Below are 57,168 nucleotides of genomic sequence, written 5' to 3' on the forward strand. Positions count from 1 at the left end.
TGGGGGACGAAGATGTCATGTATCAAACGGTAGCGCTACGGTTTGAGGTGTTCGCGTCGGGCCGCGGCACAGCCCGCTAGCTCGGACCAAGATCGACCGCTGGAGGAATCTTGACCACTTCTGTCATCGTTGCCGGGGCCCGGACCCCGGTCGGGCGACTGCTGGGAACCTTGAAGGATCTGTCGGGTTCGGACCTCGGCGGGGTAGCGATCAAGGGTGCGCTCGAGAAGGCCGGTGTCGCGCCGGAGCAGGTCGAGTACGTGATCATGGGGCAGGTCCTGACCGCCGGCGCGGGCCAGATGCCGGCCCGGCAGGCCGCGGTGGCGGCGGGCATCCCGATGAGCGTTCCCGCGCTCACGGTGAACAAGGTGTGCCTGTCGGGTATCGACGCGATCGCGCTGGCGGACCAGTTGATCCGGGCGGGCGAGTTCGACATCGTCGTCGCCGGCGGCCAGGAGTCGATGTCGCGGGCCCCGCACCTGCTCGAGAAGAGCCGCGAGGGCTTCAAGTACGGCGACGTCACCCTGCGCGACCACATGGCCTACGACGGGCTGCACGACATCTTCACCGATCAGCCGATGGGCAACCTCACCGAGTCCGAGAACAGGGACGCGCGGTTCGTCAGTCGCGAGGACCAGGACGCGTTCGCGGCGGCCTCGCATCAGCGGGCGGCCCGCGCGTGGAAGGACGGGCTGTTCGCCGACGAGGTGGTGCCGGTGACGATCCCGCAGCGCCGCGGCGAGCCCGTCGTCGTCGACACCGACGAGGGCGTGCGCGCGGACACCACCGTCGAGTCGCTGGCGAAGCTGCGTCCGGCGTTCGCGAAGGACGGTGCGATCACCGCCGGCACCGCGTCGCAGATCTCCGACGGCGCGGCCGCGGTCGTGGTGATGAGCAAGGCCAAGGCCGAGGCGTTGGGTCTCGAGTGGATCGCCGAGATCGGTGCGCACGGTGTGGTCGCCGGACCGGACTCGACGCTGCAGTCCCAGCCGGCGCGGGCGATCGCCCGTGCCTGCGAGCGTGAGGGGATCGACCCGACGGATCTGGACCTGGTCGAGATCAACGAGGCTTTCGCGGCGGTCGGCATCGTGTCGACCCGCGAGCTCGGCATCGACCCGGCGAAGGTCAACGTCAACGGCGGCGCCATCGCGATCGGGCACCCGCTCGGCATGTCCGGTGCCCGCATCGCGCTGCACCTGGCGCTCGAGCTGCGCCGTCGCGGCGGCGGTGTCGGCGCGGCCGCGCTGTGCGGCGGCGGCGGACAGGGCGACGCCCTGATCGTGCGCGTGCCGAAGAAGTAGATCTCGGTAGCTTCCGGGCGGACACGACGCCCCGCGACACCCCGTGGTCGGGACTGTGACGAGTCTCAACTACGGGGTGTCGTAGCCATTCGGGCACAATGGCGCCCATGGCAAACATTCTCGACGTGTCCACCGCCGCGAAGCGGTTCCGCCTTGTGGCCCTGTGGGAGGCCGTGACCTGGGCGGCGCTGCTGGTCGCGATGTTCTTCAAGTGGGTTCTCGGATACGAAGAGGCCGTCAAGATCCCGGGCATGATCCACGGCGTCGCCGGATTCATGCTCTACATCCTCGTCACCCTGCTCACCGCGCGCTCGCTGAAGTGGGACTTCAAGACGCTCGTCCTCGCGCTCGTCTCGAGTGTTCCGCCCTTCATGACGGTCTGGTTCGAGCGTCGGGCTGCCCGCAACGGGCAGCTCGGTGAATTGTCGGTGGGCGCGTCCGGTCAGAGCGGCGAGCCCACACCCGCCTCGGCCCGCTAGCTCGGCCCCCGGGTGGCGGGCCGGAATGGCTGCCTGCCCGCCACTCGTGACACACTGAAACCGTGACTCGACCCGGTTCTCGTCCGTCCCCTGCAATCGCTGCGGCCATGTCCGGAGCCGTGGATCTCTCCGGCCTCAAGGACCGTGCCACGCAGCCCCCGAGTGCACCCGCCGCCCCGCCGGCGGACGGCCCCGCTCCCGTCGGTAGCACCGGGCTTGCGCCGGTCGTCGACGTCACGGAGGCGACCTTCCAGGCCGAGGTCCTCGAGCGGTCGATGCAGGTCCTCGTGGTCGTCGACCTGTGGGCCACATGGTGCGGTCCGTGCAAGCAGCTGTCGCCGGTGCTCGAGAAGCTCGCACACGAGGGCGGCGGCAACTGGGTTCTCGCCAAGATCGACGTCGACGCCAACCCGGGGATCGCGCAGGCATTCGGTGTCCAGTCGGTGCCGACCGTGGTCGCGATCGCGGGTGGACGCCCGCTCGCGGACTTCGCCGGCGTCCAGCCGGAGCCGCAGCTGCGCGAGTGGATCGCCGCGCTGCAAGAGGCCGTCGCGGGCAAGCTGTCCGGTCCGCCCACGGGCGCCGAGCCGGAGCCCGAGCCGGAGCCCGAGCCGGAGGACCCACGGTTCGTCGCGGCCGAGAACGCCTTGGAGGAGGGCGACTTCGAGGGCGCCGAGGCCGCCTACAACCTCATCCTCAACTCCGAGCCGGGCAACGCGCAGGCGCAGGCCGCGCTCCGGCAGGTTAAGTTCCTGGCCCGGGTGCAGGGCCTGCCCGACAACGCGATCGAACTCGCCGACGCCCAGCCCGACGCGATCGACGCCCAGTTCGCGGCCGCCGACGCGGAGTTGTACACCCAGCGCCCCGACGCGGCGTTCGACCGTCTCGTCGGCCTCGTGCGTCGTACCGCCGGTGACGACCGCACCCGTGTGCGCACCCGCGTCCTCGAGCTGTTCGAGCTGTTCGACCCCGCCGATCCGATCGTGGTCGCGGCGCGGCGCAAGCTCGCGTCGGCCCTGTACTGACCGGCACTCACTTCATCGATAGCGGCCGTCGCACGCCTTCTGTCCGCCGAGCACACCGGTGCGGAAGGCGTCGACCCGCGAGAACCCGCTCGGCACGGTGTTGCCGTCCACGTCGCTCGCGGCCAGGCCGTCGGACAGCAGTCCGGATATGGCCTCGTCGAGATCGCCGGCGGAGAGCCACACCCGGCGGGTGCCGTCGGTGGTCCGGGCGTTGTCCGGGCTCAGCGCGGCGGTGACCGCGCCCGACAGGCACGCGGCCCGCAGGGCGGCCTGCGGGCCGGACAGCGAAGTCCCGGCCTGCCGCTGCACCGCGAGGGTGTAGCGCGACGCCAGCAGGACGTAGGCGCTGTAGTCCCCGGTGACATCGACGGTGATGAACTCCTCGCCGTCCCCCACACTCGGTTTCCCGCGCTCGGCGAGCGCGGGAAGGTCGACGCCGATCGTGTTCGTGGTCGGGCAGAAGGAGACCGGTTCCGTCGCGTCGGCGTCCGGGCATCCGCGGTCGACGCCGTCGAGGTCGAGCGTCGGCGGGTCCGCGAGCGCGAAGACGCTGCCGAACGAGTCGAAGATCGCGGTCACCGTTTCCCGCGTGACGGGGAGTTCGCCGTCGTCGCTGCGGCTGTCGAAACGCTGCGGCAGGTCGGCGCGGCGGGACGTGATCTCGTCGGCGTCGATGCGCGTGCACGCGGCCGGTCCGTCGGTGAACCCGATCTGCACTGCGGTGACCCGTTCGAACGCCGAACCGTGGATCGCCTCGGGATCGTTGGGATCGGTGTCGCGCACCGACACGGTGGCCGCGAGGACCGAATTGAGACCGTCCGACGTGTTGAGCGTGAAGTGCGCGGCGTCGTCCTCGGCCACATGGCGGACGAACGCCCCCGCGAAGCAGTCCGCCTGCTGCTCGAACACGATCCCCGGATCGTCCTCGCCGACCAGGCCGGCCTTCTGCTGAATCGCGTGCCCGTACTCGTGGGCGAGCACCATGACCACCGCCATCGGGCCGAACGCATCGACCAGGCCCGGCAGCAGGTAGGTGCGGTCCCAGCCGATGACGTCCTGCTTGGTGCAGTACGCGGCGTTGACGAGTTCGTCGGTCTCGATGCCGCAGAACCGCGGCCCGCCGGTGTCGTCGGGGTCCCACGACACGAGTTCGCCGACCGGGTGGAACGTGCCCTTGAAGATCGCCGGGTACTGCGCCGTCCAGTAGTCCTCGATGTCGGCGATGGCGTTCGCGGCCAGGGTGTCGATCGTGCCGCGGTCTGTGCCGGTCACGGTGCGCGCCGTATCGGGCACTCCTGCGCGGGGTCCGCTCGGACCGCCCGTCGCGGGGAGGCCCGCGACGGTGAACGGGTCGTCGTAGATCGACACCGCGCGACCGTCGGTCGTCGACGAGCAGGCGGTGGCGGCGACCGTGACGAGTGCGAGCGCCGTGAACAACGCACGGGCTCGTGGCAGTTGTCTGCTCACCGGTCGAGCCCAGTCACCGCGTGTCCCCTCACCGTTCCAACCTCATCCAGATCGCTGCGCTCGCCGGCAGGGTCACCTCCGCCGAGGCGGGGCGCCCGTGCCAGGGATGCTCGGTGGCGGTCACCGCACCGAAGTTGCCCATACCCGATCCGCGGAAGTTCCGCGCATCGGTATTGAGGATCTCAGACCATGTGCCCGGTTCGGGCAAGCCCACCCGGTAATTCGAGTGCGCGGATCCGGAGAAGTTGAACAAACATGCAACGATCGAGCCGTCGCTGCCGTAGCGGAGGAAACTGAGCACGTTGTTCTCGGTGTCGTTGGCGTCGATCCACGAGTAGCCGCCAGGGGACGTGTCGAGCGTCCACAGCGCGGGGGCGGACTGGTAGGCGGTGTTGAGATCGCACACCAGCTGGTGGATGCCGCGGTGCAGGTCGCCGGTGACCGGGTCTTCCAACTCGCCCCAGTCCAGACCGTGTTCCTCCGACCATTCGCTGCTCTGGCCGAACTCCTGACCCATGAAGAGCAACTGTTTGCCCGGGTGCGCCCACATGTACGCGAGGAGCACGCGGACACCGGCGGCCTTCGCGTGGTCGTCGCCGGGCATGCGCGACCACAGCGTGCCCTTGCCGTGGACCACCTCGTCGTGGCTGACCGGGAGCAGGTAGTTCTCGCTCCACGCGTACATGAGCGAGAAAGTGATTTCGTTGTGGTGGAAGCTGCGGTGGATCGGATCGCGCCGCAGATACCCGAGCGTGTCGTGCATCCAGCCCATGTTCCACTTCATCGTGAACCCGAGACCGCCGACGTTGGTGTTGCGGGTGACGCCGGGCCACGCCGTCGACTCCTCGGCGATCGTGACGACACCGCGGTGGAGCTTGTGCACGGTCGCGTTCATCTCCTGCAGGAAGGCCACCGCCTCGAGATTCTCCCGGCCGCCGTGCACGTTCGGTGTCCACTGGCCCGACGGCCGTGAGTAGTCGAGGTAGAGCATCGAGGCGACGGCGTCGACGCGCAGACCGTCGACGTGGAACTCGTCGAACCAGAAGAGCGCGTTCGCGACCAGGAAGTTGCGCACCTCCCGCCGGCCGAAGTCGAACACGTAGGTGCCCCAGTCGAGTTGCTCGCCGCGCTGCGGATCGGCGTGCTCGTACAGCGGCGTGCCGTCGAATCGGGCCAGTGCCCACTCGTCCTTCGGGAAGTGCGCGGGCACCCAGTCGACGATCACACCGATGCCGGCCCGGTGCAGGCGGTCGACGAACGCGCGGAAGTCGTCGGGGGCGCCGAACCGCGCGGTGGGCGCGTAGTACGAGGTCACCTGGTACCCCCACGACCCGCCGTACGGGTGCTCGGCCACCGGCAGCAGCTCGACGTGCGTGAACCCCGACTCGACGACGTACCGGCTCAGCTCGTCGGCCAGTTCGGTGTAGCTCAGGCCCGGACGCCACGAACCGAGATGCACCTCGTAGACGCTCATCGGTTCCCGGCTGGGTTCGAGACCGGCTCGGGCCGCCATCCATTCGTCGTCGCTCCACCGATGCGTCGACTGCGTGACGATCGATGCGGTGGCGGGTGGGACCTCGGTGGCGAACGCCATCGGGTCGGCCTTGTCTCGGACGGTGCCGTCCCGGCCATGGATGCGGAACTTGTACATCGAGCCGACGCCGACGTCGGGGACGAACACCTCCCAGACGCCGGTGCTCCCGAGCGCTCGCAGCGGGAAGGTGCGCCCGCCCCACAGGTCGAACTCGCCCAGCACGCTCACCCCGCGGGCGGCGGGTGCCCACACCGCGAACGACGTCCCGTGCACGACGCCGTCCGGCGTCTCGTACGTGCGGGGGTGCGCGCCGAGGATGTCCCACAGCCGCTCGTGCCGTCCCTCGCCGAACAGGTGCAGGTCGAGTTCGCCGAGGGTGGGCAGGAAGCGGTAGCCGTCCGCGGTGACGACGACGTGGTCGCCCGGGTACGTCACAACGAGGCGGTAGTCGGCCAGGTTCGGGACCGGCAGCAGGGCACTGAAGACGTCGTGCGCGACCCGGTGCAGCGGATGGTCCCGGCCGCCGATCCGGACGGACACCGATTCGGCGCCTGGACGCAGTGCGCGCACCACCGTGCCGTTGGGCCGGGCGTGCGCGCCGAGCACCGCGTGTGGCTCGTGGTGGGTGCCCTGCGCCAGCAGCGCCAGGTCGTGCGGGTCGGGCGCGCACACCGTGGCCGGGGAGGTCACGGGTTGTGCTCCCGGTCGGCGAGGCGCCGTCGCGCCTCGAGCGGAACCGGCGGCAGCGCCAGGATGTGCGCGCACGCGCGCCACGGCTCGAGTCGGACGAAGTTGTGCTGGCCCCATTCGTACTGTTCGCCGCTGACCCGGTCGTGGACGGACAGGTGGTCGTGCCAGTCGCGGCCGATCGCGGGCATGTCGAGAGAGACGAATCCCTGCTGCGCCCCGAACGGGTCGAGGTTGACGACGGTCAGCACAGCGTCGCCGGTGACCGGGTCGAACTTCGAGTACGCGACGAGGGCGTCGTTGTCGATGTGGTGGAAGTGCAGGTTCCGCAGTTGCTGCAGGGCCGGGTGGGCACGCCGGATCCGGTTGAGGGTCGCGAGCCACGGTTCGAGCGATTCGCCCCGCGAGCGGGCCCCGGCGTAGTCGCGCGGCCGCAATTGGTACTTCTCGGAGTCCAGGTACTCCTCGCTGCCCGGGCGCACGGCGACGTGCTCGAACAGTTCGTACCCCGAGTACACGCCCCACGTGGGCGAGAGCGTCGCCGCCAGCGCGGCCCGCAGCGCGAACATGCCGGGGCCGCCGTGCTGGAGGCTCTCGTGCAGAATGTCCGGCGTGTTGACGAACAGGTTCGGCCGGGCCTCGTCGGCCTTCGCAGCAATCTCGTTGCCGAACTCGGTGAGCTCCCACTTGTTCACCCGCCACGTGAAGTACGTGTACGACTGCGTGAAACCGCGCTTGGCGAGCCCGTAGAGCCGGGCCGGCCGGGTGAACGCCTCGGACAGGAACAGCACGTCCGGGTCGGTCCGCTTGACCTCCGCGATCAGCCATTCCCACAGGTCCGGCGGCTTGGTGTGCGGGTTGTCGACCCGGAAGATCTTGACGCCCAGGGCAACCCAGTGCCGCACGACGCGCAGGACCTCGGCGTGGATGCCGGCCGGGTCGTGATCGAAGTCGATCGGGTAGATGTCCTGGTACTTCTTGGGTGGGTTCTCGGCGAACGCGATGGAGCCGTCCGGCAGTTGGGTGAACCACTCGGGATGCTCACGTGCCCAGGGGTGGTCGGGTGCGCACTGCAGCGCGAGGTCCAGGGCCACTTCGAGGCCCAGGCGGGCGGCGTCGGCGACGAACGCCTCGAAGTCGGTCGTGGTGCCGAGCCGCGGGTGGATCGCGTCGTGGCCGCCGTCGGCGGACCCGATCGCCCACGGCGAGCCGACGTCGTCGGGACCCGCCGTCAGAGAGTTGTTGGGGCCCTTGCGGTTCACCTCGCCGATCGGATGGATCGGCGGCAGGTACACGACGTCGAAGCCCATTGCCGCGATCCGGGGCAGATCCTCGGCGGATGTCGCGAACGTCCCGTGCCGCGGGGCGCCGTGTTCGTCCCAGCCGCCGGTGGAGCGGGGGAAGAACTCGTACCACGAGCCGAACAGGGCACGGCGGCGGTCGACGACCACCTGGTGCGTGCGCGACGACGTCACGAGTTCGCGCAGCGGCCGGGTTCGCAGCGCTTCGGCGACATCCGCCGAGAACGCGGGAGCGACCCGAACGGGCAGTTGCCGATCCGACCGCAGCGCCGCCGCGACCGCCAGGAGACGGGCACGGTCCGAGGACTCGGCGCCGGCGGCGGCGCGCTCGAACAGACGGGCACCGATCTCGAGGTCGTTCGCGAGTTCCGCGGGTCCCTGCCCGACGGCCAGTTTCGCCTCGACCGCGCTGCGCCACGTCTGGATCGGATCGCCCCACGCCTCGACGCGGTAGGTCCACACGCCGACGCTCGTCGGGGTGAAGGTGGTGTGGAACGTATCGAGGAGCGGGCCGGGGTGCATCGGAATCCCCAGCGACTCGGCGGGGCCGCCGGCGCCCTCCACGACGAGCGTCGCGGCCACCGCTTCGTGGCCCTCGCGCCACACGGTCGCGGACACCGGGAACACCTCGCCGACCACGGCCTTGGCCGGGAAGCGGCCCCCGTCGATCGAGGGCAGCACGTCGTCGATGGCGAGGCGACCTGTCACACGTACTCCGTTCGGTCTCTGAGCGTCCCGGTGGGACGGCCGTCCCGGAGACGGCGCTGGAACAACCGTAGTTCAGTGCCTCGCGTGGTGTCGGGATCGCGAGGGCCGAAATCGGCGACGGGTTCGTCACGCCACGTTTACGCGCGGCAACCCGGGTGCAATCCGCCGCAAATACCGTTCACGGGGTACCAGTCGAACGCTTCGCACGAAGCCGGATCGAAAGGACACCGTAGGGAGGGGTCGACGGATTGCCCGACCTCGTCGGAGGACTACCGCATCTGCTGTCAGGGGAATGACACCGCCGGCGGTCCGCCGCACCAGGAAGCAGTCTCGCGCCCTCCGGTTCGGATCCCGCCTTCGACCGAACCGGAGGGCGCCGTCGCGTTCCCGCGGGCCTGGCTGCTCGGCGGGTCGTCGGCGTCGAAAGTGGGTAGTCTTCGCGGCGTGAAAGCCCTGCGTCGGTTCACCGTCCGAGCCCATCTGCCCGAGCGCCTCGCGGCACTGGGGCCGCTGTCGACCAATCTGCGTTGGTCCTGGCATCCTCCGACCCAGGATCTGTTCGCGTCGATCGACCCCGAGCTGTGGACGGTGGTGCGCCACGATCCGGTCCGCATGCTCGGCGAGGTCGATCCGTACCGACTCGACGACCTCGCGGTCGATCCGGTGTTCCTGGCCGATCTGGATCGCGCGGCCGCGGATCTCGACGACTACCTGGCCCGCCCGCGCTGGTACCAGGACCAGCTCGACAAGGGCGCCGAACTGGCGACCGGCATCGCGTACTTCTCGATGGAGTTCGGCGTCACCGAGGTGCTCCCGAACTACTCCGGGGGCCTGGGCATCCTCGCCGGTGACCATCTCAAGGCCGCCTCGGATCTCGGTCTGCCGTTGATCGGCGTCGGGCTGCTGTACCGCTCCGGGTACTTCCGGCAGTCCCTCACCGCGGACGGTTGGCAGGCCGAGCACTACCCGGCCCACGACCCGCAGGGACTGCCGCTGCGGCTGCTCACCGAGACGTCTGGCGACGGCGGCGCGGGGGCCCCGGTCCTGGTACACGTCGCGATGCCCGGCGGTGGGGTGCTGCGGGCGCGGGTGTGGATCGCGCAGGTGGGCCGGGTGCCGCTGCTGCTGCTCGACTCGGACATCGCGGAGAACGATCCGGAACTCCGCGCGGTGACCGACCGGCTGTACGGCGGCGACCAGGACCACCGCATCAAGCAGGAGATCCTCGCCGGTGTCGGCGGCGTCCGGGCGGTGCGCGCGTACACCCGTGCGCACGGGCTCGCGGACCCCGAGGTGTTCCACATGAACGAGGGCCACGCCGGCTTCCTCGGCCTCGAGCGCATCCGGGAGCTGATCACCGGCTCCGGGCTGGACTTCGACGCCGCGCTCGCTGCGGTGCGCGCGGGCACCGTGTTCACCACCCACACCCCGGTGCCCGCCGGCATCGACCGGTTCCCGGCGGACCTGGTGCGCCGCTACTTCGGTGGCAGCGAGGGCGAGCGCGAGTCGACGCTGCTACCCGGCCTGGCCGTCGATCGCATTCTCGGCCTCGGTGCCGAGAACGACCCGGGTGTGTTCAACATGGCACACATGGGCCTGCGCCTCGGCCAGCGCGCCAACGGCGTCTCCAAGCTGCACGGCGAGGTGAGCCGGGGGATGTTCGAGTCGCTGTGGCCGGGGTTCGACGCGGCCGAGGTGCCGATCGGATCGGTCACCAACGGCGTCCACGCGCCGACGTGGGCGGCCCGCGAGTGGATGGACCTCGCGCGGTGCCTGGTCGGCCCCGAACAGCTCGAGGAGGCGCGCGGCTGGGAGCGGCTGCACGAGATCGATCCGGCCGAGCTGTGGTCGACGCGGAACACGCTACGGGCGCAACTCGTGGACGAGGTGCGCCGACGCGTGCGCGCGTCGTGGCTCGAGCGCGGCGCCACCGAGGCCGAACTCGGTTGGACCACAGGGGTGTTCGATCCGAACGTGCTGACGGTCGGCTTCGCCCGCCGTGTCCCGACCTACAAGCGGCTGACGCTCATGCTGCGCGATCCCGAGCGGCTGAAGGCCCTGCTGCTCGACGACGAGCGTCCGGTGCAGTTGGTGGTCGCCGGTAAGAGCCACCCCGCCGACGAGGGCGGCAAGGCGCTCATCCAGCAGGTGGTCCGCTTCGCCGACCAGCACGACGTCCGGCACCGCATCGTGTTCCTGCCCGACTACGACATGTCGATGGCCCGCTACCTGTACTGGGGCTGCGACGTGTGGCTCAACAACCCACTGCGGCCGCTCGAGGCGTGCGGTACGTCGGGCATGAAGTCGGCGCTCAACGGCGGCCTCAACCTGTCCATCCGCGACGGCTGGTGGGACGAGATGTTCGACGGCGAGAACGGCTGGGCCATCCCCACCGCGGACGGCGTCGTCGACGAGGTTCGCCGCGACGACCTCGAGGCCACCGCGCTGTACGAACTGCTCGAGCGGTCGGTGCTGCCGCGGTTCTACGAGCGCGACGAGCGCGCGCTGCCGACCCGCTGGCTCGAGATGGTCCGGCACACCCTGCAGAGCCTCGGCCCCAAGGTGCTGGCGTCACGCATGGTGCGCGACTACGCCGTCGAGTACTACGCGCCGGCCGCGGTCGCGGCCCGGAACATGCTGCCCGACAATTTCTCCGGCGCACGCGAGGTCGCCGAGTACCGGCGGCGCGTGGAGTCCGCGTGGCCGGCTGTGCAGGTGGCGCAGGTCGACAGCGCCGGGCTGCCCGACAACCCCGAGATCGGTGCCGACCTGTCGCTGCGGGCGTTCGTCCGTCTCGGCGGCCTGTCGCCGGAGGACGTCGTCGTGCAGGCCGTGCTGGGCCGGGTCGGTCCGGACGAGGACCTCACCGACGTGACGACCGTGCCGATGGCGCACGCCGGCACCGACGGGCTGGGGGAAGTGTTCGTCGCGACCACGCCGCTGCCGGTGTCCGGGTCGGTGGGCTACACCGTCCGCGTCCTGCCGCACCACCGGCTGCTCGCGACCGACGCCGAACTCGGTCTGGTCGCGGCACCGTACGTCTAGACCTGGCGGATGACGGACTCGACGACGTCGAGTCCCGTCGTGAGCAGGGCGTCGGGGATCACCAGCGGCGGCAGCAGCCGGATGACGTTGCCGTAGGTGCCGCACGTCAGCACCAGGACGCCGCGCTCGAGGGCCTGTGCCGCAATCCGCTTGGTGGCCTCCGGATTCGGCTCGCGGGTGCCGGGGCGGACGAACTCGAGGGCGAGCATCGCGCCGCGCCCGCGCACCTCGCCGACGATGTCGACGTCGTCGGCGAGGGCCTGCAGCCGCGGCCGCGCGAGTTCCTCGATCCGGCGGGCCCGCCCGCACAGGTCGAGATCGCGCATCTGGTCGAGCGTCGCCAGGGCGGCGGCGCATGCGACCGGGTTGCCGCCGTACGTGCCGCCCAGCCCACCGATGTGCACCCCGTCGATCAGGTCGGCGCGTCCGACCACCGCCGAGAGCGGAAGACCCGACGCGATGCCCTTCGCGAGCGTCATCAGGTCCGGGACGACGCCCTCGTGTTCGCACGCGAACCACGAACCGGTGCGGGCGAATCCGGTCTGCACCTCGTCGGCCACGAACACGATCCCGTTGGCGTGTGCCCACACCGCCAGCGTCGGCACGAATCCCGGTGCGGGGACGATGAACCCGCCCTCGCCCTGGATCGGCTCGAGCACGATCGCCGCGATACGACGGGCACCGATCTGCTTGTCCATCAGGTCGATCGCGCGTCGCGCCGCCTGCTCGCCGGTCACCACGGTGCCGTCCGGATTCGGTGGCTCGCGGAACGGATACGACATCGGCATCCGGTAGACCTCGGGGACGAACGGGCCGAAGCCGTCCTTGTACGGCAGGTTCTTCGCCGTCAGTGCCATCGTGAGGTTGGTGCGCCCGTGGTACGCGTGGTCGAACGCGACGACGGCGTCGCGGCCGGTCGCGTGGCGGGCGATCTTGATCGCGTTCTCGACGGCCTCGGCGCCGCTGTTGAACAGCGCCGCCCGTTTCTCGTGGGCGCCCGGGGCCAGCGCGACCAGACGCTCGGCCACCGCCACGTACTCCTCGTACGGCGTCACCATGAAACACGTGTGTGTGAACCGCTCCGCCTGCTCCCGCACCGCCGCGGCCACGGCCGCGTTCGACGCCCCGGCGCCGGTCACCGCGATGCCCGAGCCGAAGTCGATGAGCGAGTTGCCGTCCACGTCGACGATCACGCCGCCGTCCGCGTCCGCTGCGTACACCGGTACCGCCGACGCCACGCACGCGCCCACCGCGTCCCGGCGGCGGGCGGCCAGGGCGAGCGACCGCGGACCGGGAAGGTCCGTGACCAACCGGAGCTGCTGGGGGAGCCGGTATTCAATGTCGGGCACGGTGACCTCCCGGGCCGGTCAGGACTGGATGTCGCGGCGGCGGAAGCCGACCAGCGCCAGCGTGTACAGCGCCGCCGCGATCCCGGTCAGCACGATCAGCGGCGCGACGTCGAACTCGTCGGCCGGCAGGTTCGGCGTGAAGTGGAACGGCGACGCCCATCCCGTCCAGTCGGGCAGCACCTCGAGGAACATCCCGATCACGAGCGCGTACCCGAGGTACCCCCACACCACCGCCAGCAGCCGCGGGAACCACGCGTACACCGCGGCGGTCAGCGCGATCACTGTCAGCGTCGCCGGCAGGAAGTTCGCGGCCGAGCCGACGAGCCGGCCGAACATCGACCCGTCGTGCAGGGTCGCGGCCGCGGTGACCCCCATCGCGGCCCCGGCGGCCAGCACGATCACGGACGTCGCGACACTGATCACGGCCAACTGCGCGCCGAGCCACCGCCACCGCGACACCGGGCTGGCGAGCACGTCCTCGGCGCGCCCGGACGTCTCCTCGTTGCGCGCCGACTGGATCGCGGTCATCGAGTACATGCACGCCATGATCGCCAGGAACACCAGGTACAGCGCGAACGCGCCCTGTGCCGCGTTGTTCTCGCCGCCCGGCAGCAGTCCGGCCAGGCGGGGGTCCTGGTTGACGAACTCGGCGACCTGCTGGCCCAAGGCGCCGATCGGGAATGCCAGCGCGGCGATGCCGATGCCCCAGGCCACGATCTGGTTGCGCTGCATGCGCAGTGTCAGTGCCGCGATCCCGGTCAGCATGCTGCTGGCGCGGGGCCGGCCGCCGCGCGGTGCCACCAGGCCCGCGCCGACGTCGCGCCGGCCCACCACCAGGTATGCGAGCACGATGCCGACGACCACCGCAGCGAGTCCGAGCAGCAGCGGCCACCACCGCTCGTCGACGTAGGCGCGGGTGGACTGCGCCCAGCCGATGGGCGACAGCCACGACCACAGGCTGCCGTCCTCCTTGGCGCGGACGTCGCCGATCGCGCGCAGCAGATACGCGACGGCGACAGCGACCAGTCCCAATCCGCTTGCGGTGCGGGCGTGCTCGGTGACCTGGGAGAACAGTGCCGACGTGGCACCGAACGCGAGGCCCACCATGAACACGCCCGCAGCGAGGTTCCACGACCCGAGCGCCGGCAGGCCGACGGCGGTGAGCCCGAGGCCCAGGATCAGCCCGATCAGCAGGTTCGCCAGCAGCACCACCGCGAGCCCCGAGGTGATCGCGGCGAACCGGCCCACCACGCCCGAGCGCAACATCTCCGCGCGCCCGGTCTCCTCCTCGGTGCGCAGATGCAGGGTCACCAGCAGCACCGACATGATCGCGACGGCGATCATCGTCATCCCCGCGATCTCGTTGGCGACCATCGCGCCGAGGGTGTAGTCCGACAGCCCGTAACCCGGCCCGGCGAGCGCCGTTGCGGCGGGGGACTCGATCAGGGCGGCGCGGGCCTGCCGGGACTCGGGCGTCGGGTAGAGGGTCTGGTAGCTCGACGCCAGCAGCACCGTGGACCCGCCGACCGCGATCACCCACGCGGGTAGGCGGGCCCGATCGACCCGTAGCGCCAGCCGGGTGAGTGTCCACGTGCCCGCGAGCGGATCCGTGGTGGATGCGTCCGCGGGCCGGGTGGCCTGGGGGATTCCCGCGACCTGCGTCGTCATCACCGCTCGATGCCCAGCGAATCGAACTCGTCGCTGTACTCGCGCAGGAAGAGATCCTCGAGCGTCGGTGGGTGGGCCGTGATCGTGACGACGCCGAGGCCGGCGAGCGTGGACATCACCGAGTCGACGCGGTCGGAGTCGACGTCGAACGTCACGCTGTTGTCCTGGTCGTCGAGGGGCTGCAGATTGTGCACCCCCGGTGCCGCCCCGAGCCCGTCCGGCGACTCCCGGGTGGTGGCGGTGACCGTGGTGCGGGTCAGGTGGCGCAGCTCGCGCAGCGTCCCGCTCTGCACCGTCCGGCCGGCGCGGATGATCGTCACCACCCCGCACAGCGACTCGACCTCGGCGAGGATGTGACTCGACAGCAGGATCGTGCGGCCGTCCCGCGCCGCCTCACCGATGCACTGCTGGAACACCGCCTCCATCAGCGGGTCCAGCCCCGACGTCGGCTCGTCGAGGATCAGCAGTTGCGCGTCCGCCGCGAGCGCCGCGATGAGCGCCACCTTCTGCCGGTTGCCCTTCGAGTACGTGCGACCCTTGCGGGTGGGATCGAGTTCGAACCGTTCCATCAACTCCTGGCGGCGCCTGTCGTCGAGGCCGCCGCGCAGCCGACCGAACAGGTCGATGGCCTCGCCGCCGGTGAGATTGGGCCACAGGTTCACGTCGCCCGGTACGTATGCGAGGTGTCGGTGCAGGCTCACCGCGTCGCGCCACGGATCTGCTCCCAGGACCGACACGTCCCCGCCGTCGGCGCGCAGCAGACCGAGCAACACACGGATGGTGGTGGACTTGCCCGAACCGTTGGGTCCGAGGAACCCGTGGACCTCGCCGGGGCCGACCTCGAGATCGAGACCGTCGAGGGCATGGACGTCGCCGAAGCGTTTGGCGAGTCCGCGAACCGAGATCACCGGGTCCATCGCCCGAGCATAGGACGAACCGGCGCCGCCGACCCGGGTTTGCCCTACGTCCCCGGCGTGTTCAGGAACCCGGGCGCGAGGCCGCGATCCGCGCGAGTGCCTGACGCACCACCTTCGGATCGGCCGTCTCCCAGAACGGCGGCAGCGACGCGCGGAGGTAACCGCCGTACCGGGCCGTCGCCAGGCGCGAGTCGAGCACCGCGACCACACCCTTGTCGTCGACACTGCGCAGCAGTCGGCCCACGCCCTGCGCGAGCAGCAGCGCCGCGTGGTTCGCGGCCACCGAGAGGAAGCCGTTGCCGCCGCGGGACTCCACCGCCTGCTGGCGCGCCACCAGCAGCGGGTCGTCGGGGCGGGGGAACGGGATGCGGTCGAGGATCACCAGGCTCAGCGAGGGGCCGGGCACGTCGACGCCCTGCCACAGCGACAGCGTGCCGAACAGTGTCGTCGGCTCGTCCTCCGCAAACCTCTTCACCAGCGTGCCGGTCGCGTCGTCGCCCTGGCACAGGACCGGCACGTCGAGGCGGTCGCGCATCGCCTCGGCGGCGGCCTTCGCGGCCCGCATCGACGAGAACAACCCGAGCGTCCGGCCGCCGGCCGCGGTCACCAGTTCCTCGATCTCGTCGAGGAACACGGGGGACAGACCGTCGCGCCCCGGCGGCGGCAGATGACGGGCGATGTACATGATTCCGGACTTGGCGTGGTCGAACGGCGAGCCGACGTCGAGTGAATTCCAATGCAACGCACCGGAATCCGACGGCGCCTCCTTGCCGATAGCGGTGGCGGTGTCGCTGCGGGACGGCGACTCGGGCGGCAGCCCCCAGTTCACGGCGAGGCCGTCGAACGAGCCGCCGACCGTCAGCGTCGCCGACGTCAACACCACCGTGGACTCCGCGAACAGGCTCGCGCGGAGCAGCCCGCCCACCGACAGCGGAGCCATCCGCACCACGCGGCGCACGTTTCCCCGGTTCTCGTCGACCGAGAGCCACACGACGTCCTTGCGCTTCGCCGGATCGGGTTCGTCGAACGCGGTGAGTACCCGTACCGCGCTGTCGTGGACCTCGTCGATCGCCGACAGCGCCGCATTGCGGGCCGCCGCGGCCTCCGGGTCGGCGGCCGCCATGCCCGGCTTGGACGGCCCGATCGCCGTGCGCACGTTCCACGCGGCGTCGCGGATGGCGGCCAGCGCGGGTGCGACACCGTCGGGCAGGGCGTCCCACCGCTCGCCGGGAAGTTGCTCGAGCAGTTCCGCCCAGCCCTCGGCGGAGGCCTCGAGCCGATCGACGTCCTGTTCCTCGACGAGCTTGACGCAGCGGCGGGCCGCCGCGCTGATCGCGGACGCCGCCAGTTCCGCCGTCGCGACGCCGGTCACCCTGTCGACCAGTTCGTGGGCCTCGTCGATGACCACCACGTCGTGCTCGGGCAGCACCGCGATCCCCGAGATCGCGTCGATCGCGAGCATCGCGTGGTTGGTGACCACGACGTCCACCTGCGCGGCCTCGGCGCGGGCGCGTTCTGCGAAGCAGTCCTCGCCGACGGGGCAGCGGGACTTGCCGAGGCACTCGCGGGCGCTGACGCTCACCTGCCGCCACGCCTGGTCGCTGACGCCGGGCACGAGATCGTCGCGGTCGCCGGTCTCGGTGTCCGACGACCACTTCGTCAGCCGCTGCACCTCGCGGCCCAACCGGGAGACGGCAAACGCGTCGAACAGTTCTGCCTCCGGCGGATCGTCCTGCGCCATGCCGGTGTGGATCTTGTTCATGCACAGGTAGTTGCTGCGGCCCTTGAGGATGGCGAACCGGGGAAGGCGCCCGAGGGCGGGCTTCAGCGCCTCGGCGAGACGGGGCATGTCGCGATCGACGAGCTGACGCTGCAACGCGATCGTCGCGGTCGAGACGACGACGGTGCGTCCCGATTCGACCGCGTGCCGCACGCTGGGCACCAGGTATGCGAGAGACTTGCCGGTACCGGTGCCGGCCTGTACCGCCAGGTGCTCGCCGGTGTCGATCGAGTGCGCGACGGCGGACGCCATCGTCAGCTGGTTCTGGCGTTCCTTGCCGCCGAGCGAGCGGACCGCGAGCTTGAGGAGGTCGGGGACGTTCGGAAGCTCACGGTCGGGCACGGCAACAGGGTACTGCCCGCCACCGTCAGGTGCGGTCGGCGACCTGTCCGACCAGTTCGACGCCCGCGTCGTCGAGTTCGGCGAGCGCCGCCTCGACGGTGACGGGGGAGACGCCGGCGGTGTACGCCAGCAGCACGCGGGTGCGGAACCCCGCGGTCGCCGCGTCCAGGGCCGTTGCCCGCACGCAGTGATCGGTCGCGATGCCGACCACGTCCACCGCGTCGACGTCGTGGTGGCGCAGCCAGTCGGCAAGCGACTCGCCCGTCGGTGACACGCCCTCGAAACCCGAGTACGCGGCGCTGTACGCGCCCTTCGAGAACACCTCCTGGATGGGCCCGGTCTCGAGCGCCGGGTGGAACTCGGCCCCCGGCGTCCCGGCCACGCAGTGCGGCGGCCACGTGTCGACGAAATCCGGGTGGTCGGAGAAGTGCGGGCCGGGATCGACGTGGTGATCGCGCGTCGCCACGATCGCCGTGTACCCCTGGCCCGAGAGGAGATCGTTGACGTCCGCGGCGACCGTCGCACCGCCGGCGACGGCGAGCGAACCGCCCTCGCAGAAGTCGTTCTGGACGTCGACGACGAGCAGCGCCCGTCCGGTCACTATCGCCACCCCTCTCCGGCGCTGATCGGGCCGGCCGCGGTGTCCCCGGCCGGCGCCGCGAAGCGGGTCGGCACGGCCGGTTCGCCGTGCGAGAGCTTGAGTCCTTCCCACGGCAGGCTGACAAGGTTTCGTGCCAGCAGGGCGCGGGCGTCCTCGAGGGTCGGCAGCCCGTCGACGATCTCGCCGCCCCGCACGAGCGGGATCAGCAACTCGCGCGCCGCGAACTCGCCGGGATCGGGTGCCGGTGTGCCGGCGCGGTACAGGACCTCCTCGACGACCGTGCCCGACGCCCGGCTGAGTCGCACGGCGCGCTTGGTGCCGCCGCGGGACTGCTTGTGAGCGCTGCGCTTCTCCACCGGGACACCGTCGACCTCGACCAGCTTGTAGACCATTCCGGCCGTCGGCGCGCCCGATCCCGTCACCAGCGAGGTCCCGACGCCGTACGAGTCGACCGGTTCGGCGCGCAGCGCGGCGATCGAGTACTCGTCGAGATCGCCGGACACGACGATCCTGGTGCCGGTCGCGCCCAGGGCGTCCAACTGCTCGCGGACCTGACGCGTGAGCACACCCAGGTCGCCGGAGTCGATGCGCACACCGCCCAGCCCGGTACCGGCCGCCGCGACCGCGTTCTTGACGCCCTGCGTGATGTCGTACGTGTCCACCAGCAGCGTCGTGCCGACCCCGAGCGCCGCGACCTGGGCCCGGAAGGCGGCCTCCTCGTTCGGGCTGCCGTCGGTGGTGTGCAACAAGGTGAAGGCGTGTGCGCTGGTGCCCGCCCCGGGCACCCCGTGACGACGCACCGCCTCGAGATTCGACGTCGCGTCGAACCCGGCGACGTACGCCGCGCGGGCGCACGCCACCGCGGACTCCTCGTGCGCGCGCCGCGACCCCATCTCGATCATCCGGCGGCCGTCGGCGGCACTGACCATGCGCGCCGCCGCCGACGCGATAGCGCTGTCGTGGTTGAGGATCGACAACATCAGGGTTTCGAGTAGGACACATTCGGCGAACGTGCCGCGCACCGACAGGATCGGCGACCCGGGGAAGTAGAGCTCGCCCTCGCGATAACCGTCGATGTCACCGGAGAAGCGGAAATCGCGGAGCCATTCGACGGTCGCGGCGTCGAGGAACCGTGAGACGATCTCGAGCTCGGGTTCACCGAACCGGAAGCGCGCCAAGGCATCCGGGAGTCGGCCCATGCCGCCGACGACGCCGTACCGGCGTCCGTCGGGCAGGCGCCGGGCGAACACCTCGAAGCTGCACGCGCGGTCGGCCGAGCCGTCGGCGAGGGCCGCCTCGACCATCGTCAACTCGTACTGGTCGGTGAACAGCGCGGTACTCGGACGGTCTCCGGCGCTTTGTGCAGAAACGGTTGCCACGCGCCCAACTTTACGATTCGGTCGCCGGGCGCGGGTGTCGAGTTCGGAGCCCACGCCGTACCCTGGACCCATGGCGCAGTGCTCCACAGTGATTCCCCCGACCGCAGTTCCGGTCGGAAAGATGCCCGCCGCGGCGCCCCAGGAGGCGGAGATCGAGCAGACGACCGAGGCGCTGGACCGGCCTTGGGTCACTGTCGTCTGGGATGACCCCGTCAACCTCATGCACTACGTGACGTACATCTTTCAGAAGCTCTTCGGCTACAGCAAAGCCAAGGCCACGGACCTGATGATGCAGGTCCACAAGGAAGGCAAGGCGGTCGTCTCGAGCGGCTCACGCGACAAGGTCGAGAACGACGTGCGCAAGCTGCACGCCGCCGGCCTGTGGGCCACGATGCAACGTGACAGCAGCTAGGCGCCCAACACATCCATCTCGACCGTAAGGATCCCGGGTACAGACGTGCGGACTTGGACGAGGAAGAACTCGCTCGGCGGAATGAAACTGCGTTCGGAGATGGACGCACACGAGGCGGCAGTGCTGCGGTCGCTGGTGTCCTCGGTGACCGGGCTGCTCGAGGAGCGGGCCTCGTCGGCGCCCACCGACGAACTGGCGGCGCTCACCGGCATGCGCACCGGCAACAGTGACACCCCGTCGGACGCGGTCCTGGCCCGGCTGCTGCCGGACTTCCAACGTGCGGACCCCGACGCACCCGACAACGATCCCGAGCGGGGCAACGTCAACAGTGCGCTGCGCAGCCTGCACGAGCCGGACATCATCGACGACAAGATCGCGGCCGGCGCCGTCATGCTGCAGACCGTGCCCGCCGAGGGCGGCAAGGTCGCGCTCACCCCGGAGCAGGCCGACGCGTGGCTCGCCGGCCTGAACGACATCCGCCTGGCGCTCGGCACCAATCTCGGTATCGACGCCGACACACCTGACGAGTTGGAGGAAGGTGACCCCCGGGCCCCGCACCTCGACGTCTACCACTGGCTGACGTGGATGCAGGACTCGCTCGTCCAGGCGCTGATGTCGTGACCGCGCCTCGGCCGGTGGTCACCGGGCCGTCGGACTCCCTGACCGACGTCGAAGGCGTCCTCGTGGGGCACGACCACCGACTCGACGCCGACGCCGCCCTCGGCTCCGGCGCGGCCACCGGTTGCACCGTCGTGCTCGTCCCGTCCGGAGCGACCGCCGGCGTCGACGTGCGCGGCGGCGGCCCCGGCACCCGTGAGACCGACCTGCTCGACCCGAGCCATTCGGTGCAGCAGGTCAACGCTGTGCTGCTGTCCGGCGGCAGTGCGTACGGTCTGGCCGCGGCCGACGGTGTCATGCGCTGGCTCGAGGAGCACGATCACGGCATCCCGATGGGCGCACCAGGCCAGGTGGTCCCCATCGTGCCGGGCGCGGTGATCTTCGATCTGCCCGTCGGGGACTGGCACACCCGGCCCACCGCGGAGTTCGGCTACCGGGCGGCGGACCGGGCGGGTACCGCCGTCGACACCGGCAGTGTCGGAGCCGGCACCGGCGCCCGGGCCGGAGTCCTCAAGGGCGGCGTCGGCACGGCGAGCACGGTCATCCAGGGTGGACCGGCGGACGGCGTGACCGTCGCCGCGCTCATGGTCGCCAACCCGGTCGGTTCCGTGTGGGATCCGGAGACGGGCCTGCCGTGGGGCCTGACGCTCGCAGATGCCGAGCGGCGCGGGATCCGGCGGCCGTCGGCCGACGACATTGCCGCCGCAAACACGCTGGGGGAGAAGGCGACCGTCCTCAACACCACGATCGGGGTGGTCGCGACCGACGCGACGCTGTCGAAGGCGTCGTGCCGCCGGGTCGCGGTCGCGGGGCACGACGGCCTGGCCCGCGCGATCCGGCCTGCGCATTCCCCGCTCGACGGCGACACGATCTTCGCGCTCGCGACGGGGACCCACGAGACCCCGTCCCCGGACGGGGTGCCCGCAGCGTTCCCGGCCGAGCTGCCGATCTTGGACGCGGTCTGTTCCGCGGCGGCGCAGTGCGTGCAGCGGGCAATCGTCGACGCCGTCCTCTCGGCCACCGCTGTCGCGGGCATCCCCGGGTACCGGGACGTGTTCCCGTCGGCGTTCGGGGCCTCCGACTAGATCGAGCAGTCGTTCGACACCGACCGCTCGTCGGTGGTGGTCGGTACGCTCGACTCCGTGACAACCGGATCCGAACTGCAGGCGAACCCGGCGCGCGCCCCGCGCCCGATGTGGCAGCGCGCGGCGATCACCATCGGTGGTTTCGTCGCGGTGCTCTACGTGCTCGAGGCGATCGACACCGTCGCCGGAAATCGTCTGGACGCGTGGGGCGTCGAGCCGCGGACCCTCGACGGGTTGTGGGGCGTCCTGTTCGCGCCGATGCTGCACTTCGGGTGGGGTCATCTGTTGGCCAACACGGTCCCGCTGCTGGTCCTCGGATTCCTGGTGCTGCTTTCCGGGATCGGCCGAGGACTGGCCGCGACCGGCATCATCTGGGTGATCGGCGGGATCGGAACGTGGCTGACCGGGGGCGCCGGCTCGCACCTCGGCGCGTCCGTCCTCGTCTTCGGCTGGCTCACATACCTGCTGGTCCGCGGCATCTTCACCCGCAGCGTCGGACAGATCCTGCTCGGCGTCGTCGTGTTGTTCGTCTACGGCGGCATGCTGTGGGGCGTGCTGCCGGGGCAGTACGGGATCTCCTGGCAGGGGCATCTGTTCGGGGCGATCGGTGGTGTCGTGGCGGCGTGGGCGCTGTCGTCGGACACCCGCAGAAAGGGTGGTGTCCCGGCACCGGGAACGGGCGGCGTGTCCACCGTGCCGCGCCTGCCGGGCTGACTCGATCGTCACAGGCCCCGGACTGTGAAATGGCGCATCACAATCCGACGTCGGATGTGAGTTGACGCCGCCGAAAGTGACCGAAGCTTTTTGAGAGCCGGGTGATCGTGGCAGCATAGCTGGCATGCGCATTACGGTCCTGGGATGTTCGGGCAGCGTCTCCGGACCTGACTCGGCTGCGTCGGGCTACTTGTTGACCGCGCCGGGCACTCCGCCGGTGGTCATGGATTTCGGCCCGGGCGTCCTGGGAGCCCTGCAAAAGCACGCCGATCCGGGCGAGGCGACGATCCTGCTCTCCCACCTCCATGCCGACCACTGCCTCGACATGCCGGGTCTGCTGGTGTGGCGCCGGTACCACCCGAATCCGCCCGCCGGCCGCGCCCTCGTCTACGGCCCCACCGACAGCGCCTGCCGCATCGGTGTCGCGTCCGCGGAGTGCGGCGGTGAAGTCGACGACATCTCCGACACCATCGAACTGCGCAACTGGTCCGACGGGCACGTCGCCGAGATCGGCGAACTGACCGTGCAGGCCTGGCAGGTGAACCATCCGCCGGAGTCGTACGGCTTCCGCGTCACCAGCAAGGCGGGACGCGTCCTCGCGTACACGGGCGACACCGGCATGTGCGATGCCGTCGTCGACCTCGCCCGCGGTGCCGACGTGCTGCTGTCGGAGGCGTCGTGGACGCACAGCCCCGATCGGCCCGAAGGCATCCACCTCTCCGGCACCGAGGCCGGTCAGGTCGCCGCCCGCGCCGGCGTCGGGGAGCTGCTGCTCACCCACATCCCGCCGTGGACGTCCCGCGAGGACGTCATCGCCGAGGCGAAGGCGGAATTCTCCGGGCCGGTGCACGCGGTGTCGGCAGGGGACGTCTATACCGTCTGACGCCACCCCTTCGCGCTCACAGCCGACGGCTAGGCTTTCGGTCGTGATGACACGAGAAGACGGTAGGGCGGACGACGAGCTCCGCGAGGTTCGGATCACCCGCGGTTTCACGAGCCATCCCGCAGGTTCGGTGCTGGTCGAGTTCGGTAACACGCGGGTCATGTGCACCGCGAGCGTCGAGGAGGGCGTGCCGCGCTGGCGCAAGGGCTCCGGGCTGGGCTGGCTCACCGCCGAGTACGCGATGCTGCCCGCCGCGACCCATACCCGCAGCGGCCGCGAATCGGTCAAGGGCAAGGTCGGTGGCCGGACCCAGGAGATCAGCCGACTGGTCGGCCGCTCGCTGCGCGCGTGCATCGACCTGGCCGCGATCGGTGAGAACACGATCGCCATCGACTGCGACGTGCTCCAGGCGGACGGCGGAACCCGCACCGCCGCCATCACCGGCGCGTACGTCGCGCTGGTCGACGCCGTGACCTACCTGCGCGCCGCCGGTCGCCTGGCCGACCCGCAGCCCATCTCGTGCGCGATCGCCGCCGTCAGCGTCGGCGTCGTCGACGGCCGTGTCCGGCTGGACCTGCCGTACGAGGAGGATTCGCGCGCCGAGGTCGACATGAACGTCGTCGCGACGGACACCGGCACGCTCGTCGAGATCCAAGGCACCGGCGAGGGCGCGACGTTCCCGCGCTCGACGCTCGACAAGCTTCTCGACTCGGCGCTCGCCGGCTGCGAGAAGCTGTTCGAGGTGCAGAAGGCCGCGCTCGCCGAGCCGTACCCGGGCGTGCTGCCTGAGTCGTCCGAACCGAAGAAGAAGGCGTTCGGCAGTTGAGCGGCAGGATCCTGGTCGCCAGCCGCAACGCCAAGAAGCTCGGTGAGCTGCGCCGCGTCCTCGCCGCCGCCGGCATCGAGGGACTCGAGGTGATCGGTCTCGACGAGGTCCCCGAGTTCCCCGAGACGCCGGAGACCGGCGCGACGTTCGAGGAGAACGCGATCGTCAAGGCCGTCGACGGTGCCGCGGCCACCGGGCTGCCGTGCGTCGCCGACGACTCCGGGCTCGAGGTCGACGCGCTGAACGGCATGCCGGGGGTGTTGTCGGCGCGCTGGAGCGGCGGGCACGGCGACGACGGCGCCAACACGGCGCTGCTGCTCGCTCAGCTCTCCGACGTGCCCGACGAGCGCCGCGGTGGCGCGTTCGTGTCGGCGTGCGCGCTCGCGATCCCCGGGCGGGACACCGTGGTGGTGCGCGGGGAGTGGCGTGGGCGGATCGCCCGCGAACCGCGCGGCGAGAACGGGTTCGGCTACGACCCTGTCTTCGAGCCCGAGGGCGAGCAGCGGACGTCGGCCGAGCTGTCGCCGCAGGAGAAGGACGCCGCATCGCACCGCGGCCGCGCGCTGGCGCAGCTGGTGCCGGCACTCGCCGAATTGGCGAAGGCGTAACGCCTGCACACGCGCGAAGGGTCCGCTCGGTGACGAGACGGACCCTTCGGCGTACGTGGGGGACCGGCGGTCGCTCAGACCCCGAAGTCCTTCTTGACCTGCACGGTGCGCCAGTGCTCGACGAAGAACGACAGGAACGGGACGGTGCCGGCGAGCAGCGTGCCGATGGTGCGGCCCGCGGGCCAGCGCACCTTGACCGCGAGGTCGATCGTCATGATCAGGTACACGAAGTACACCCAGCCGTGGACGATCGCGATCCAGGTCGGCAGGTTGTCGACACCGAAGATGTACTTGGCCACCATCTCGGCGGTGAGCACGAGGAGCCAGATACCGGTCGCGTAGGCCAGCACGCGGTAGCGCAGGAGCGCGGACGCGATCTTCTGGTTGTCCCGGCCGGCCGGCGCCGTCGTGGGTCGGGTCTGCTGCGGTGTGGTCTCGTGGGGGCCGCCGCTCACTTGTCGCTCCTATCGGGCTCGCGAGCGGAGAGCTCTGCGAGGTAATCGTTGTACTCGAGCATCTGTCGCGCCTCGGGGTCGTCGAGATCCGCGGCGGTCGCCGATGGCGCCTTCGGGCGTTCCGGAAGCAGACCCTCGGGGATCTCTGTCGGCTGGTCGTCCGAGGCGCTGCCGTCCGAGCCGTCGGTGGTGTCCTCGTCGCGGCCGTCCTCGAGTTGGACGAACCGCCGGTAGGCGTAGACGACGAATGCCGCGAAGAGCGGCCACTGGAACGCATAGCCGAGGTTCTGGCCCGTGCCACCCACGGACTCGAATCGCGTCCACTGCCACCAGCCGAGCGCAAGGCACCCGACGGCGGCGACGACGACCAGCAGAATCAGTGCTGGTCGGCTCTTTCGACTGGTACGCGCCACACTTCGACGGTACCCGAGGTGGGAATGGTCGCCGTAGGGGCGCCGCGTGGTTCTGCTCACCTGAGCTGGGGCGCAGCAGCGTGCCGACCTGCGTTTCCGTTCCGTGCGGGTCGTCTGGCAGAATGAACCGCTGTTCGTCGCATCCGGTTACGCACCGCGCGACGGTCACAGGAGAGAGGCAAAACCGGACTCACCACCCTGGTGGGTCGCTGAATTGCACGTGACACGTGTGCACTGGTGTGCGCACTGAAGGAGATTCGCAGCGCATGGCTGTCAAGATCAAGCTCACCCGCCTCGGCAAGATCCGCAACCCGCAGTACCGGATCATCGTCGCGGACTCTCGCACCCGCCGCAACGGCCGTGCGATCGAGACCATCGGCAAGTACCACCCGAAGGAAGAGCCCTCGCTGATCGAGATCGATTCGGAGCGCGCTCAGTACTGGCTGGGTGTCGGCGCGCAGCCGACCGAGCCGGTCGAGAACCTGCTGAAGATCACCGGTGACTGGCAGAAGTTCAAGGGCCTGCCGGGCGCCGAGGGCACCCTCAAGGTCAAGGAGCCCAAGCCGTCCAAGCTGGAGCTGTTCCAGGCCGCGCTGGCGCAGGCCGAGAACGAGCCGGTGGCCGAGGCCATCACCCCCAAGAAGAAGAAGGCCGCGAAGGAAGAGGCCGCTGAGGCCGAGGCTCCCGCCGCGGACGCCGAGTCCACCGAGGCTGCCGAGTAATGAGCGCCGTTGTCGCCGATGCCGTCGAGCATCTCGTCCGTGGGATCGTCGCCAACCCCGACGACGTTCGCGTCGAGCTGATCACGGGGCGTCGGGGGCGCACCGTCGAGGTGCACGTGCACCCCGACGATCTCGGTAAGGTGATCGGTCGCGGTGGTCGTACCGCGACCGCCCTGCGGACCCTCGTCTCCGGTATCGGGGGCCGTGGGATCCGCGTCGACGTCGTCGACACCGATCTGTAGTTCCGCAGTGGAACTCGTCGTAGGCCGCGTCGTCAAGTCGCACGGCATCAGGGGAGAGTTGGTCGTCGAGGTTCGCACCGACGAACCCGAGGAGCGCTTCGCTGTCGGTGCCGAACTGCGTGGTCGCAAGCCGCGCGAGAACACGCTGCATACGTACGTGGTGGAAGCCGCCCGGGAGCATTCCGGGCGGCTTCTGCTGCGCCTGCGTGGCGTCAGCGACCGCAACACCGCCGACGACATTCGCGGCATGCTGTTCGTCATCGACTCCGCCGAACTGACCCCGTCCGACGACCCGGACGAGTTCTACGACCACGAGCTCGAGGGCCTGGCCGTGCGGATGGCCGCCGGACGCCCCGACGCCGGCGCCCCGGTGGGCACCGTGATCGAGGTATTGCATTCCGCTGCAGGGGAATTGCTGTCCGTTCGCCCTGAAGGGCAGACGTCGGGCGAACTGCTGGTGCCGTTCGTGACCGCCATCGTGCCGACGATCTCGATCGCCGACGGTGTCATCGAGATCGACCCGCCGGAGGGCCTGCTCGACCCCGACTTCGGCGACAGCCGTAACGAGGAGTGACCGAACCACCGTGCGTCTCGACGTAGTCACGATCTTCCCCGAGTACCTCGAGCCGCTCCGGGCTGCCCTGCTCGGCAAGGCGATCGACAAGGGACTCATCTCCGTTGGCGTCCACGATCTGCGACGCTGGACCCACGACGTCCACAAGGCCGTCGACGATTCCCCGTACGGCGGCGGGCCTGGCATGGTCATGAAGCCCACCGTGTGGGGCGATGCGCTCGACGAGGTCCTCACCGACGAGAACGGTGACCCGGACGCCGACGCCCTGCTGATCGTTCCCACCCCCGCCGGTGTGCCGTTCACGCAGGCCACCGCGCACCGCTGGGCCGAGGAGAAGCACCTGGTCTTCGCGTGCGGCCGGTACGAGGGCATCGACCAGCGGGTGTTCGAGGACGCGGGCCGCCGGGTGCGGGTCGAAGAGGTGTCGATCGGCGACTACGTGCTGATCGGCGGCGAGGCCGCGGTGCTCGTGATGGTCGAGGCCGTCGTTCGTCTGCTGCCGGGTGTGCTCGGCAATCAGCAGTCCCACCAGGAGGATTCGTTCTCCGACGGGCTCCTCGAGGGCCCCAGTTACACGCGTCCGGTCAGTTGGCGCGGTCTCGACGTGCCGCCGGTGCTGCTCTCCGGCGATCACGCCAAGGTCGCGGCCTGGCGGCGGGCGCAGTCGCTGCAGCGCACGGCCGAGCGTCGGCCCGATCTCCTTTCCTGATCGGTTGGCACCGACCTTTGACCTGACGAGGTCGCCCGGGTAGGCAGGAACTCGAGGTGATCTGTGATGGCCGATGTCGACTATTGCGTCGTGGGGGCCGGATTCGCGGGGTTGACCGCCGCCCTGCGACTCAAACAGGCGGGCCGCTCGGTCACCGTCCTCGAGGCTCGTGACCGGCTCGGCGGACGCACCTTCACCGAAACCCGCGACGACGGCGTGTGGATCGACCGCGGTGGGGCGTGGATCGGTCCCGGCCAGGACCGGATCCAGGCGCTGATGACCGAATTCGGGGTGCCGAGCTACAAGCAGTTCACCGACGGCGACGCCATGATGATGGTCGACGGCAAGAAGTATCGCTACCAGGGCGCGATCCCGATGACGATGAGCCCCTGGGCCGTCGCGAACCTGGGCACGGTGTTCCTCGAACTCGGCGAGCTGTGCAAGGCGATCCCGCTCGACGCGCCGTGGGAGGCGAAGCGGGCGGCCGAGTGGGATCGGATCAGCCTCGCGAAGTGGCTCGACGACAATGTGTTGTCCAGGCCCGCGCACGAACTACTCGAGATGGCGATCGCGGGTTGCTACACGTCGGCCGCGTCGGAGGTGTCGTTCCTGTTCGTGCTGTACCAGATGGCGTCGGGTGGCGGACCGGGCTTCGTGCTGGGCGTCAAGGACGCGGCGCAGGATGCGCGTCCGGTCGGCGGGATGGGCGCGATCTACCGGCCGATGGCCGCCGAACTGGGCCGATCCGTACACCTGTCGCAGCCGGTGCGCGCCATCGCGCAGGACGACGGGGGCGTCACCGTCTCGACCGACCAGTTGACGGTTCGTGCCCGGCGGGCGGTCGTCGCGGTGCCGATCGCGGTCGCCGGACAGATCCGGTACGAGCCGTTGCTGCCGGTCGATCGCACGTTCCTGCACCAGCGGATGCCGAGCGGCGCGATCCGCAAGATGTCGGTGCTCTACGACGAACCGTTCTGGCGCGCGGACGGGCTGTCCGGGCAGTCCGCGGCACCGGGATCGGCTGCGATGGTCACGATCGATGCCGGCACCGATGCGCCGGCCCCGGGAGTGTTGTGTGTGATCGTCGAGGGTCCGCGCGCCCGCCAGCTCGGTCGGTTGACGGCGCCGGAGCGCCGAACCGCGGTACTCGGCGCGCTCACCGAACGATTCGGCAGCTCGGCGGCGGCGCCGATCGATTTCGTCGAGCAGGACTGGAGTGCCGAGCGGTATTCCGGCGGCGGCATGCTCAGCCACGCGCCGACCGGGGTGCTCACCGAATTCGGGCCGGCGCTGCGCGCGCCGTGCGGGCGCATCCACTGGGCGGGCACCGAGAGTTCGGCCGTCATGTGCGGCTGGGTCGACGGAGCGGTGCGCTCGGGGGAGCGCGCCGCGCGGGAGGTCATCGCCACCGACGACCTGGTGGGCGCCGGACGCAGCTAGCGCGGGCGCAGGGGAGAGTGCCTCCCGTGTGGAAATCCGGATGCGCCAGGAAGCCGCCAGCTCTACAGTTCCGGCTGTGGCGAATCCCTGTCTGGCGCTGGAAGCAGCTGCCCCCAAGACCTATCTCGGAGACGACGGAATCATCCAGTCGCAGTCGCCGGCTGTCCGGTTGCTGGCGCGTCGGTTGCGCGAGCGAACGGGTGGTGATGCGTCGTTCGCGAAGGCCGCGTTCGAATGGGTACGCGACCGGGTCGATCACTCGTACGACGTCCAGGACCCTCGCGTGACAGTGACTGCGAACGACGTTCTCGCAGAGCGCGTGGGGCTCTGCTACGCAAAGTCGCACCTGCTGGCTGCACTATTGCGATCCGAAGGTGTTCCGACGGGCCTCTGCTACCAACGCCTCACGCACGACGACGGGCACGTACTGCACGGGCTGGTCGCGATCCATCTCGAAGGAGGTTGGCATCGCCAGGACCCACGCGGCAACAAGGCGGGTATCCAGGCGGAATTCTCGCTCGACGCGGAAAGGATTGCCTGGAAGGCTGATCCGTCGCTCGGTGAGATCGACTACCCGCAGGTGCTCGCCTCGCCGGCACGCTGCGTCGTCGACACGCTTCGCGGCACGAGCGATGTGCTCTCGCTGTACGACACAGGCCTGCCGACAGGCCTCGACGCGTGAGACCGCCGGTGAAGGAGGAGGCACGAGCTATTGGATTCGCCTCTGCGGGAACAGGGTTCGGACGACGGCGGTGATGGTCTCGCGTGCGTGTGCGGCACTGACGTCGTCGACCGCCGCGGTGAGCGAGGTGTCGGGGTAGTCGGCGTCGGCGTCGCCGTAGTCGAGGTCCTCCCGGGACACCAGCACCAGCACGAAGCGGTCGTCGTCGCCGACGATGCCGGTCGAGACGTGGATCCACTGGTCGTCGATGCAGCACATCCAGCCCTGTTTGACGGCGAGGTCGGGCTCGGACGTGAGGCCGTCGGGCAGCCCGAACCGCTGGTCGTAGCCGTCCGACGAGATGTCGTCGGAGTGGCGTAGGTGATCGAGGATCTCGTTGCGGCGGGCGTCGTCGAGTCCACCCCTGCCGTCGAGGAGTCCGACGTAGTAGTCGACGACGTCGGCCGGTGTGGTCTCGGTGTTCCACCAGTTGTCGTCGTACGGGGTGGTGGTCGCGGCGAGCCCGTACCGGTCGGCCACGTCCACGACGATCGCCGATCCGCCGTAGTCGTTCCACAGCCCGTTCGCTGCGTCGTCGTCGGAGCGTTCGAGCATCCGGCCGATGCGGTCGTGTTCGTCGGGCGTCAAAACGATTTCGGCCTGCGACTCGCGGTAGAGCACGTCGTCGGCGATGAACAACTTGGCGACCGAGGCGGTGGGGAACGGGACGGTGTCCGCGAGTGCGGCGTAGTCTCCCTCGCTGCGGTCGAGGAGCGCGAGCGAGATGTCGGCGCCGCGATCGAGTGCGGCGTTCGCGGCCGTGACCATCCGATCCTCGAGGGTGCCCGCGGGCCCCTCGGCGGCGGGAAAGATGTCGGCCGCAGGAAGCGCTGCGGACGGGTCGTTCGGTTCGTGAGTGAACACGCAGCCGCCGACCACCAGGGTGGTCGCGCAGGCCGCCGCGAGGCGCCACAGCACCCTCGGCATCGGGTCCTCCAGGGAATCGCAACGGACGGCCTCGTTGCCGACGCTCACGACAGGCTAGCGGTAGGGTCGTTCGCCGTGACGACTGCTCTCAAATCTGTGAACCAGCGTATCGCCGAAGAGCTCGAGGTGCGGGAGGGGCAGGTCGCGGCGGCCGTCGACCTGCTCGACGGCGGGGCCACGGTTCCGTTCATCGCCCGTTACCGCAAGGAGGTCACGGGTGCCCTCGACGACGCTCAGCTGCGTCAGCTCGAGGAACGACTGCGGTACCTGCGCGAGCTCGACGAGCGCCGCGTCGCGATCCTCGAATCGATTCGCTCGCAGGACAAGCTCGACGCCCAGCTCGAGCAGCAGATCATGCTGGCCGACACCAAGGCTCGGCTCGAGGACATCTACCTGCCGTACAAGCCGAAGCGGCGCACGAAGGCGCAGATCGCGCGGGAGGCCGGACACGAGCCCGTCGCGGACGCGCTGCTCGGCGATCCCACGCAGGACCCGTCGCAGTACACCGCCGAGCAGCTCGAGGGTGCGCGCGCGATCCTCGTCGAACGGTTCGCCGAGGACGCCGACCTGGTCGGTGAGCTGCGCGAGCTGATGTGGACCAGGGGGCAGCTCGAGTCGAAGGTGCGCGAGGGCAAAGAACTTGAAGGAGCCAAGTCGTCCAAATTTGCGGACTACTTCGAGTTCTCGGAGCCGTTCGAGAAGCTGCCGTCGCACCGCATCCTTGCGATGTTCCGCGGCGAGAAGGAAGAGATCCTCTCGCTGACCCTCGCGTCCGACCGTGAGCCGCTCGAGCCGGGCGAGACCAGCGTCTACGAGGCCCGGATCGCGTCCCGGTTCGGCATCGCCGACCGGGGGCGTGCGGCCGACCGCTGGCTGCTCGACACCGTTCGTTGGGCGTGGAAGACGAAGATGCTGATCACGCTGGGCATCGATACCCGCATGCGCCTGCGGCAGTCCGCCGAGAAGGACGCCGTCGACGTGTTCGCGGCCAACCTCAAGGACCTGCTGCTGGCGGCTCCAGCCGGCACCCGCGCCACGATGGGCCTGGACCCGGGCTTCCGCACCGGCACCAAGGTCGCGGTCGTCGACGCGACCGGCAAGGTCGTCGCGCACGACACGATCTACCCGCACCAGCCGCACAACAAGTGGGACCAGTCGCTCGCGACACTCGCCGCCCTCGCAGCCAAGCACGGCGTCGAGCTCGTCGCCATCGGCAACGGCACCGCGTCGCGCGAGACGGATGCGCTTGCCGCCGAACTGATCTCGAAGTTCCCCGAGGCGGGGTTGACGAAGGTCATGGTGTCCGAGGCGGGAGCGTCGGTGTACTCGGCGTCGGCGTACGCCTCGCAGGAGCTGCCCGACCTCGACGTCTCGATCCGCGGCGCGGTGTCGATCGCGCGACGCCTGCAGGATCCGCTCGCCGAGCTGGTGAAGATCGACCCGAAGTCGATCGGCGTCGGGCAGTACCAGCACGACGTGTCCGAGACGATGCTGGCGCGTTCGCTCGGCGCCGTCGTCGAGGACGCCGTCAACGCGGTCGGCGTCGACGTCAACACGGCGTCGGTGCCGCTGCTGTCGCGGGTGTCGGGCATCGCCGGCTCGCTCGCCGAGAGCATCGTCGCCTACCGCAACCAGAACGGCCCGTTCCGCAGCCGCAAGGGGCTCAAGGACGTGCCGCGGCTCGGGCCGAAGGCGTTCGAGCAGTGCGCCGGCTTCCTGCGGATCCCGAACGGCGACGACCCGCTCGACGCGTCGGCCGTGCACCCCGAGGCGTACCCGGTGGTGCGCCGGATCGTCGACGCGTCCGGTTCGGGCGTGCGCGAGCTGATCGGCAACACCGCGGTCCTGTCGAAGCTGAGGCCGGCCGAGTTCTCGGACGAGCGGTTCGGCCTGCCGACCGTCACCGACATCATCGCCGAGCTCGACAAGCCTGGTCGCGACCCGCGCCCCGAGTTCAAGACCGCGACCTTCGCGGCCGGCGTCGAGAAGGTGGCCCACCTGAAGCCGGGCATGGTGCTCGAGGGCGTCGTCACCAATGTCGCCGCGTTCGGCGCGTTCGTCGACGTGGGCGTCCACCAGGACGGACTGGTCCACGTGTCGGCGATGTCGCGCACGTTCGTCAGCGACCCACGCGAGGTCGTGAAGTCCGGCGACGTCGTCAAGGTCAAGGTGCTCGACGTCGACGTCGAACGCCAGCGGATCGGCCTGACGTTGCGCCTCGACGACGAGGTCGGTGCCACCGCCGGCCCGAAGGGCGGTCCGGGAGCCCGCGGTCCGCGCCAGGGCGGGCAGCGGGGCGGCGGACAGCGCCAGGGCGGTCAGGGTCGGGGCGGTCAGGGTCGGGACCGGCGGTCCGATTCGCGTCCGGCGAGCGGATCCATGGCCGATGCGCTCCGCAAGGCGGGCTTCGGTCAGTGACTCGTTGACTCGTTCGACGGGCGTCCCGGTCCCGGCCGGGACGCCCGTCGGCGTCTGTCAGTAGCCGCCGATGCCCTTGCCGAGCAGCGAAACGCCGATCACCAGCAGCAGCACCGCCATCACCGCGGCGTTGTTGGCGGTGAGCCAGGTCTTCAGCCCGTTCAGCCACGACGTCGCCCGCTCACGCATCGTCAAGTAGCCGATGACCGGGATGGCGACCGTGCTCGCGGCGAGGACGGTGAACACGATTCCCGTGACGACGATCGACCCGCCACTGACACCGAGCTGCGAGACCGCGACGGCCGCGCCGACGATCATCAGCAGATTCTTCGGGTTCACGGCGGAGAGGCCGAACCCGAGTGCGACGGCCTTGCCGGGCGTGACCTTGTCCATCGCCGACAGCCACGCCGGCATCGTCGGCTCCTCACCCGGGGCGGGCCGGCTGCGCCACTGCTTGACGGCCAGGCCGAGCAGCAGGAGGCCGAGCACGAGGCGGATGGTGGCGGTGACGGCGTTGCCGTCCGAGTCGGACGACAGATCGATTGCGTTGCCGACGACCACGAAGATCGCGTAGGCCACGGCGATCCCGAGCACCCAGCCGGCGAGGAACGCCGTCGCGGTGCTGCCGGCACGCGGCGTGAGCAACATGAGGATCGTCGCGATGATCGGAATGGGGCTGATGGCCACGCCGATCGCGAGGGGGAGTACGTCCCCGATTGCGGTACCCATGTGACGAATGGTGTCGGGGCGGCCGGTCGTGGTCCCCACCCGTTTCGGGTGAATCGCCGGGCGCCACCCCGGCTTTCGCGACGGTGCCCCGGGTGGAACACTCAGGATCCATGCAGCCGATCGCGTCCGTGCGCCCTGAGCCGTCCCCTGCGCCGAAGAACATGGTGTGGGTGCCCGGTGGAACGTTCTGGATGGGCTCGGAGGACTTCTATCCGGAGGAGCGGCCCGTCCACCAGGTGACGGTCGACGGCTTCTGGATGGACACCCACCAGGTGACGGTCGCAGAGTTCCGCCGGTTCGTGAAGGACACCGGCCACATTACGACCGCGGAGATCGCACCGGACCCCGCGGACTACCCGGACGCGGATCCGTCGCTGCTCGTTCCCGGATCGCTGGTCTTCACCCCGCCGGACCACCCGGTCTCGCTCGACGACTACCAGCAGTGGTGGTCGTGGGTGCCCGGCGCCGACTGGCGGCATCCCGAGGGGCCCGGCAGCAACGTCGGCGGCCGCGAGCGCCATCCCGTCACCCACGTCTCGTACACCGACGCCCTCGCGTACGCGGCGTGGGCGGGCAAGGAACTGGCCACCGAGGCGGAGTGGGAGTTCGCGGCCCGCGGCGGGCTGGACCGCAAGACCTACACGTGGGGCGACGAGTTCACCCCCGGCGGCAGGCATCAGGCCAACACGTGGCAGGGCCAGTTCCCGTGGCAGAACCTCGCCGAGGACGGATTCGTCGGCACCGCGCCGATCGGCAGCTACCGACCCAACGGCTACGGCCTGGTGGACATGGCCGGCAACGTGTGGGAGTGGACCTCGGACTTCCACACCGCCGACCACAGCGCGTCCGGGAAGAACGTGGCGCCGACGTCGTCGTGCTGCATTCCCCGCAACCCGCGTGTCGAGGTCGGTGGGGCCCGCGACGGCGAGGTATACGCGCGGCGGGTCATCAAGGGCGGATCGCACCTGTGCGCGCCGAACTACTGCCTGCGGTACCGGCCCGCGGCGCGGCAGGGGGAGACGGAGGAGACGTCCACCTGCCACATCGGTTTCCGTTGCATCGTCCGTGGTCCGGATCCGTCCTGATGCGCGAGTGGCTCGACCGGGAGATCATCGCGAACGGGCGCCTGCCGCTGTTGTTCTTTCTGATCGGGTTCCTGCTCGCATTCCTGTTCATCCGGGTCAGCGTGCGGATGATCAGGGCCGAGGTGCGCTGGTGGCCGGGCAACATCACCCCCAGTGGCCAGCACATCCACCACGTCGTGTTCGGGGTGATCACGATGTTCGCGTCCGGGGTCGCGTTGATCGCGGTCTACGAGACGGCGACGCAGACCACCGGCGCGGTGCTGGCCATGTTCTTCGGGATCGGCACGGCGCTCGTCCTCGACGAGTTCGCGTTGATCTTCTATCTCAAGGACGTGTATTGGGAGGACCAGGGACGGGCCTCGGTCGACGCGGTCTTCGTCGCGCTCGCAGTGACCGGTCTGCTGCTGCTCGGGTTCCAACCGCTCGAACTGTTCGACATCACCGAGTTCCGGAAGGATCCGCACGTTGCGGTCCGGGCGGCGGTCGTGGCGCTCGCGGTGGTGAATCTGGGGCTGGCGGCAATCGTCATCCTGAAGGGCAAGATCTGGACCGGACTGGTCGGACTGTTCGTGTTCCCGATCCTGTTGGTCGGCGCGATCCGGCTGAGCCGCCCCGGGGCGCCGTGGGCGCGCTGGCGCTACGTGAAGAAGCCCCGCAGGATGCGCCGCGCGCTCGAGCGGGAGAAACGGTACCGGCGGCCGGTGATCCGCGCGAAGATCTACGTGCAGGACCTCGTCGCGGGAAAGCCCAGCGTGGAGCATGCGCTCACCGCCACCGAGGAGGAGCTCGAGCGGACCGTGCACGCCGCGCCGGCGCCGATTTCCACGCATGGAGCGGCGTCTGGCACAATGGTCGGGTTGCCCGGTGAGGGTGACGGAACCTGATCTGAGCACGAACCAGTCGAGCCATCGCCGCTCGGTTCCTCTGCTCCTGCGATGAACGCAAGGATGGAACAACCGATGAACACCTTGGACTTCCTGGACGCCAAGTCCCTCCGCGACGATATCCCGGAGTTCCGTCCCGGTGACACCCTGAACGTGCACGTCAAGGTTATCGAGGGCTCGAAGGAGCGCGTGCAGGTCTTCAAGGGCGTCGTGATCCGCCGCCAGGGCGGCGGCGTGCGCGAGACCTTCACGGTCCGCAAGGTCTCGTTCGGCGTCGGTGTCGAGCGCACCTTCCCGGTCCACAGCCCCAACCTGGCCCAGATCGAGGTCGTCACCCGCGGTGACGTCCGTCGCGCCAAGCTGTACTACCTGCGCGACCTGCGCGGCAAGGCTGCGAAGATCAAGGAAAAGCGCTGAGCTTCGACGCTCCGAGCTTGATCGATTGGCCCGGCACCGTTTTCACGCGGTGTCGGGCTAATCTGTCTCAGTGGCAGATGCACCGCAGGACCCGGCCGTGACGCCGGATGCGAACAACGGCGACGGCACGGGGAAGAGCAACGGAGACAAGGGCGGCCGGGGTCGCGCCCGGGCTCGAGAGAAGAAGCAGCGCTCCTTCTGGCGCGAGATACCGATCCTCATCCTCGTGGCGTTGGTTCTGAGCTTTCTGCTCCAGACGTTCATCGCGCGCGTCTACCTCATCCCGTCCGAGTCGATGGAGCCGACGCTGCACGGCTGCCCCGGCTGCACCGGAGACCGGATCGTGGTCGAGAAGATCAGCTACCGCTTCGGCGATCCCGAACCCGGCGACGTCGTCGTGTTCCGCGGTCCGGACTCGTGGTCGGAGAACTGGAGTTCGACCCGGTCGTCGAATGTCGTCGTCCGCGGGGCGCAGGAGCTCGGGTCACTGGTGGGACTCGTCCCACCGGACGAGAATGATCTCGTGAAGCGTGTGATCGCCACCGGCGGGCAGACCGTCGAGTGCTGCGACGACCAGGGCAGGATCCTGGTCGACGGCAAACCGATCGACGAGCCGTACGTGGAGATGGACTTCCCGTTCATCCCGGGCGTCCAGACGTGCACCACCGCGGTGAAGTCGGGACGCTGCTTCGGTCCGGTCACCGTCCCCGAAGGCAACCTGTGGGTGATGGGTGACAACCGCAGCAACTCGGCCGATTCGCGCTACCACGTGTCCGACGAACTCCAAGGAACCATCCCGATCGACAACGTGATCGGCAAGGCGACGTTCATCGTGTTGCCGCCGTCGCGCTGGGGCAAGATCTCGTCTCCCGATATCCAGCAGCAGTGAGTACCTGGCCACCGAGAACCGTCATTCGCAGAGCGTCCGGCTTGCGGACCATGGAGTCTGCGCTGCTGCGATGCGGACTCGGTCCTGTCGCCGGCGTGGACGAGGCCGGCCGCGGCGCCTGCGCGGGGCCGCTGGTTGTGGCCGCGTGCGTGCTCGGCCCGAAGCCGTATGCGGCGCTGGCGGGGCTGGACGATTCGAAGCGGCTGACGGAGAAGGCTCGCGACGAGTTGTTCCCGGTCATCAAGCGACTCGCGGTCGCCTGGAGCGTCGTCGAGATCCCGGCCCCCGAGATCGACCGGATCGGCGTGCACGTGGCGAACATCGAGGGCATGCGGCGCGCGGTGGCGGGCCTGACGGTGGCGCCGGGCTACGTGCTCACCGACGGATTCCGGGTACCCGGCCTGCCGGCGCCGTCGCTGCCGGTGATCGGCGGTGACGCGGCTGCGGCTTGCATCGCCGCGGCGAGCATCCTCGCCAAGGTCACACGCGATCGGACGATGGTGGCGCTGGACGACGAACTCCCCGGGTACGGTTTCGCGGGGCACAAGGGGTACAGCACCCCGGTGCACACGGCGGCACTGAACGAGCTGGGGCCGAGCCGTGAACACCGGATGTCGTACGCGAACGTAGCCGCGGCGAGCCGCGCAGTGGGGACAGCGGCGAGGCGGTCGTTCGAAACGGCGGGGGCCGGTGCGCGATGATGAGTGTTCACAACAACGTAGGAGGACGTCGAGGCCGATGAGTGCCGAGGATCTCGAGAAGTACGAAACCGAGATGGAACTGTCGTTGTACCGCGAGTACCGGGACATCGTCGGTCAGTTCTCGTACGTCGTGGAGACCGAGCGCCGGTTCTATCTCGCGAACTCGGTGGAGTTGCTGCCGCACAGCGCGGACGGCGAGATCTACTTCGAGGTGCGGATGTCCGACGCCTGGGTGTGGGACATGTACCGTCCGGCTCGGTTCGTGAAGTACGTGCGGGTCATCACCTTCAAGGACGTCAATATCGAGGAGCTCGAGAAGTCGGACCTGCGGCTTCCCGACAGCGGCCTGGGCTGATACGAGCCTTCCGAAACCGCGCACCACGAATCGTGGTGCGCGGTTTCGCGTTTCCGCGCCAGGGTGCGCGGCGTTCGGAGCCTTCCCGGGGTTGTCCACAGCTCTGCGTTCGTCCACAGGGGACGTTGTCGGCGCAGGTCGGCGGGGACGCCTCGTCCACCCGGGACGGCACAGTGGCCTCGAGCGGCGGGGTGTCCCGCCGGCCGAGGGGAGGCCTGAATGGGACGGAATCTCGCGCTGGGCGCGATGGGGGAGGAACTCGCCGCCGCGAGGCTGACGGCGTCCGGCATGCGGATCCTGGACCGCAACTGGCGGTGCCGTCACGGCGAACTGGATCTGGTGGCGGTCGACGGCGACACCGTCGTGTTCGTCGAGGTGAAGACGCGGTCCGGGCTCGGGTACGGCAGCCCGGCCGAGGCGGTCACGTACGCCAAGCAGCGCCGGATCCGGATGCTGGCGCAGCTCTGGCTGGCCGCGTCGGACCGGCACTGGCCGCACGTGCGGTTCGACGTGGTGTCGGTGCTCGTCGGTCGACGGTGTGAGCCCGAGGTCACGCATTTGACGGCGGTGTTCTGATGGCGCTGGGGCGGGCGCATTCGGTCGCGGTGACCGGAGTCGAAGGGCAGATCGTCGAGATCGAGGCCGACATCGGACGCGGGTTGCCCGGCGTGCACCTGGTGGGTCTGCCGGACACGGCGCTGCAGGAGTCCCGGGACCGGGTGCGGGCTGCGGTGACGAATTCGGGTGCCAAGTGGCCCGAGTCGCGGGTGACGCTCGCGCTCTCGCCTGCGACGCTGCCCAAGGTCGGCAGCGTCTACGATCTCGCGCTCGCGTGTGCGGTGCTCGACGCTGCCCGGCAGGTACCGCGGACACGCCTCGAGAAGACCGTGCTGCTGGGCGAATTGGCGCTCGACGGTCGACTTCGCTCGGTGCGGGGCGTGCTGCCGGCGGTCTTGGCCGCGAAGAACGCCGGCTGGTCGACGGTCGTGGTCCCGATGTCGGCGCTCGCGGAGGCCGGCCTGGTCGACGGCATCGAGGTCTTCGGTGCCGACCGGTTGACCGCCGTCACCGACTGGCTGCAGGGCAAGGCGCAACTCGCGGCGCCGGCACCGTTCGACGCCGAGACCACCACGGCGCGAAGCGATCTCAGTGAGGTGGTGGGGCAGGCGGACGCACGGTGGGCGATCGAGGTCGCGGCGGCCGGTGCCCACCACCTCATGCTCACCGGGCCGCCCGGCATCGGGAAGACGATGCTGGCGCAACGGTTGCCGGGAATCCTGCCGGCGTTGTCGGAACCGGAGGCGTTGGAGGTCACGGCGATCCACTCGGTGGCCGGCCTCCTCACCTCCGAGCGTCCGCTGATCACGGAACCGCCGTTCATCGCGCCACACCACACGTCGTCGGTGAGTGCCCTCGTCGGCGGCGGCAGCGGCATGGCCAAGCCCGGCGCGGTGAGTCGGGCGCACCGGGGGATCCTTTTCCTCGACGAGTGCGCCGAGATGGGCACGAAGGCGCTCGAGGCGCTGCGCACGCCGCTCGAGGACGGCGAGGTGCGGATCGCCCGGCGGGACGGGGTCGCTCGGTACCCGGCCCGATTCCAGTTGGTCCTCGCCGCCAACCCGTGCCCGTGCGCGCCGGCGCGGGAGGCCGACTGCGTGTGCGCGCCCACCGCGCGGCGCCGTTACCTCGGGCGGCTGTCGGGTCCGCTGCTCGACCGGGTGGATCTGCGGATCCGCATGCAGGCCGCCTCCACCGACGCACTGATGGACGGGGTGGGGGAGAGCACCGAGCAGGTGCGGGCCCGGGTGGCGTCGGCGCGCGCCGCCGCGGCCGAGCGGTGGAATCCGTATGGCTGGCGCACCAACGCGGAGGTGCCGGGCCCGGCTCTGCGGCAACGATTCCGGCTCTCCCGCGATGCGCTCGGACCGCTCGAGAAGGCCCTGCGGCGGGGTTCCGTCACCGCGCGGGGCGCCGACCGGGCGCTGCGGGTGGCGTGGACCCTCGCGGACCTCGCCGGCCTGGGTGCGCCGGGCGCGGACCAGGTGGGAACCGCGCTCGGATTCCGCGATCGGGGTGCGCCGTGACCGGACACGATCCGCGACTGTCGGCGTGGGCGTACCTGTCGAAGGTGGTGCAAGGCTCGTGCCCGCCGCTCGCACAGTTGGTGGCGGCGGTGGGCCCCGAGGAGGCGGCGCGCGCCGTGCGGGAACGGGATCTGTCGAGCTTCCTGGACCGGCGGACGTCGGCGCGGGTGCACCTCGACACGTCGGCTCGCGACCTCGACCTGCTGCGGGCGATCGGGGGACGCCTGGTCACGCCGGACGACGACGAGTGGCCGCGGTGGCGGCTGCTCGCCTTCGACGGTCTCGGCAACGGTCGCGACGACGGTGGACCGCTCGCGTTGTGGGTGCTGGGCAGTCGGCCGGTCGACGACCTGGTCGCGCGGTCGGTGGCGGTGGTGGGGACCCGCGCGGCGAGTTCCTACGGCGAGCACGTGACCGCCGAGATCGCGGGTGATCTGGCGGCGGACGGGTGGACGATCGTGTCCGGCGCGGCGTTCGGGATCGATGCCGCCGCGCATCGGGCCGCGCTCGGCGCGGGTGGACTGACCATTGCCGTCCTGGCCTGCGGTGTCGACCGTGCCTACCCCGCCGGACATGGACGCCTGCTCCAGCAGATCGCCCGCGACGGGGCGGTGATCAGTGAGTATCCGCCCGGGACGACCCCGGCGCGCTACCGGTTCCTGGCCCGAAACCGGTTGGTGGCGGGGTTGTCCGACGGTGTGGTCGTCGTCGAGGCGGGGTGGCGCAGTGGGGCGCGGAACACCGCGACGTGGGGTCGCCGTCTGGGGCGTGCGGTGCTCGCGGTGCCGGGGCCGGTGACGTCGGCGGCGTCCATCGGGTGCCACCGGATGATCCGGGAGGGCGAGGCGCGGCTGGTGGCGAGTGCCGCCGACGTCGTGGAGGAAGCGGGACCGATCGGCCTCGACGGTGACGACACCGGGCCGGCCCGGGCGCTCGACGTGCTGGTGGGCGACGCGGCCGCGGTGTACGAGGCGCTGCCTGCCAGCGGTGCGCGGGGAACTCGTGAGCTGTCGGAGGATTCCGGGGTGCCGATCGACCGGGTGCGGGCGGTACTGCCGGTGCTCGAGCTGGACGGGTTCGTCGGCTCGGACGAGACGGGGTGGTTCCGGGAGCGGTGATCGGCGCGAGCCCTTACACCTGGCGCATCATGACGGCCTTGATGCGCCGGATCCGCTCCGGGTCGGCCTCGCCTCCGGTGCGCCCGACCAGCGTGGTCAGCGTCGTGATCACCGGCTCCCCGGCCTGGTCGAGCACGACGTTCTTGGTGACGATGATGTCGCTGCCAGCGGTCTGCCGAAACGATTCGAGCGACACGTCGACCGTCAGCCGGTCGCCGGCGCGCACCGGTCGGTGGAACACCAGCTTCTGATCCGTCTGGAGGATCTGACTCAGGTCGAATCCGGTGAGGATCTGCTCGAGCAGATACTTCTGCGCAATGATGCCGATCACCGACACGAACGTGAGGGGAGCGATCAGCGTGGGGTACCCGAGATCTCGCGCGGCCTTCTCGTCGTAGTGCGCCGGGTGGTCGTTCTGCACGGCCGCCGCGTACTCGCGGATCTTCTCCCTGCCCACCTCGTAGTAGTCGGGCATGCGATAGCTGTATCCGACCAGCCGCTCGGCGCGGGAGGCGCGGTCGTCCGTGGATTCCGCGGATCGGGTCACCAGTCGAGTGTGACGGAAGAACCGGCCCGGTGGCTGATATCGGGCAGAGATCGACCGGACCGCGCCCAATCGTTTCCGAACGGAAACGATTGGACGTCCAGTGGACAGCAAGGCGTACCGCATGTGGTCCCCGGATCGCTTACAGTCGCGTCATGGCTACCGTCTGGACCGTTCCCGAAGACATCACCCGAGTACTCCTGGCCGCGCCGGGCATCCGTGACTTCCTCACGGATGACGAGGGTCGCGGCGTGGTGAGCGATCCCAAGGTGCGGTTGGCCGAGTTCACCGCCGTGGTCAACTCCCTCCAACTCGCCGCCGGGCGGACGTTCACATCGGTGCGGGACGCCGCGGGTGTGCTGTTCGAGGGCCCGGCGACCGGTGGCGTCGTCGTCTCGGACGCGCTGCGTCTGGCCGTCATGCGGGTGATCACCGCCGAGCCTCGCGAACGCAAGCCCGCGCCGAACCCGCTTCCGCCGCGGGTGGTCGAGAATCTCGGCCTGTACGTGTACGCGCTGCGGGATCCGCGCGACCGGTCGATCTTCTACGTCGGTGTGGGACGCGGAAACAAGGTGTACTCCCACGACTGGGACGCGCTTGGGGAGGCGGGCACCCTCGATGCCGAGGGTGTCGGTGAGGCCGATCGCGACGAGACGCGGAGCGCCTGGATCCAGCGGATCCGCGACATCTACGCCGCGGGGCATTCCGTCGAGCACATCGTGCTGCGTCACCGGATCGACGCCGCCCACGACGCCGACGCGGCCGCCAGGGAGGCCGCGCACGTGGTGGTCGACGCCCTGCGTCTGCTCGAGCACCGCCCCGATCACCCGGTTCTGACGAACCTCGCCGGGGAACCGGCCGATCTGGAGAAGCGCGCGATGTCCGTCGAGGAGTTGGCGGTTCAGTACTCGGCGCTCCCGGCGCCCGAATTGCCGGTGCCGGGGGCGCTGGTCCGAGTGCCGGCGGCGTCCGGCGCAGGACTGACCGCCGACGAGTTGTACACACTGGCGCGGGGGCCGTGGCGGGCGGGCGCCGCTGCCCGCAATGTCGCCGACTTGCCGGTGATCGTGTTCGCGGACAACATCATTCGTGCGGTGTACCGCGTCAGCTCATGGGAAGGTGTCGGCCCGAAGGGGGAGCAGGAGTATCGCTTCTCGGGCGTGGTCGATCCGGACCTCGAAGCCAAGTACGTGGGAACCCGTGTGACTCCCGATCGCGCCGGACTCAAGGCGTGGCCGGCGCACGGGTGGGTCCAGCGTCTGACCATGGCACGGCCGCACGGACGCTGACAGCCCCTCACACTCTCGCGAGCTATGGTTAGCTTTACCTAATCAATGGTTGCGAGTGGAGGAGTTTGCCGTGACGCGAAGGACGTCGACGTTGACGGTGGTGCGGACCGAGCGGATCGCCCCGCACATGGTCCGGGTCGTGCTGGGCGATCCCGGCTTCGACAGCTTCGAGCCGTCCGAGTTCACCGACTCGTACGTCAAGATCGAGTTCGGCCCGGTCGACGCACCGATCCTGCGGACGTACACCGTTCGCTCCGTCGACCCCGACGCACGCGAACTCGCGATCGACTTCGTCGTCCACGGCGACGACGGGATCGCCGGTCCGTGGGCCGCGTCGGTGCAGCCGGGCGAGTCGGTAACCGTGCGCGGTCCCGGCGGTGCGTACGCGCCCCGGCGCGACGCCGCCTGGCACCTCATCGCCGGTGACGAGTCGGCGCTGCCGGCGATCTCGGCGGCGGTCGAGGCCCTCGACCCCGACGCGGTCGCGAAGGTGTTCGTCGAGGTCGCCGACGAGCGCGACCGAATCGCCCTGTCGGCGGGCCCCGGCGTCGAGATCACGTGGCTGTACCGGGGAACCACGCCGGACCTCGCCGGGCCCGACATTGCCGCCGCCAACGCCCCACTGGTCGCGGCGGTCCGCGAGATGCCGTGGCTGCCGGGCGATGTGCACGTGTTCATCCACGGTGAGGCGGACGCGGTTATGCATCACCTGCGCCCCTACATCCGGAAGGAACGGGGCGTGCCCGCCGCGTCGGCGTCCATCTCCGGCTACTGGCGCCGCGGGCGCACCGAGGAGGGCTTCCGGGTGTGGAAGTCGGAGCTGGCGGTGGCCGAGGCGAGCGTGAATTGAACGCCCCTGGCGCGTGCCCTCACGCGGTGCGGGCCAGGACCTTCAGCGACGTCATCGCGATCAGCCCGGAGGCCAGGATCGCGATTGCCATCGGAGCGGCGGTGTCGGCCCCGGCGATCCCGACCAGCGGGGACACGACGGCGGCCAGTCCGAACTGGCATGCGCCCATCAACGCTGAACCGGTGCCCGCCGCCTCGGTCACCTGCCCCTGCGCGAGCGCGGTGGCGTTGCCCATGATGAATCCGATGCTGGCGACGACTCCGAACATCAGCGGCAGGACGAGCCAGATGTGGCTGCCGCCGATCGTGGTCGCCGCGGTCAGCAGGAGTCCCGACGTCACGAGCAGACTGACCCCGAACGTGAGCAGCTGGCGGGCATGGAATGTGCCGATCAGCTTGGTGTTGACGATGCTGCCCACCATGATGCCCAGCGAGTTGACCGCGAACACGATCGAGAACTGGCCCGGCGAGAGGCCCAGCACGTGCTCGGCGACGAACGGCGACGCGGAGATGTACGAGAACAACGCACCGAAACCGAACGCGAACGTGAAGGCGTAGCCGAGGAACACCCGATTGGTCACGACGTAGCGGAGCTTCCCGATCAGCGCGGTCAGGCCGCCGCCGTGCCGGCGCTCGGCGGGGAGGGTCTCGGGCACCAGGATCAGGACACCGATCAGCATCACGGCCGCCGCGCCGGCGAGGACCCAGAAGATGCCGCGCCAGCCGATCGGGCCGAGCAGCGCGCCGCCCATGAGCGGGGCGACGACGGGGGCGACGCCGCCGATGATCATCATGATGCTGAACAGTCGCGCGGCCGCATCGCCGCGGGCTCGGTCCGCGATCACCGCGCGGGCCAACACGATTCCGGCGCCGCCGCTGAAGCCCTGCAGCAGACGCGCGGCGATCAACACCTCGATGGTCGGGGCGGTCGCGCACAACACGCCACTCGCCGCGCACAGGGCAGTGCCCCCGACCAGCAGCGTGCGGCGGCCCAGGCCGTCGGACAGCGGGCCGATGACGAGCTGACCGATGCCGAGGCCGGCCATGAACGTGGTCAGCGTCAACTGCACACTCGTGGTGGAGGTGTCGAGGCTCGTCTCCATCGTCGGTAGACCGGGCAGGTACATGTCGGTTGCCAGCGGAGCGATCGCCGAGAGGAGGGCCAGCACACACAGCATCGGGACGGAAATCGCTCTTTTCACCCGAGAACCCTATCGGCGCGGGCGCTTGCGAATTCTCGCGGTCACCGCGACGGTGGTCGTCATGGACGTCGACCCCACCCCAGTGCTGCCGCCCGCGTTGCGGGTGCACCTCGACGACTACGACGAGTACCTCCGCCTCGAGCGGGGGCGGTCCGAACACACCGTGCGCGCGTACCTCGGTGACGTGACGAGCCTGCTCGAATATCTCTGCCGGGGTCGGCCCGACGCGACACTCGCCCAACTGGATCTGCGCGTGCTGCGCGGTTGGCTCGGCGGCCAGGCCGCCGCCGGCGTGGCGCGCACGACACTCGCCCGACGGACGTCGTCGGCCAAGGGGTTCACCACGTGGGCGCAGCGGTCCGGCCGGATGGAGGTCGATCCCGGAGTGCGCCTGGTGGCGCCCAAGTCGCACCGGACACTGCCCCCGGTGCTGCGTCAGGAGGACGCGGCCGCGGCGATGGCGGCGGCCGAATCCGGTGCCGCGCAAGAGGATCCCGTCGCCCTGCGCGACCGGTTGATCGTCGAACTGCTGTACTCGACGGGAATTCGGGTCGGCGAACTGTGCGGCCTCGACGTTGCCGACATCGACGACGACCGTCGTGTCGTCCGGGTGCTGGGCAAGGGGAACAAGGAACGCGTGGTCCCGTTCGGGCGACCCGCGGAGGAGGCGATCGGCGCGTGGCTGCGGTCCGGGCGACCCGAACTCGCGAACGAGCGCTCCGGCGATGCGCTGCTGCTCGGCCGCCGTGGCGGTCGACTCGACCAGCGTCAGGCCCGCAGCGTGGTGCACGGCGTCGTGCAGGCCGTGCCGGGTGCGCCCGATCTCGCGCCGCACGGTCTGCGGCACTCGGCCGCGACGCATCTGCTCGAGGGCGGCGCCGATCTGCGCGTGGTGCAGGAGGTACTCGGACACGCGAGCCTCGCCACGACACAGTTGTATACGCACGTGTCGGTGGCCCGGTTGCGTGCCGTGCACGACCAGGCTCACCCGCGGGCATGACCATGACCGGCGCCGGTCGGTAGCAGCCGAATCGGCGTCGCCCGGACCGACGGCAGGGGATCGAGGTAGACGCGCCCGCGCCGCAGGCCCCAGTGCAGGCATGCCGCCGCCGCGCATTCGGGATGGCCCGGCGCTACGGTCCCGAGGACCGTGCCGCGATCGACCCGTCGGCCCGCGGTCACGGCCGCCTCGACGGGTTCGTACGTCGTGCGCAGTCCGCCGGGGTGGTCGACCGAGACGACGGGTTTTCCGGCGACCGTCCCCGCGAACACCACCGTGCCGGCGCCCGCGGCGAGCACGCTCTGACCCGGGGCGGCCGCGAGGTCCACCCCACGATGTCCGGGTAGCCAGTTCTGCGCGGGCTTCTCGAACGCCCGCACGACACGCGGCCGCGGGCGCAACGGCCAGTCGAACGAGGGGCCGACGTCGTCTCCCGGGCGCTCCGGGAGGGCGGCCGGCCGGGGAAGCGGTGGAGCGGCGGTGGCCGGTGCCGCGCCGACGCACACGGCCGCCACCGTCGCCGCGACGCCCACCCGCAACGCCACCCGGGCATCGAGTCTCATACCCCGACCATGTCCTGCCCCGCGGGGGAACGGGCCCCGTCAGCGCGAGCTGTGGAGGACGGATCGGGGAATCCACAGATTGCCGATTCCCGTTGCGGGACCCGCTCACCTGTGCCTTCGCCGGCAACAGACCGCGAGTTAGGAGTGGGCGCGCCGAAGCCGTACACTGGTCAGGCGGTCTGTGCACGCACAGTCCGACTTCGCGCGTCCGCGCAAGTATCCGGTCGTCGGCTGGTCCCGCACCCGTGTGGGTCCGACACCGGGCGGACGCCAGGGCAGGGGTCACCGATCCCTGCGACAACCGGCACACGAAAGACGAGGTACACAGCCATGGCTGTTGTGACCATGAGGCAGCTGCTCGACAGCGGCGCACACTTCGGGCACCAGACCCGCCGTTGGAACCCGAAGATGAAGCGGTTCATCTTCACCGACCGCAACGGCATCTACATCATCGACCTGCAGCAGACGCTGACGTACATCGACAAGGCGTACGAGTTCGTCAAGGAGACCGTCGCGCACGGCGGCACCGTCCTGTTCGTCGGCACCAAGAAGCAGGCGCAGGAGTCCATCGCGGGTGAGGCCACTCGCGTCGGGATGCCCTACGTCAACCAGCGTTGGCTCGGCGGCATGCTCACCAACTTCTCGACGGTCCACAAGCGCCTGCAGCGCCTGAAGGAGCTCGAGTCGATGGAGCAGACCGGTGGCTTCGAGGGTCGCACCAAGAAGGAAATCCTCATGCTCACGCGTGAGATGACCAAGCTCGACCGCACCCTCGGCGGCATCCGTGACATGGCCAAGGTTCCGTCGGCCATCTGGGTCGTCGACACCAACAAGGAGCACATCGCCGTCGGCGAGGCGCGCAAGCTGAACATCCCGGTCATCGCGATCCTGGACACCAACTGCGACCCCGACGTCGTCGACTACCCGATCCCGGGCAACGACGATGCGATCCGTAGCGCCGCCCTGCTGACCAAGGTCGTCGCCTCCGCAGTCGCCGAGGGCCTGCAGGCTCGCGCCGGCGTGAGCGACAAGGACGCCAAGCCGGAGGCCGGCACGGGTGAGCCGCTCGCCGAGTGGGAGCAGGAGCTCCTCTCGCAGGCTGCCCCGGCCGCCGAGGCCGAGGCTCCCGCCGCGGACGCTCAGCAGTCCTAGTCGACTCGGCCCCGACCATCGCGGTCGGGGCCGTTTCGCTCACCTGCTTCGCCAGGTTTCGGCGCGAACCGCAGAGCCTGGCATCCGAAACTCATCCGAGGAGGATCGCCCCCCATGGCGAACTACACCGCCGCCGACGTCAAGCGGCTCCGTGAGCTCACCGGCTCCGGAATGATGGACTGCAAGAACGCGCTCACCGAGACCGACGGCGACTTCGACAAGGCTGTCGAGCTGCTCCGCATCAAGGGTGCCAAGGACGTGGGCAAGCGCGCCGAGCGCACCACGGCCGAGGGCCTGGTCGCGGCCCGGGACGGCGTCATGATCGAGATCAACGCCGAGACCGACTTCGTTGCGAAGAACGCGGAGTTCCAGGAGCTGGCCGACAAGGTCGTTGCCGCTGCTGCCGCCGCCAAGCCGGCCGACCTCGAGGCTCTCAAGGCCGTGGACGTCGACGGCAAGTCCGTCGAGACCCTGGTCCAGGAGCTGTCCGCCAAGATCGGTGAGAAGCTCGAGCTGCGTCGCTACGTCGCCTTCGACGGCGCCGTCGCGACCTACCTGCACAAGCGTGCCTCCGACCTGCCCCCGGGCGTCGGCGTGCTCGTCGAGTACACCGGTGAGGGCGAGGCTGCTGCCGAGGCCGCTCGCGGTGCTGCCATGCAGGTTGCTGCACTCAAGGCCAAGTACGTCACCCGTGACGAGGTCCCCGCGGACATCGTCGAGAACGAGCGTCGTATCGCCGAGCAGACGGCCAAGGAGGAGGGCAAGCCCGAGGCTGCGCTCCCGAAGATCGTCGAGGGTCGCGTCAACGGCTACTACAAGGACGTCGTCCTGACCGAGCAGTCGTCGGTCACCGACTCCAAGAAGACCGTGAAGGCTCTCCTGGACGAGGCCGGCGCCACGATCACCCGCTTCGCGCGGTTCGAGGTCGGCGCCAGCTAGTCGCACTCTCACACATCGGCCCCGCCGGGTCGGGTGGGTGCAGTCGTCGGTTCGTACTTTCGAACCGACGATCCGCCCATTCCGTTCCGTGCGGGGCCGATCTGTGCGGTGAGTGGGGTCAACTGGGTCAACCGCAGGGGAATGAGGCAGGATGATTAGGGTCCGTTCCGGTGGATTCGCCGGACGGCCAGGTTCCCGGTCCGGCTCGGCCGTGGCTTCGCTCGCCGATGAACCGCAATACTTCTAGAACCGCATTACCTGCAGAACCGAGGGAGAGTTATGACCGCACCGGCCGACGAACGTCCAGGATTTCGACGTGTGCTCCTCAAGCTCGGCGGTGAAATGTTCGGTGGCGGAAAGGTCGGGCTCGATCCGGACGTCGTGACGACGGTCGCCGAGCAGATCGCCGAGGTCGTCCGCTCCGGTGTCCAGGTGGCCGTCGTCATCGGTGGCGGTAACTTCTTCCGCGGCGCCGAGTTGCAGCAGCGTGGTCTGGACCGGGCGCGCTCCGACTACATGGGCATGCTGGGCACCGTGATGAACTCCCTTGCGCTGCAGGACTTCCTGGAGAAGCAGGGTGTCGACACCCGCGTGCAGACCGCGATCACGATGGGGCAGGTTGCCGAGCCGTACCTGCCGCTGCGGGCACGTCGCCACCTCGAGAAGGGGCGCGTGGTGATCTTCGGTGCCGGCATGGGCATGCCGTACTTCTCGACCGACACCACCGCGGCGCAGCGTGCCCTCGAGATCGGCGCCGAGGTGGTCCTGATGGCCAAGGCCGTCGACGGCGTCTACTCCGCGGACCCGCGGGTCGACCCGGACGCCACAATGTACAGCGAGGTCACGCACCGTGAGGTGATCGAGAAGGGCCTCAAGGTCGCGGACGCGACCGCGTTCAGCCTCTGCATGGACAACCAGATGCCGATGATGGTGTTCAACCTCCTGACCGAGGGCAACATCGCACGGGCGGTCTCCGGTGAGAAGATCGGAACATTGGTCAAGTCATGACGTCGTGCAGCACGATCATGATTCGGTACGGATACGACCGTGACAGTCGAGATGGACAACGAGTTGGAGGAGAACAGCCGTGATTGATGAAGCTCTCTTCGAGGCCGAGGAGAAGATGGAGAAGGCCATCACGGTTGCGAAGGACGACCTCAGCTCCATCCGAACCGGTCGCGCGAACCCGGGCATGTTCAACCGGATCGTCGTCGAGTACTACGGGTCGCTGACGCCGATCACGCAGCTCGCGAGCATCAACGTGCCCGAGGCGCGGCTCGTCGTCGTCAAGCCGTACGAGGCGTCGCAGCTGGGTCCGATCGAGAACGCGATCCGCAACTCCGATCTGGGCGTCAACCCCACCAACGACGGCTCGCTGATCCGCATCTCGGTGCCGCAGCTCACCGAGGAGCGTCGCCGCGAGTTCGTCAAGCAGGCCAAGGGCAAGGGCGAGGACGCCAAGGTCGCGATCCGGAACGTGCGCCGCAAGACGATGGACGAGCTCTCGCGCATCCAGAAGGACGGCGAGGCCGGCGAGGACGAGGTCTCGCGCGCCGAGAAGGAGCTCGACAAGACCACCGCGCGCTACGTCAGCCAGATCGACGAGCTGGTGAAGCACAAGGAAGCCGAATTGATGGAGGTTTAGCGGTGGGGAAAGCTGACGGCGCCTCCGCGGCGACCGCCACGCCGGCCTCCAAAGCTGGACGCAACCTGCCTGCCGCGATCGCCGTCGGTGGCGGTCTCGGCGCAGGCTTGATCTTGATTCTGGTCTACGCCCCACTGGTGTTGATCGGGGTGGTCGCCGTCGCGATGGCGATCGCGACATGGGAGGTCACCAAGCGCCTGCGCGAGGCCGGCATCAGCGTTCCGCTGATCCCGCTGCTGCTCGGGGGACAGGCCGTCATCTGGCTCAGCTGGCCGTACGGCCCGCAGGGGGCGCTGGGGGCGTTCGCAGGAACGGCCTTGGTGGCGATGGTGTGGCGCCTGTTCGATCACGGACTCAAGGCCACCCCGCGCAATTTCCTCCGCGACACCGCGATCGCGGTGTTCGTGGCGGCCTGGATCCCGCTCTTCGCGTCGTTCGCGACGTTGATGGTGCTGCAGGACGACGGCGCCGGCCGGGTGTTCTGCCTGTTGATCGTCGTCGTGTGTTCGGACGTCGGCGGCTACGTGGCCGGAGTCTTCTTCGGCAAGCATCCGATGGTCCCGGCGATCAGTCCCAAGAAGTCATGGGAGGGCTTTGCCGGTTCGCTGGTGTTCTGCGTGATCGGTGGTGTCCTGGCCGTCACGTTCATCCTGGATGCGAACCCGCTCATCGGCGTACTGCTCGGTGTGGCGTTGGTGTTCACCGCCACCCTCGGCGATCTCATCGAGTCCCAGGTCAAGCGTGAACTGGGAATCAAGGACATGGGCACGCTGCTGCCCGGACACGGCGGCATCATGGACCGCCTCGATTCGCTCCTGCCCTCGGCGTTCGTCACCTGGCTCATCCTGACCGTCCTGGTGTGAGCCGATTCCGCGGAGCCGGCCGGGCTCGGGGGCCGATCCCGAGCCCGAACATCTGGCACTGGCCGCACATCTACGAGGTGGAGAACCGGGCGCAGGACGTCGACGGTGTCGTCTTCGGCGCGCTCGCCGAGGTGGCCGACTGGCGCGGGCGCGACGTGCTCGACGTCGGGTGCGGGGCGGGATTCCACCTGCCCGTGTTCGCCGAGGCCGCGCGGTCGGTCGTCGGAGTCGAACCGCACCCGCCCCTCGTTGCCGCCGCCCGAAAGCGCGTCGCCGGGCAGGCCGCCGTCACCGTCCTCGAGGGGTCCGCCGAGTCGGTACCCCTTCCGGACGCCAGTGTCGATGTCGTGCACGCGCGCACCGCGTACTTCTTCGGACCGGGGTGCGGTCCCGGCATTCTCGAAGCGATGCGGGTGCTGCGGCCCGGGGGAGTGCTCGCGATCGTCGATCTCGATGCCACCGTCGCGCCGTACGGGCAGTGGATGCGCGCCGACCTGCCGCGCTACGACCCGGTCGCGGTGGAGGCGTTCTTCGCGGCGCAGGGCTTCGCGATGCGGCGCGTCCGCACCCGGTGGGAGTTCGAGGATCGCGAGTCGCTGCGGGCCGTGCTCGGCATCGAGTTCACCGCCCGCACCGCGACCCGCGCGTTTCTCGAGACGCCGGGCCTGGGGCTGGACGTGGGCTACCGGATCCACACCCGGTCCGCGCCGGTCGGTCTCATCATCTGATCGGTTTGTGGTACCGGGAGTATTGACACGGTCGTTGCCGTCGTGTGGTGTGTGTCACATGACGACGATCTCGCGCTGGACTCGTCGGGCCGCGGCGGTGTTCGGCGTCTGCCTCACCGTCGCAACCGTGGGGACCGCATCGGCGACGCCCACCGACTTCTACCAGGCTCCGTCGCCGCTGCCGGCGGGTGACCCCGGCGACGTGCTGCGGACCGAGCCGTACGTGCCGACGCTGTCCGTGCGGAACCAAGCGGGGCCCTGGCCGTCGGGGGCGCAGCGGATCATGTACCGCAGCACGGACGCTCACGGATCACCGGTGGCAGCGACGGCGACCTATTTCGATGCGAGCGCGCCGTGGACGGGCGGAGGCCCTCGTCCGCTCGTGGTCCTCGCCCCAGGCACGCAGGGGCAGGGTGACCAGTGCGCGCCGTCGAAGTTGTTCACCGACGTCGTTCACTACAGCCCGCCGCTCGACTTCGCGATCGAGTACGAGATCGCGCAGACGTACGCGTTGCTCCAGCGCGGAATGGACGTCGTGGTCGCCGACTACGAGGGGCTGGGCACCGACGGCATGCACAGTTATACCGACCGGCGTGCGCAGGCCCACGCCGTGCTCGACGCGGCCCGTGCGGTGAGGTCGCTGCCCGACGTCCGGGGCGGCGCCGACCGTCCGATCGGGTTGTGGGGCTACTCGCAGGGCGGTGGTGCGGTCGCCGCGGCGGCGGAGTTGCAGGCCTCGTACGCACCGGAGTTGGACGTCCGCGGAACCTTCGCCGGTGGGCCACCGGCGGACCTGCGGGCCGTCGCCGCGGCAATCGACGGCGGCCTGGCGACCGGGCTGCTCGGCTACGCGGTCAACAGCATCTATGCCGGCTACCCGCAGACCCGCGCGGAGATCGACGGCGCGCTGAACTCGGCAGGGCGGCAGGCGCTCGACGACATCGCGAACCAGTGTGTGCCGGAGACGATCGCCCGCTACGGCCTGCATCGCACGTCGGAGTGGACACGCGACGGGCGGTCCGTCGCGGAACTCATCGACGCCCTGCCCGCGGTGCGCGCGGTCGTCGACGAGCAGCGCATCGGGCGGTCGGCGCCAGGTAGCCCGGTATTGATCGTGCAGGGGCGCAACGACGACCTGATTCCGCACGCGCAGGCGGATCGGCTCGCGGCGGACTGGTGTGCGGTGGGTGCGACCGTGGACTTCAGCACCGAGGAGATCCCGCCGATCGCACCGGGGTTCATCGTCGGACACGGCCTGCCGATGGCCACCGGCCTGCCGCGGGCGCTCGACTGGATGACCGACAGGTTCGACGGCGCCGCGGCGCCGTCGACCTGTTCGCGCTGAGTTCAGCCCAGGCCGAAGACCTCGGCGAGGTGGGTGAACTTCTTCGCCTTCGCCAGCCGCGGGAGGTCGCTGCCGGCCCGGACGCGTTCCCCGTCCGCACCCAGGTCGGCGATGACGTCGCGGGCCCACTGGATGTCATGGGCGCTGGGGCTGAGAGCACGGTTGACGGTCGCGGCCTGGTCGGCGTGTAGGCACAGCTTGCCGGTCAGCCCGAGCGACACCGTGGCCTCGCAGTCCCGTTGCAGGATGGTGTCGTTCGCGGAGATCGTCGGACCGTCGATGGGGCCGCCCGGCAGCCGCGCCGCACGGCTGGCGATCACGAGCCGCGACCGCGGGTACGCCATGGCCATGACGTCGTCGCTCATGCCGGTGTCGCGCCGGAAGTCGCCGCTGCCGAACGCCAGCCGGAACGTGCCGTCGGCGCGGGCGATCTCGGGCGCCGCCTCGAGGCCCACTGCCGATTCGATCAGCGCGAGGATCGGTGTGCCCTGGGGGAGTCGCTCGGCGGTGGCGTCGACCTGATTGCCGCTCTCGGTCTTCGCGAGCATCACGCCCGAGAGCCCCGGTAGTCCGGCGAGCGCGTCGAGGTCGTCGGCCCAGTAGGGCGTCGTGGCGTCGTTGACCCGCACCCAGGCGGTGTTCTTGCCGCCCCCGCTGCTGAGCCAGTCGACGACGGCGTCTCGCGCTCCGGGCTTGGCGTCCGGGGCGACGGCGTCCTCGACATCGAGGATCATCGCGTCCACGGCGCTGGGGCGAGGGAAGGTCTCCGGCTTGCTGGCGGCTGTCAGGAGCCAGGACCGTGCCAGATCGGCACGGATCGGGGAGAGGGTCGTCACGGGGCAGCTCCTCGTCTCGAAGGCGTACTCGTGTCGTGGGTCCCATCGTGCCCTCGAAACGGCGGGGCAGCTACTCCGGCGGTGTGCGCTCGGACACCGCGCCGGCGCGCTTCGCGACCCGACGGATCTGGATGATCCGGATCCCGCCGGCGAGCGCCATGATGAGCGCCCCGGCGATCGCGGCGAGCAGGAGGCTGATGCCCGCGGGCAGGGTGAAGTGCCACGCGAACAACTGGAACGTCACGTCGTCGAGGTTCTGCAGGATGAAGATGAGCAGCAGGATCGCGACCACGATGCCGACGACCAGCCCGGTCCACGCCGACGCCGCGCGTGTCCGCGCGAGCCGTCCTGGGGCATGCGTCGCGGGCGGTACGGTTGTCTCGTACCGGCCGGACGGGGGATGAGCGGCCGGCTTGTCGACCGCGTCGGGGTTCTCCTGCGGTGTCTCGGACATGTGTCGATCATCACCCACGGTATGGCGTTGCGCACGTGCATCGGTGGGACCGCGCGGGTAATGGGACAATGGCAAGACCATGACTGCCTCGCCTGCTTCGCTTCCTCTCGTCTTCACCGCGCCGCGCCGCGGCATGCCGCCGCGCCACCTCGCCGACCTCGACGCCGCCGAGCGCAAGGAGGCGGTCAAGGAGCTGGGGCTGCCGGGATTCCGGGCCGACCAGTTGGCCCGTCAGTACTACGGTCGGCTCGAAGCGGATCCGGACAAGATGACGGATCTGCCTGCTGCGATGCGCGAGCAAGTGGGTGCGGCGCTGTTCCCGCAGCTACTTTCCGTCGTCAAGCACGTCGCGTGCGACGCCGGCCAGACCCGCAAGACGCTGTGGAAGGCGAACGACGGCACGCTGCTCGAGAGCGTCTTGATGCGCTACCCGGACCGGGCGACCCTGTGCATCTCGAGCCAGGCGGGCTGCGGCATGGCCTGCCCGTTCTGCGCGACCGGACAGGGCGGGCTCAACCGCAACCTGTCGACCGCGGAGATCGTCGACCAGGTGCGCGCCGCGGCGGCCGCCCTGCGGGACGGCGAGGTCGAGGGCGGGCCGGGGCGTCTGTCGAACATCGTGTTCATGGGTATGGGCGAACCGCTCGCGAACTACAAGCGCGTCGTCGCCGCGGTGCGACGGATCACCTCACCGGCGCCCGACGGGCTCGGCATCTCGCAGCGCGCGGTCACCGTCTCGACGGTCGGGCTGGCACCCGCGATCCGCAAGCTCGCCGACGAGGAGATGTCGGTGCGGCTCGCGGTGTCGCTGCATACCCCCGACGACGAACTCCGCGACACCCTGGTCCCCGTCAACAACCGCTGGCCGGTGGCCGAGGTCCTCGACGCGGCGCGTTACTACGCCGACAAGTCGGGGCGCCGCGTGTCGATCGAGTACGCCCTGATCCGCGACGTGAACGACCAGCCGTGGCGCGCCGACATGCTCGGCAAGAAGCTGCACAAGGCGCTCGGTCCGCTGGTGCACGTCAACCTGATTCCGCTCAACCCCACGCCGGGCAGCGAGTGGGACGCCAGCCCCAAGCCGGTCGAGCGTGAGTTCGTCCGTCGGGTGCAGGCGCAGGGCGTCTCGTGCACTGTCCGCGACACCCGCGGGCAGGAGATCGCTGCGGCGTGTGGGCAGTTGGCCGCGGAGAACTGAGAATCGCCTCGTTCGCCTCGGATTCCGCGAACGGACACTCGGAGTTCACCCGAGTTACGCAAAACCCACATCCGGGAAAACGGGGGACGTAAGGTCAGCGCCACCCGTGTCCATGCGCACCCGAGGTGGCCCATGTCCTTCCCACACCGCAACGTCTCCCGTCGTACATTCCTCGCCGGTCTGTCGGTGATCGGTGGCGCGGCAGTCCTTCCCGCCGCCGCCCACGCGACGCCGGTCCTGCGTCAGGCCCCGGACGTCGGCCCGGGACTGATCCGGAACCCGGAGTTCGGGAACGGCGTCATGGCCGGTGTGCCCCGCACCGACGGCGCGACGTTGTGGACGCGGGTCGGCGCGGCGGGACGCGGCATCGGGAGTCTCGGCGGCAGTCTCGGTGGCACCGCTGCGGGCGGCGAGCTGGCGCTGATCGTGTCGACCCGCGAGGATCTGTCCGCTCCGGTCGTGGCCGAGCGCGTCCAGGTGCGTGAGGACGCCGACGGCACAGTGCATTTCGACGCGACGGGTCTGGCGCCCGGCGAGACCTACTACTACCAGTTCCGCGGCGACGGGGCAGAGTCGCCGGTGGGGCGGTTCCGCACACTGCGCCCCGCCGACTCGAACGAACCGGTCCGGATCGGCTGGTTCACCTGCCAGGGATTCGAGGAGGGCTACTACGCGGCGCACCGCCACCTCGCCGACGAGGACCTCGACTTCGTCGTGTGCCTCGGCGACTACGTCTACGAGTTCACGATGCCCGGGGTTCGCGGCGTCGAGCTCAATCCGTTCCCGCAGGCGCTCGACACCATGCGGGACAAGTACCGCCGATACCGGTCGGACGCCGACCTGCGGCTGATGCACAGCCGGCACGCGTTCCTGCCGATCTGGGACGACCACGAGTTCCGCAACAACTACAGCAAGGACGGGTGGACGTTCCCCGTCGTCTCGCCGATCG

Annotated in this window: 57 protein-coding genes and 1 pseudogene (2 of these 58 only partly in view); 39 read left to right on the forward strand and 19 right to left on the reverse strand. The window is 69.9% G+C overall.

Annotated elements, in window-relative coordinates:
• Window positions 1-19 carry the start of a methylmalonyl-CoA epimerase gene (mce, locus tag ABTV10_RS09275; RefSeq protein WP_499034190.1) on the reverse strand. 461 nt of this gene lie to the left of the window's left edge, so only the first 19 of its 480 coding nucleotides appear in the window; the start codon lies at window positions 17-19; the stop codon falls past the left edge of the window.
• A gap of 91 nt (window positions 20-110) precedes the next feature.
• Between mce and ABTV10_RS09280 the strand changes: the two genes are divergently transcribed.
• The 3 genes from ABTV10_RS09280 to ABTV10_RS09290 all read left to right on the forward strand — a co-directional run bounded on the left by ABTV10_RS09280 (window position 111) and on the right by ABTV10_RS09290 (window position 2,805).
• Complete coding sequence (locus tag ABTV10_RS09280) at window positions 111-1,301, forward strand: acetyl-CoA C-acetyltransferase (protein WP_499034192.1); 1,191 nt, start codon at window positions 111-113, stop codon at window positions 1,299-1,301.
• A 107-nt stretch (window positions 1,302-1,408) separates the two neighbouring features.
• The gene (locus ABTV10_RS09285; protein ID WP_499034194.1) at window positions 1,409-1,780 is read left to right on the forward strand and encodes a DUF3817 domain-containing protein; all 372 of its coding nucleotides are present in this window, start codon (window positions 1,409-1,411) and stop codon (window positions 1,778-1,780) included.
• 107 nt (window positions 1,781-1,887) lie between these two features.
• A complete protein-coding gene (locus tag ABTV10_RS09290) occupies window positions 1,888-2,805 on the forward strand; it encodes a tetratricopeptide repeat protein (protein ID WP_499034197.1) in 918 nt (305 codons plus the stop codon).
• A 12-nt stretch (window positions 2,806-2,817) separates the two neighbouring features.
• On the opposite strand, the gene ABTV10_RS09295 is transcribed toward ABTV10_RS09290, so the two are convergent.
• Genes ABTV10_RS09295 through ABTV10_RS09305 form a run of 3 tightly spaced genes read right to left on the reverse strand, consistent with a single transcriptional unit; the run spans window position 2,818 to window position 8,502 of the window.
• Window positions 2,818-4,272 (reverse strand): neutral zinc metallopeptidase, encoded by a 1,455-nt coding sequence (locus ABTV10_RS09295; RefSeq protein ID WP_499034199.1) that lies wholly within the window; start codon window positions 4,270-4,272, stop codon window positions 2,818-2,820.
• Window positions 4,273-4,300: 28 nt separating this feature from the next.
• Window positions 4,301-6,496, reverse strand: coding sequence for a 1,4-alpha-glucan branching protein GlgB (gene glgB / locus ABTV10_RS09300; RefSeq protein ID WP_499034201.1), 2,196 nt, complete (start codon window positions 6,494-6,496; stop codon window positions 4,301-4,303).
• Window positions 6,493-8,502 carry a maltotransferase domain-containing protein gene (locus ABTV10_RS09305; protein WP_499034203.1) on the reverse strand — a complete coding sequence of 670 codons (2,010 nt, stop codon included), beginning with the start codon at window positions 8,500-8,502 and terminating at the stop codon, window positions 6,493-6,495. The genes glgB and ABTV10_RS09305 overlap by 4 nt, the downstream gene beginning before the upstream one ends.
• A gap of 444 nt (window positions 8,503-8,946) precedes the next feature.
• On the opposite strand from ABTV10_RS09305, the gene glgP reads away from it, so the two are divergent.
• Window positions 8,947-11,547, forward strand: a complete 2,601-nt coding sequence (gene glgP, locus ABTV10_RS09310; protein ID WP_499034204.1) for an alpha-glucan family phosphorylase — start codon at window positions 8,947-8,949, stop codon at window positions 11,545-11,547.
• Here the strand turns inward: glgP and gabT are convergent.
• The 6 genes from gabT to ABTV10_RS09340 form a co-directional block, all read right to left on the reverse strand.
• A complete protein-coding gene (gene gabT, locus ABTV10_RS09315; RefSeq protein ID WP_499034205.1) occupies window positions 11,544-12,896 on the reverse strand; it encodes a 4-aminobutyrate--2-oxoglutarate transaminase in 1,353 nt (450 codons plus the stop codon). The two genes, glgP and gabT, sit on opposite strands and share 4 nt — an antisense overlap.
• A gap of 18 nt (window positions 12,897-12,914) precedes the next feature.
• Window positions 12,915-14,564: an ABC transporter permease gene (locus ABTV10_RS09320; protein ID WP_499034206.1), complete on the reverse strand. Its 1,650-nt coding sequence runs from the start codon at window positions 14,562-14,564 to the stop codon at window positions 12,915-12,917.
• Window positions 14,564-15,481, reverse strand: a complete 918-nt coding sequence (locus ABTV10_RS09325) for an ABC transporter ATP-binding protein (RefSeq protein ID WP_499034207.1) — start codon at window positions 15,479-15,481, stop codon at window positions 14,564-14,566. The genes ABTV10_RS09320 and ABTV10_RS09325 overlap by 1 nt, the downstream gene beginning before the upstream one ends.
• A gap of 61 nt (window positions 15,482-15,542) precedes the next feature.
• On the reverse strand, window positions 15,543-17,603 hold the full coding sequence (locus ABTV10_RS09330) for an ATP-dependent DNA helicase (protein ID WP_499034209.1): 2,061 nt from the start codon (window positions 17,601-17,603) through the stop codon (window positions 15,543-15,545).
• A gap of 25 nt (window positions 17,604-17,628) precedes the next feature.
• Window positions 17,629-18,204 (reverse strand): isochorismatase family protein, encoded by a 576-nt coding sequence (locus ABTV10_RS09335; RefSeq protein WP_499034210.1) that lies wholly within the window; start codon window positions 18,202-18,204, stop codon window positions 17,629-17,631.
• Window positions 18,204-19,583 carry a nicotinate phosphoribosyltransferase gene (locus ABTV10_RS09340; protein WP_499034212.1) on the reverse strand — a complete coding sequence of 460 codons (1,380 nt, stop codon included), beginning with the start codon at window positions 19,581-19,583 and terminating at the stop codon, window positions 18,204-18,206. The genes ABTV10_RS09335 and ABTV10_RS09340 overlap by 1 nt, the downstream gene beginning before the upstream one ends.
• Before the next feature lie 70 nt (window positions 19,584-19,653).
• On the opposite strand from ABTV10_RS09340, the gene clpS reads away from it, so the two are divergent.
• The 7 genes from clpS (at window position 19,654) to rdgB (ending at window position 24,729) form a co-directional block, all read left to right on the forward strand.
• Window positions 19,654-19,995 (forward strand): ATP-dependent Clp protease adapter ClpS, encoded by a 342-nt coding sequence (clpS, locus tag ABTV10_RS09345; RefSeq protein ID WP_127916031.1) that lies wholly within the window; start codon window positions 19,654-19,656, stop codon window positions 19,993-19,995.
• A gap of 45 nt (window positions 19,996-20,040) precedes the next feature.
• Window positions 20,041-20,616 (forward strand): oxidative stress transcriptional regulator AosR, encoded by a 576-nt coding sequence (aosR, locus tag ABTV10_RS09350; protein WP_499034215.1) that lies wholly within the window; start codon window positions 20,041-20,043, stop codon window positions 20,614-20,616.
• Window positions 20,613-21,698, forward strand: a complete 1,086-nt coding sequence (locus ABTV10_RS09355; protein ID WP_499034216.1) for a P1 family peptidase — start codon at window positions 20,613-20,615, stop codon at window positions 21,696-21,698. Before aosR ends, ABTV10_RS09355 begins: the two co-directional genes overlap by 4 nt.
• A gap of 57 nt (window positions 21,699-21,755) precedes the next feature.
• Complete coding sequence (locus ABTV10_RS09360) at window positions 21,756-22,412, forward strand: rhomboid family intramembrane serine protease (RefSeq protein ID WP_499034218.1); 657 nt, start codon at window positions 21,756-21,758, stop codon at window positions 22,410-22,412.
• A 124-nt stretch (window positions 22,413-22,536) separates the two neighbouring features.
• The gene (locus tag ABTV10_RS09365) at window positions 22,537-23,295 is read left to right on the forward strand and encodes a cyclic nucleotide-degrading phosphodiesterase (protein WP_499034220.1); all 759 of its coding nucleotides are present in this window, start codon (window positions 22,537-22,539) and stop codon (window positions 23,293-23,295) included.
• A 46-nt stretch (window positions 23,296-23,341) separates the two neighbouring features.
• A complete protein-coding gene (gene rph, locus ABTV10_RS09370; RefSeq protein WP_499035155.1) occupies window positions 23,342-24,121 on the forward strand; it encodes a ribonuclease PH in 780 nt (259 codons plus the stop codon).
• Window positions 24,118-24,729: an RdgB/HAM1 family non-canonical purine NTP pyrophosphatase gene (rdgB, locus tag ABTV10_RS09375; protein WP_499034222.1), complete on the forward strand. Its 612-nt coding sequence runs from the start codon at window positions 24,118-24,120 to the stop codon at window positions 24,727-24,729. The genes rph and rdgB overlap by 4 nt, the downstream gene beginning before the upstream one ends.
• A gap of 74 nt (window positions 24,730-24,803) precedes the next feature.
• Here rdgB and ABTV10_RS09380 read toward each other — a convergent pair whose 3' ends face one another.
• Complete coding sequence (locus ABTV10_RS09380) at window positions 24,804-25,184, reverse strand: DUF3817 domain-containing protein (RefSeq protein WP_433611898.1); 381 nt, start codon at window positions 25,182-25,184, stop codon at window positions 24,804-24,806.
• On the reverse strand, window positions 25,181-25,597 hold the full coding sequence (locus ABTV10_RS09385; RefSeq protein WP_499034225.1) for a hypothetical protein: 417 nt from the start codon (window positions 25,595-25,597) through the stop codon (window positions 25,181-25,183). Before ABTV10_RS09385 ends, ABTV10_RS09380 begins: the two co-directional genes overlap by 4 nt.
• 266 nt (window positions 25,598-25,863) lie before the next feature.
• Between ABTV10_RS09385 and rpsP the strand changes: the two genes are divergently transcribed.
• From rpsP to ABTV10_RS09415, 6 genes are all read left to right on the forward strand, one after another.
• Entirely contained in the window at window positions 25,864-26,319 is a 456-nt protein-coding gene (rpsP, locus tag ABTV10_RS09390) for a 30S ribosomal protein S16 (RefSeq protein ID WP_433611902.1), read from the forward strand.
• Complete coding sequence (locus tag ABTV10_RS09395; protein WP_005513947.1) at window positions 26,319-26,561, forward strand: RNA-binding protein; 243 nt, start codon at window positions 26,319-26,321, stop codon at window positions 26,559-26,561. Before rpsP ends, ABTV10_RS09395 begins: the two co-directional genes overlap by 1 nt.
• A gap of 7 nt (window positions 26,562-26,568) precedes the next feature.
• Window positions 26,569-27,135: a ribosome maturation factor RimM gene (gene rimM / locus ABTV10_RS09400; RefSeq protein WP_499034228.1), complete on the forward strand. Its 567-nt coding sequence runs from the start codon at window positions 26,569-26,571 to the stop codon at window positions 27,133-27,135.
• 10 nt (window positions 27,136-27,145) lie between these two features.
• A complete protein-coding gene (trmD, locus tag ABTV10_RS09405) occupies window positions 27,146-27,844 on the forward strand; it encodes a tRNA (guanosine(37)-N1)-methyltransferase TrmD (protein ID WP_499034229.1) in 699 nt (232 codons plus the stop codon).
• A gap of 66 nt (window positions 27,845-27,910) precedes the next feature.
• The gene (locus ABTV10_RS09410) at window positions 27,911-29,284 is read left to right on the forward strand and encodes a flavin monoamine oxidase family protein (RefSeq protein ID WP_499034232.1); all 1,374 of its coding nucleotides are present in this window, start codon (window positions 27,911-27,913) and stop codon (window positions 29,282-29,284) included.
• Window positions 29,285-29,324: 40 nt separating this feature from the next.
• Window positions 29,325-29,966 (forward strand): transglutaminase-like domain-containing protein, encoded by a 642-nt coding sequence (locus ABTV10_RS09415; protein ID WP_499034234.1) that lies wholly within the window; start codon window positions 29,325-29,327, stop codon window positions 29,964-29,966.
• Between the two features lie 27 nt (window positions 29,967-29,993).
• Here the strand turns inward: ABTV10_RS09415 and ABTV10_RS09420 are convergent, their stop codons facing one another.
• Complete coding sequence (locus ABTV10_RS09420) at window positions 29,994-30,980, reverse strand: serine hydrolase (RefSeq protein ID WP_499034236.1); 987 nt, start codon at window positions 30,978-30,980, stop codon at window positions 29,994-29,996.
• A gap of 27 nt (window positions 30,981-31,007) precedes the next feature.
• On the opposite strand from ABTV10_RS09420, the gene ABTV10_RS09425 reads away from it, so the two are divergent.
• Complete coding sequence (locus ABTV10_RS09425) at window positions 31,008-33,350, forward strand: Tex family protein (RefSeq protein WP_499034238.1); 2,343 nt, start codon at window positions 31,008-31,010, stop codon at window positions 33,348-33,350.
• Between the two features lie 57 nt (window positions 33,351-33,407).
• Here the strand turns inward: ABTV10_RS09425 and ABTV10_RS09430 are convergent, their stop codons facing one another.
• The gene (locus ABTV10_RS09430) at window positions 33,408-34,079 is read right to left on the reverse strand and encodes a GAP family protein (protein ID WP_499034239.1); all 672 of its coding nucleotides are present in this window, start codon (window positions 34,077-34,079) and stop codon (window positions 33,408-33,410) included.
• 110 nt (window positions 34,080-34,189) lie between these two features.
• On the opposite strand from ABTV10_RS09430, the gene ABTV10_RS09435 reads away from it, so the two are divergent.
• The 9 genes from ABTV10_RS09435 (at window position 34,190) to dprA (ending at window position 41,612) form a co-directional block, all read left to right on the forward strand.
• A complete protein-coding gene (locus tag ABTV10_RS09435; RefSeq protein WP_499034242.1) occupies window positions 34,190-35,164 on the forward strand; it encodes a formylglycine-generating enzyme family protein in 975 nt (324 codons plus the stop codon).
• Window positions 35,164-36,048, forward strand: coding sequence for a hypothetical protein (locus tag ABTV10_RS09440; protein ID WP_499034243.1), 885 nt, complete (start codon window positions 35,164-35,166; stop codon window positions 36,046-36,048). The genes ABTV10_RS09435 and ABTV10_RS09440 overlap by 1 nt, the downstream gene beginning before the upstream one ends.
• A 75-nt stretch (window positions 36,049-36,123) precedes the next feature.
• Entirely contained in the window at window positions 36,124-36,465 is a 342-nt protein-coding gene (gene rplS / locus ABTV10_RS09445; protein WP_137797915.1) for a 50S ribosomal protein L19, read from the forward strand.
• 70 nt (window positions 36,466-36,535) lie between these two features.
• Window positions 36,536-37,354 (forward strand): signal peptidase I, encoded by an 819-nt coding sequence (gene lepB / locus ABTV10_RS09450; RefSeq protein ID WP_499034246.1) that lies wholly within the window; start codon window positions 36,536-36,538, stop codon window positions 37,352-37,354.
• Window positions 37,351-38,055 (forward strand): ribonuclease HII, encoded by a 705-nt coding sequence (locus ABTV10_RS09455; RefSeq protein WP_433611929.1) that lies wholly within the window; start codon window positions 37,351-37,353, stop codon window positions 38,053-38,055. The genes lepB and ABTV10_RS09455 overlap by 4 nt, the downstream gene beginning before the upstream one ends.
• A 37-nt stretch (window positions 38,056-38,092) precedes the next feature.
• Window positions 38,093-38,410: a DUF2469 domain-containing protein gene (locus tag ABTV10_RS09460; RefSeq protein ID WP_430331977.1), complete on the forward strand. Its 318-nt coding sequence runs from the start codon at window positions 38,093-38,095 to the stop codon at window positions 38,408-38,410.
• Between the two features lie 219 nt (window positions 38,411-38,629).
• A complete protein-coding gene (locus tag ABTV10_RS09465) occupies window positions 38,630-38,986 on the forward strand; it encodes a YraN family protein (protein ID WP_499034247.1) in 357 nt (118 codons plus the stop codon).
• Complete coding sequence (locus ABTV10_RS09470; protein WP_499034248.1) at window positions 38,986-40,494, forward strand: YifB family Mg chelatase-like AAA ATPase; 1,509 nt, start codon at window positions 38,986-38,988, stop codon at window positions 40,492-40,494. Before ABTV10_RS09465 ends, ABTV10_RS09470 begins: the two co-directional genes overlap by 1 nt.
• Entirely contained in the window at window positions 40,491-41,612 is a 1,122-nt protein-coding gene (gene dprA, locus ABTV10_RS09475; protein ID WP_499034249.1) for a DNA-processing protein DprA, read from the forward strand. The genes ABTV10_RS09470 and dprA overlap by 4 nt, the downstream gene beginning before the upstream one ends.
• 13 nt (window positions 41,613-41,625) lie before the next feature.
• Here the strand turns inward: dprA and hadA are convergent, their stop codons facing one another.
• A complete protein-coding gene (hadA, locus tag ABTV10_RS09480; protein ID WP_499034251.1) occupies window positions 41,626-42,159 on the reverse strand; it encodes a (3R)-hydroxyacyl-ACP dehydratase subunit HadA in 534 nt (177 codons plus the stop codon).
• Between the two features lie 152 nt (window positions 42,160-42,311).
• On the opposite strand from hadA, the gene ABTV10_RS09485 reads away from it, so the two are divergent.
• Entirely contained in the window at window positions 42,312-43,445 is a 1,134-nt protein-coding gene (locus tag ABTV10_RS09485) for an LEM-3-like GIY-YIG domain-containing protein (RefSeq protein WP_499034253.1), read from the forward strand.
• Between the two features lie 70 nt (window positions 43,446-43,515).
• Window positions 43,516-44,295 carry a siderophore-interacting protein gene (locus ABTV10_RS09490; protein WP_499034254.1) on the forward strand — a complete coding sequence of 260 codons (780 nt, stop codon included), beginning with the start codon at window positions 43,516-43,518 and terminating at the stop codon, window positions 44,293-44,295.
• A 19-nt stretch (window positions 44,296-44,314) separates the two neighbouring features.
• Here the strand turns inward: ABTV10_RS09490 and ABTV10_RS09495 are convergent, their stop codons facing one another.
• The gene (locus ABTV10_RS09495; protein ID WP_499034256.1) at window positions 44,315-45,496 is read right to left on the reverse strand and encodes a multidrug effflux MFS transporter; all 1,182 of its coding nucleotides are present in this window, start codon (window positions 45,494-45,496) and stop codon (window positions 44,315-44,317) included.
• A gap of 25 nt (window positions 45,497-45,521) precedes the next feature.
• Here ABTV10_RS09495 and ABTV10_RS09500 point away from each other — a divergent pair, with 25 nt between their 5' ends.
• The gene (locus ABTV10_RS09500; RefSeq protein WP_499034257.1) at window positions 45,522-46,496 is read left to right on the forward strand and encodes a tyrosine recombinase XerC; all 975 of its coding nucleotides are present in this window, start codon (window positions 45,522-45,524) and stop codon (window positions 46,494-46,496) included.
• On the opposite strand, the gene ABTV10_RS09505 is transcribed toward ABTV10_RS09500, so the two are convergent.
• A complete protein-coding gene (locus ABTV10_RS09505) occupies window positions 46,481-47,059 on the reverse strand; it encodes a M23 family metallopeptidase (RefSeq protein WP_499034259.1) in 579 nt (192 codons plus the stop codon). The two genes, ABTV10_RS09500 and ABTV10_RS09505, sit on opposite strands and share 16 nt — an antisense overlap.
• Before the next feature lie 330 nt (window positions 47,060-47,389).
• Between ABTV10_RS09505 and rpsB the strand changes: the two are divergent.
• The 7 genes and pseudogenes from rpsB to ABTV10_RS09540 form a co-directional block, all read left to right on the forward strand.
• Window positions 47,390-48,133 (forward strand): annotated as a pseudogene (gene rpsB, locus ABTV10_RS09510) (30S ribosomal protein S2); the annotation flags it as partial.
• A 192-nt stretch (window positions 48,134-48,325) separates the two neighbouring features.
• Entirely contained in the window at window positions 48,326-49,150 is an 825-nt protein-coding gene (gene tsf, locus ABTV10_RS09515; RefSeq protein WP_433612011.1) for a translation elongation factor Ts, read from the forward strand.
• A 279-nt stretch (window positions 49,151-49,429) separates the two neighbouring features.
• Entirely contained in the window at window positions 49,430-50,158 is a 729-nt protein-coding gene (gene pyrH, locus ABTV10_RS09520) for a UMP kinase (RefSeq protein WP_499034261.1), read from the forward strand.
• 79 nt (window positions 50,159-50,237) lie between these two features.
• On the forward strand, window positions 50,238-50,795 hold the full coding sequence (gene frr / locus ABTV10_RS09525) for a ribosome recycling factor (RefSeq protein WP_433612015.1): 558 nt from the start codon (window positions 50,238-50,240) through the stop codon (window positions 50,793-50,795).
• Window positions 50,796-50,797: 2 nt separating this feature from the next.
• Window positions 50,798-51,658: a phosphatidate cytidylyltransferase gene (locus ABTV10_RS09530; RefSeq protein WP_499034263.1), complete on the forward strand. Its 861-nt coding sequence runs from the start codon at window positions 50,798-50,800 to the stop codon at window positions 51,656-51,658.
• Entirely contained in the window at window positions 51,655-52,386 is a 732-nt protein-coding gene (locus ABTV10_RS09535) for a class I SAM-dependent methyltransferase (protein ID WP_499034265.1), read from the forward strand. Before ABTV10_RS09530 ends, ABTV10_RS09535 begins: the two co-directional genes overlap by 4 nt.
• Window positions 52,387-52,444: 58 nt before the next feature.
• Window positions 52,445-53,731: a lipase family protein gene (locus tag ABTV10_RS09540; RefSeq protein ID WP_499034268.1), complete on the forward strand. Its 1,287-nt coding sequence runs from the start codon at window positions 52,445-52,447 to the stop codon at window positions 53,729-53,731.
• A 2-nt stretch (window positions 53,732-53,733) separates the two neighbouring features.
• Here ABTV10_RS09540 and ABTV10_RS09545 read toward each other — a convergent pair whose 3' ends face one another.
• Window positions 53,734-54,567, reverse strand: coding sequence for an HpcH/HpaI aldolase/citrate lyase family protein (locus tag ABTV10_RS09545; protein ID WP_499034270.1), 834 nt, complete (start codon window positions 54,565-54,567; stop codon window positions 53,734-53,736).
• A 70-nt stretch (window positions 54,568-54,637) separates the two neighbouring features.
• Complete coding sequence (locus ABTV10_RS09550) at window positions 54,638-55,021, reverse strand: LapA family protein (RefSeq protein ID WP_499034272.1); 384 nt, start codon at window positions 55,019-55,021, stop codon at window positions 54,638-54,640.
• Between the two features lie 79 nt (window positions 55,022-55,100).
• On the opposite strand from ABTV10_RS09550, the gene rlmN reads away from it, so the two are divergent.
• The gene (gene rlmN, locus ABTV10_RS09555) at window positions 55,101-56,219 is read left to right on the forward strand and encodes a dual-specificity RNA methyltransferase RlmN (protein ID WP_499034274.1); all 1,119 of its coding nucleotides are present in this window, start codon (window positions 55,101-55,103) and stop codon (window positions 56,217-56,219) included.
• Window positions 56,220-56,351: 132 nt separating this feature from the next.
• A protein-coding gene (locus tag ABTV10_RS09560; protein ID WP_499034276.1) for an alkaline phosphatase D family protein crosses the window boundary here: on the forward strand, window positions 56,352-57,168 show its start. It continues 851 nt past the right edge of the window; only the first 817 of its 1,668 coding nucleotides appear in the window; it begins with the start codon at window positions 56,352-56,354; its stop codon lies off the right edge, out of view.

The organism is Paraburkholderia sp. RHO2 (assembly GCF_050955445.1).
In the GTDB taxonomy this organism is placed as follows: Bacteria; Actinomycetota; Actinomycetes; order Mycobacteriales; family Mycobacteriaceae; genus Prescottella; species Prescottella agglutinans_A.

Coding starts and splice junctions, on each gene's coding strand:
- ABTV10_RS09540 (WP_499034268.1), top strand. CDS start 52,445: ATGACGACGATCTCGCGCTGGACTCGTCGGGCCGCGGCGGTGTTCGGC.
- ABTV10_RS09440 (WP_499034243.1), top strand. CDS start 35,164: ATGCGCGAGTGGCTCGACCGGGAGATCATCGCGAACGGGCGCCTGCCG.
- ABTV10_RS09550 (WP_499034272.1), bottom strand. CDS start 55,021: ATGTCCGAGACACCGCAGGAGAACCCCGACGCGGTCGACAAGCCGGCC.
- rplS (WP_137797915.1), top strand. CDS start 36,124: ATGAACACCTTGGACTTCCTGGACGCCAAGTCCCTCCGCGACGATATC.
- ABTV10_RS09465 (WP_499034247.1), top strand. CDS start 38,630: ATGGGACGGAATCTCGCGCTGGGCGCGATGGGGGAGGAACTCGCCGCC.
- ABTV10_RS09435 (WP_499034242.1), top strand. CDS start 34,190: ATGCAGCCGATCGCGTCCGTGCGCCCTGAGCCGTCCCCTGCGCCGAAG.
- rlmN (WP_499034274.1), top strand. CDS start 55,101: ATGACTGCCTCGCCTGCTTCGCTTCCTCTCGTCTTCACCGCGCCGCGC.
- ABTV10_RS09460 (WP_430331977.1), top strand. CDS start 38,093: ATGAGTGCCGAGGATCTCGAGAAGTACGAAACCGAGATGGAACTGTCG.
- ABTV10_RS09290 (WP_499034197.1), top strand. CDS start 1,888: ATGTCCGGAGCCGTGGATCTCTCCGGCCTCAAGGACCGTGCCACGCAG.
- tsf (WP_433612011.1), top strand. CDS start 48,326: ATGGCGAACTACACCGCCGCCGACGTCAAGCGGCTCCGTGAGCTCACC.
- ABTV10_RS09320 (WP_499034206.1), bottom strand. CDS start 14,564: ATGACGACGCAGGTCGCGGGAATCCCCCAGGCCACCCGGCCCGCGGAC.
- ABTV10_RS09485 (WP_499034253.1), top strand. CDS start 42,312: ATGGCTACCGTCTGGACCGTTCCCGAAGACATCACCCGAGTACTCCTG.
- rph (WP_499035155.1), top strand. CDS start 23,342: ATGACACGAGAAGACGGTAGGGCGGACGACGAGCTCCGCGAGGTTCGG.
- ABTV10_RS09410 (WP_499034232.1), top strand. CDS start 27,911: ATGGCCGATGTCGACTATTGCGTCGTGGGGGCCGGATTCGCGGGGTTG.
- ABTV10_RS09505 (WP_499034259.1), bottom strand. CDS start 47,059: ATGAGACTCGATGCCCGGGTGGCGTTGCGGGTGGGCGTCGCGGCGACG.
- ABTV10_RS09365 (WP_499034220.1), top strand. CDS start 22,537: ATGCGCATTACGGTCCTGGGATGTTCGGGCAGCGTCTCCGGACCTGAC.
- pyrH (WP_499034261.1), top strand. CDS start 49,430: ATGACCGCACCGGCCGACGAACGTCCAGGATTTCGACGTGTGCTCCTC.
- ABTV10_RS09430 (WP_499034239.1), bottom strand. CDS start 34,079: ATGGGTACCGCAATCGGGGACGTACTCCCCCTCGCGATCGGCGTGGCC.
- ABTV10_RS09395 (WP_005513947.1), top strand. CDS start 26,319: ATGAGCGCCGTTGTCGCCGATGCCGTCGAGCATCTCGTCCGTGGGATC.
- clpS (WP_127916031.1), top strand. CDS start 19,654: ATGGCGCAGTGCTCCACAGTGATTCCCCCGACCGCAGTTCCGGTCGGA.
- ABTV10_RS09325 (WP_499034207.1), bottom strand. CDS start 15,481: ATGGACCCGGTGATCTCGGTTCGCGGACTCGCCAAACGCTTCGGCGAC.
- ABTV10_RS09470 (WP_499034248.1), top strand. CDS start 38,986: ATGGCGCTGGGGCGGGCGCATTCGGTCGCGGTGACCGGAGTCGAAGGG.
- ABTV10_RS09285 (WP_499034194.1), top strand. CDS start 1,409: ATGGCAAACATTCTCGACGTGTCCACCGCCGCGAAGCGGTTCCGCCTT.
- rpsP (WP_433611902.1), top strand. CDS start 25,864: ATGGCTGTCAAGATCAAGCTCACCCGCCTCGGCAAGATCCGCAACCCG.
- ABTV10_RS09415 (WP_499034234.1), top strand. CDS start 29,325: ATGCGCCAGGAAGCCGCCAGCTCTACAGTTCCGGCTGTGGCGAATCCC.